This window comes from Acinetobacter sp. YH12070, assembly GCF_013419625.1.
Lineage (GTDB): Bacteria > Pseudomonadota > Gammaproteobacteria > Pseudomonadales > Moraxellaceae > Acinetobacter > Acinetobacter amyesii.
Window position 1 is genome coordinate 1 of the sequence record NZ_VOZT01000029.1, and the last position, 44,038, is coordinate 44,038.

General features: G+C 39.8%; 41 protein-coding genes and 2 pseudogenes. 20 read left to right on the plus strand and 23 right to left on the minus strand.

Features of this window, described 5'->3' with window-relative positions; all coding sequences use genetic code 11:
• Positions 1-97 precede the first annotated feature (97 nt).
• The 3 genes from FTU17_RS09835 to FTU17_RS09845 all read left to right on the plus strand — a co-directional run bounded on the left by FTU17_RS09835 (position 98) and on the right by FTU17_RS09845 (position 2,202).
• Positions 98-601 (plus strand): TetR/AcrR family transcriptional regulator C-terminal domain-containing protein, encoded by a 504-nt coding sequence (locus tag FTU17_RS09835; protein WP_180135311.1) that lies wholly within the window; start codon positions 98-100, stop codon positions 599-601.
• A 112-nt stretch (positions 602-713) separates the two neighbouring features.
• Positions 714-1,634: an ornithine carbamoyltransferase gene (gene argF, locus FTU17_RS09840; protein ID WP_078193464.1), complete on the plus strand. Its 921-nt coding sequence runs from the start codon at positions 714-716 to the stop codon at positions 1,632-1,634.
• A gap of 91 nt (positions 1,635-1,725) precedes the next feature.
• Positions 1,726-2,202, plus strand: a complete 477-nt coding sequence (locus FTU17_RS09845) for a hypothetical protein (RefSeq protein ID WP_168379811.1) — start codon at positions 1,726-1,728, stop codon at positions 2,200-2,202.
• Positions 2,203-2,251: 49 nt separating this feature from the next.
• Here the strand turns inward: FTU17_RS09845 and FTU17_RS09850 are convergent, their stop codons facing one another.
• The 7 genes from FTU17_RS09850 to rpiA all read right to left on the minus strand — a co-directional run bounded on the left by FTU17_RS09850 (position 2,252) and on the right by rpiA (position 9,385).
• Complete coding sequence (locus tag FTU17_RS09850) at positions 2,252-2,605, minus strand: YnfA family protein (protein ID WP_168379812.1); 354 nt, start codon at positions 2,603-2,605, stop codon at positions 2,252-2,254.
• A gap of 76 nt (positions 2,606-2,681) precedes the next feature.
• Complete coding sequence (gene clpA / locus FTU17_RS09855) at positions 2,682-4,958, minus strand: ATP-dependent Clp protease ATP-binding subunit ClpA (RefSeq protein ID WP_078188640.1); 2,277 nt, start codon at positions 4,956-4,958, stop codon at positions 2,682-2,684.
• A 12-nt stretch (positions 4,959-4,970) separates the two neighbouring features.
• A complete protein-coding gene (clpS, locus tag FTU17_RS09860; protein WP_078188641.1) occupies positions 4,971-5,384 on the minus strand; it encodes an ATP-dependent Clp protease adapter ClpS in 414 nt (137 codons plus the stop codon).
• Between the two features lie 18 nt (positions 5,385-5,402).
• The gene (locus tag FTU17_RS09865; RefSeq protein ID WP_180026241.1) at positions 5,403-6,152 is read right to left on the minus strand and encodes a hypothetical protein; all 750 of its coding nucleotides are present in this window, start codon (positions 6,150-6,152) and stop codon (positions 5,403-5,405) included.
• A gap of 79 nt (positions 6,153-6,231) precedes the next feature.
• A complete protein-coding gene (gene argC, locus FTU17_RS09870; RefSeq protein ID WP_180135313.1) occupies positions 6,232-7,278 on the minus strand; it encodes an N-acetyl-gamma-glutamyl-phosphate reductase in 1,047 nt (348 codons plus the stop codon).
• Between the two features lie 629 nt (positions 7,279-7,907).
• Positions 7,908-8,585 carry a SprT family zinc-dependent metalloprotease gene (locus tag FTU17_RS09875; protein WP_180135315.1) on the minus strand — a complete coding sequence of 226 codons (678 nt, stop codon included), beginning with the start codon at positions 8,583-8,585 and terminating at the stop codon, positions 7,908-7,910.
• A 128-nt stretch (positions 8,586-8,713) separates the two neighbouring features.
• Positions 8,714-9,385 (minus strand): ribose-5-phosphate isomerase RpiA, encoded by a 672-nt coding sequence (rpiA, locus tag FTU17_RS09880; protein WP_078188646.1) that lies wholly within the window; start codon positions 9,383-9,385, stop codon positions 8,714-8,716.
• A gap of 107 nt (positions 9,386-9,492) precedes the next feature.
• On the opposite strand from rpiA, the gene ilvA reads away from it, so the two are divergent.
• The 4 genes from ilvA (at position 9,493) to FTU17_RS09900 (ending at position 13,847) form a co-directional block, all read left to right on the plus strand.
• Complete coding sequence (gene ilvA / locus FTU17_RS09885; RefSeq protein ID WP_180004662.1) at positions 9,493-11,031, plus strand: threonine ammonia-lyase, biosynthetic; 1,539 nt, start codon at positions 9,493-9,495, stop codon at positions 11,029-11,031.
• A gap of 173 nt (positions 11,032-11,204) precedes the next feature.
• On the plus strand, positions 11,205-11,693 hold the full coding sequence (locus tag FTU17_RS09890) for a hypothetical protein (protein ID WP_180135317.1): 489 nt from the start codon (positions 11,205-11,207) through the stop codon (positions 11,691-11,693).
• Between the two features lie 104 nt (positions 11,694-11,797).
• On the plus strand, positions 11,798-12,457 hold the full coding sequence (locus FTU17_RS09895; protein ID WP_168378595.1) for a TrkA family potassium uptake protein: 660 nt from the start codon (positions 11,798-11,800) through the stop codon (positions 12,455-12,457).
• A 52-nt stretch (positions 12,458-12,509) separates the two neighbouring features.
• Positions 12,510-13,847, plus strand: a complete 1,338-nt coding sequence (locus FTU17_RS09900; RefSeq protein ID WP_168378596.1) for a TrkH family potassium uptake protein — start codon at positions 12,510-12,512, stop codon at positions 13,845-13,847.
• Between the two features lie 64 nt (positions 13,848-13,911).
• Here the strand turns inward: FTU17_RS09900 and FTU17_RS09905 are convergent, their stop codons facing one another.
• From FTU17_RS09905 to FTU17_RS09920, 4 genes are all read right to left on the minus strand, one after another.
• Positions 13,912-15,069 carry a phospholipase A gene (locus FTU17_RS09905; RefSeq protein WP_180007814.1) on the minus strand — a complete coding sequence of 386 codons (1,158 nt, stop codon included), beginning with the start codon at positions 15,067-15,069 and terminating at the stop codon, positions 13,912-13,914.
• Positions 15,070-15,087: 18 nt separating this feature from the next.
• Positions 15,088-18,027, minus strand: coding sequence for an insulinase family protein (locus tag FTU17_RS09910; RefSeq protein ID WP_180135320.1), 2,940 nt, complete (start codon positions 18,025-18,027; stop codon positions 15,088-15,090).
• A 141-nt stretch (positions 18,028-18,168) separates the two neighbouring features.
• Complete coding sequence (locus FTU17_RS09915; RefSeq protein WP_180135331.1) at positions 18,169-18,942, minus strand: hypothetical protein; 774 nt, start codon at positions 18,940-18,942, stop codon at positions 18,169-18,171.
• Between the two features lie 163 nt (positions 18,943-19,105).
• Complete coding sequence (locus FTU17_RS09920; protein ID WP_078188654.1) at positions 19,106-19,555, minus strand: GNAT family N-acetyltransferase; 450 nt, start codon at positions 19,553-19,555, stop codon at positions 19,106-19,108.
• 277 nt (positions 19,556-19,832) lie between these two features.
• Between FTU17_RS09920 and FTU17_RS09925 the strand changes: the two genes are divergently transcribed.
• Genes FTU17_RS09925 through FTU17_RS09935 form a run of 3 tightly spaced genes read left to right on the plus strand, consistent with a single transcriptional unit; the run spans position 19,833 to position 21,788 of the window.
• Positions 19,833-20,837, plus strand: coding sequence for an adenosine kinase (locus FTU17_RS09925; RefSeq protein ID WP_180004657.1), 1,005 nt, complete (start codon positions 19,833-19,835; stop codon positions 20,835-20,837).
• A complete protein-coding gene (locus tag FTU17_RS09930; protein ID WP_180004656.1) occupies positions 20,837-21,163 on the plus strand; it encodes a Rieske (2Fe-2S) protein in 327 nt (108 codons plus the stop codon). The genes FTU17_RS09925 and FTU17_RS09930 overlap by 1 nt, the downstream gene beginning before the upstream one ends.
• A gap of 16 nt (positions 21,164-21,179) precedes the next feature.
• Complete coding sequence (locus FTU17_RS09935; RefSeq protein WP_168378601.1) at positions 21,180-21,788, plus strand: OB-fold-containig protein; 609 nt, start codon at positions 21,180-21,182, stop codon at positions 21,786-21,788.
• An 87-nt stretch (positions 21,789-21,875) separates the two neighbouring features.
• Here FTU17_RS09935 and FTU17_RS09940 read toward each other — a convergent pair whose 3' ends face one another.
• Together FTU17_RS09940 and FTU17_RS09945 are read right to left on the minus strand one after the other, a co-directional pair.
• The gene (locus tag FTU17_RS09940; protein WP_180022149.1) at positions 21,876-22,502 is read right to left on the minus strand and encodes a YidB family protein; all 627 of its coding nucleotides are present in this window, start codon (positions 22,500-22,502) and stop codon (positions 21,876-21,878) included.
• Positions 22,503-22,615: 113 nt separating this feature from the next.
• Positions 22,616-23,086, minus strand: coding sequence for a DUF6231 family protein (locus tag FTU17_RS09945; protein ID WP_078188659.1), 471 nt, complete (start codon positions 23,084-23,086; stop codon positions 22,616-22,618).
• Between the two features lie 34 nt (positions 23,087-23,120).
• On the opposite strand from FTU17_RS09945, the gene FTU17_RS09950 reads away from it, so the two are divergent.
• Complete coding sequence (locus FTU17_RS09950) at positions 23,121-23,990, plus strand: DUF2797 domain-containing protein (RefSeq protein ID WP_180135333.1); 870 nt, start codon at positions 23,121-23,123, stop codon at positions 23,988-23,990.
• Between the two features lie 76 nt (positions 23,991-24,066).
• Here the strand turns inward: FTU17_RS09950 and FTU17_RS09955 are convergent, their stop codons facing one another.
• The 5 genes from FTU17_RS09955 to FTU17_RS09975 form a co-directional block, all read right to left on the minus strand.
• Complete coding sequence (locus FTU17_RS09955) at positions 24,067-24,984, minus strand: alpha/beta fold hydrolase (protein WP_373684066.1); 918 nt, start codon at positions 24,982-24,984, stop codon at positions 24,067-24,069.
• A gap of 252 nt (positions 24,985-25,236) precedes the next feature.
• Positions 25,237-26,586, minus strand: a complete 1,350-nt coding sequence (locus FTU17_RS09960) for an Ig-like domain-containing protein (protein ID WP_180135322.1) — start codon at positions 26,584-26,586, stop codon at positions 25,237-25,239.
• 186 nt (positions 26,587-26,772) lie between these two features.
• Entirely contained in the window at positions 26,773-28,638 is a 1,866-nt protein-coding gene (locus FTU17_RS09965) for a SurA N-terminal domain-containing protein (protein ID WP_180022146.1), read from the minus strand.
• A gap of 132 nt (positions 28,639-28,770) precedes the next feature.
• A complete protein-coding gene (locus FTU17_RS09970) occupies positions 28,771-29,043 on the minus strand; it encodes an HU family DNA-binding protein (protein WP_078188662.1) in 273 nt (90 codons plus the stop codon).
• Between the two features lie 166 nt (positions 29,044-29,209).
• Positions 29,210-29,680, minus strand: coding sequence for a phasin family protein (locus FTU17_RS09975; protein WP_180135323.1), 471 nt, complete (start codon positions 29,678-29,680; stop codon positions 29,210-29,212).
• Between the two features lie 207 nt (positions 29,681-29,887).
• Between FTU17_RS09975 and FTU17_RS09980 the strand changes: the two genes are divergently transcribed.
• The 8 genes from FTU17_RS09980 (at position 29,888) to fdx (ending at position 36,063) form a co-directional block, all read left to right on the plus strand.
• A complete protein-coding gene (locus FTU17_RS09980) occupies positions 29,888-30,535 on the plus strand; it encodes a hypothetical protein (RefSeq protein ID WP_180135325.1) in 648 nt (215 codons plus the stop codon).
• A gap of 112 nt (positions 30,536-30,647) precedes the next feature.
• Positions 30,648-31,121, plus strand: a complete 474-nt coding sequence (locus tag FTU17_RS09985; RefSeq protein ID WP_078188665.1) for an Rrf2 family transcriptional regulator — start codon at positions 30,648-30,650, stop codon at positions 31,119-31,121.
• Position 31,122: 1 nt separating this feature from the next.
• Positions 31,123-32,340 (plus strand): IscS subfamily cysteine desulfurase, encoded by a 1,218-nt coding sequence (locus FTU17_RS09990; RefSeq protein ID WP_078188666.1) that lies wholly within the window; start codon positions 31,123-31,125, stop codon positions 32,338-32,340.
• Positions 32,341-32,444: 104 nt separating this feature from the next.
• Positions 32,445-32,831, plus strand: a complete 387-nt coding sequence (iscU, locus tag FTU17_RS09995) for a Fe-S cluster assembly scaffold IscU (RefSeq protein WP_078188667.1) — start codon at positions 32,445-32,447, stop codon at positions 32,829-32,831.
• 37 nt (positions 32,832-32,868) lie between these two features.
• Positions 32,869-33,189: an iron-sulfur cluster assembly protein IscA gene (gene iscA, locus FTU17_RS10000; protein ID WP_078188668.1), complete on the plus strand. Its 321-nt coding sequence runs from the start codon at positions 32,869-32,871 to the stop codon at positions 33,187-33,189.
• A gap of 104 nt (positions 33,190-33,293) precedes the next feature.
• A complete protein-coding gene (hscB, locus tag FTU17_RS10005) occupies positions 33,294-33,809 on the plus strand; it encodes a Fe-S protein assembly co-chaperone HscB (protein WP_078188669.1) in 516 nt (171 codons plus the stop codon).
• Between the two features lie 39 nt (positions 33,810-33,848).
• Positions 33,849-35,708 carry a Fe-S protein assembly chaperone HscA gene (hscA, locus tag FTU17_RS10010; RefSeq protein WP_180135327.1) on the plus strand — a complete coding sequence of 620 codons (1,860 nt, stop codon included), beginning with the start codon at positions 33,849-33,851 and terminating at the stop codon, positions 35,706-35,708.
• A gap of 16 nt (positions 35,709-35,724) precedes the next feature.
• Complete coding sequence (fdx, locus tag FTU17_RS10015; RefSeq protein WP_078188671.1) at positions 35,725-36,063, plus strand: ISC system 2Fe-2S type ferredoxin; 339 nt, start codon at positions 35,725-35,727, stop codon at positions 36,061-36,063.
• Between the two features lie 174 nt (positions 36,064-36,237).
• On the opposite strand, the gene FTU17_RS10020 is transcribed toward fdx, so the two are convergent.
• The 5 genes and pseudogenes from FTU17_RS10020 to FTU17_RS10040 all read right to left on the minus strand — a co-directional run.
• Complete coding sequence (locus tag FTU17_RS10020; RefSeq protein ID WP_218948013.1) at positions 36,238-37,644, minus strand: adenylate/guanylate cyclase domain-containing protein; 1,407 nt, start codon at positions 37,642-37,644, stop codon at positions 36,238-36,240.
• Positions 37,645-37,765: 121 nt separating this feature from the next.
• Positions 37,766-38,200 carry an HIT domain-containing protein gene (locus FTU17_RS10025; protein ID WP_067762788.1) on the minus strand — a complete coding sequence of 145 codons (435 nt, stop codon included), beginning with the start codon at positions 38,198-38,200 and terminating at the stop codon, positions 37,766-37,768.
• 223 nt (positions 38,201-38,423) lie between these two features.
• Positions 38,424-41,891 carry a transcription-repair coupling factor gene (gene mfd, locus FTU17_RS10030; protein ID WP_180135334.1) on the minus strand — a complete coding sequence of 1,156 codons (3,468 nt, stop codon included), beginning with the start codon at positions 41,889-41,891 and terminating at the stop codon, positions 38,424-38,426.
• Positions 41,892-42,070: 179 nt separating this feature from the next.
• Positions 42,071-42,427 carry a hypothetical protein gene (locus FTU17_RS10035; RefSeq protein ID WP_180135329.1) on the minus strand — a complete coding sequence of 119 codons (357 nt, stop codon included), beginning with the start codon at positions 42,425-42,427 and terminating at the stop codon, positions 42,071-42,073.
• Between the two features lie 335 nt (positions 42,428-42,762).
• Positions 42,763-43,914, minus strand: a pseudogene (locus FTU17_RS10040) (aspartate ammonia-lyase); the annotation flags it as partial.
• Between the two features lie 38 nt (positions 43,915-43,952).
• Between FTU17_RS10040 and FTU17_RS10045 the strand changes: the two are divergent.
• A pseudogene (locus FTU17_RS10045) lies at positions 43,953-44,038 on the plus strand (IS1595 family transposase); the annotation flags it as partial.

The following is a 44,038-nucleotide window of genomic DNA, read 5'->3' on the forward strand; positions in this document are numbered from 1 at the left end:
TTGTTCCATTTTAGAGATTTGTTTAAGATAAGATATAACTCATTGAGATGTGTCATAGTATTCGTCGTTAGAAAACAATTATTGTGACATTATTTCAATGAGTTATCTATTTTTGTCGTGTACAGAGAAATATTTTGGTAATAAAGACGGATTATTTAAGGCCATTTGTGACTATCGTCGCTGCTTATTTTTCAAAGATATTTGCCTACCATTTACGGTCAGCCCTGACACTGATATTCGTGCATATCTCATCAATACTTTAAGCGACTTTCATCAGCATATTGTGATGCCTGAAAATGCGGCATTTATGCGTTTAGTCTTAGAACAAACTGGACGTAATCCGGAAATAGCACGTTATATTCATGAGCAAGGCCCAAAACAAATTCAGAACACCGTTGCAGAAATTTTAAATCAAGCGCATCAACACGGTTTGCTGTATTGTGAAAACCCGCTATTTTCGGCTCAGTTTTATTTTGGAATTTTGCGTAATTTAGAATGGCGCGTTCTCATGGGCATCACCATTGATGAAAATGATCAAGAAACCATCAATTACATCAGTTATTGCGTTGATCGTTTCCTAGACGGTCACCAAAAGCGCTAGATTTTTTGCAATTTACCTCTCTTATAGTATATTAATCGATTACTTTTTCTCTAACCAACCAACAACTAATTGTTGTTTTGTTCTTTGATTCAGCAATTATTGTGGAGTAACAATGGCTCTACGTCACTTTCTAACTTTACGCGATTTATCGACTTTAGAACTTAACCAAATTGTACAGCGCGGTATCGAACTCAAGCGCAAACAGCATAACAATGAAGTTTTCCAACCTTTCGTTGGTAAAGTCATGGGCATGATTTTTGAGAAATCGAGCACCCGTACACGTGTATCGTTTGAAGCAGGAATGAGCCAATTTGGTGGTAGCGCAATTTTCCTTTCATCTCGCGACTCTCAATTAGGTCGTGGCGAGCCAGTTGAAGATTCTGCACGTGTGATTTCAAGCATGCTTGATATTGTGATGATTCGTACTTTTGGTCATGACATTGTTGAACGTTTTGCTTCTTATTCAAAAGTTCCTGTCATCAATGCATTAACAGATGATCACCACCCTTGCCAATTACTTGCCGATGTTCAAACATTCGTTGAACACCGTGGCTCTATTGAAGGTAAAACGGTTGCTTGGATTGGTGATGGCAACAATATGTGTAACTCATATATTGAAGCAGCTCATATGTGGGGCTTTAAATTAAAAATCGCCGCACCTAAGGGCTATGAACCTAAAGCAGAATTTTTATCTGAATTTGCACACTGTGTTGAACTTGTTGATTCTGCAGAAGATGCTGCAGTTAATGCAGATTTAATCGTGACAGATGTTTGGGCAAGTATGGGCCAAGAAGAAGAACAAAAAATTCGTGAAAAAGCGTTTGCAGATTATCAAGTGAATGAACGCCTGATGGATCTTGCTCACGCTGACTGCTTATTTATGCACTGCTTGCCTGCGCATCGTGGCGAAGAAATTTCTGAAAATATGCTTGACCACAAAAATGCAGTGGTTTGGGATGAAGCTGAAAATCGCTTACATGCACAAAAAGCACTTGTTGAATTTTTAATTAACGAAAATCTTAAAAAAGACTAAGGTTTTACTTAGATAAATGAAGCACCTTCGGGTGCTTTTTTTGTTTTTGCATGCTTTAATAAAACCATAACTTTTATAAGTGATTTAAAATATGCACATTCAAAACAGCTTTTTAATTTTAGTCTCTTTGGGCCTAAGCACCGTTACATTTGCAGCATCTCCAACTGAGTTAGATCAATACCTCGTAAAAAAAGGAATTTTGGATGCTGCATACCAAATCAAAAATAAACCTGCATTAGATGAAATACTTTCTGCCATAAGTGACGAGGACTCTCGTACTCTTCCTTTTCAAGTTGACCAAAATATGTTGATGGAAAAAATGGAAGTTTCAGCAGATAAAATAGAAATCGAAGGAATTATCACCACACCTGACTTTACACAATTTGCAGAATCGGTGGGTCAACAGCAAGTCAAACAACTGATCAAAAAAAATTCTTTACAAAATTGTGAATTACTATTTGAGCATCAATTTCAACGTGTAAATCCATATGTATTAGAGATGGATTTATCTTCACCTCAACAGAAATACGAAATAAAAATCCACAACGCTGAATGTAAATTTAAATAAACATCTGATTTCTTATAGCTCTTGGTTTAACTTCTGCAATGTTTATTACTTAACGAATTAAACCTTGAGGCTGTAATGCAATCACAGCTGCACCCACCAATACAATGATGCCACCTAGCATATCCCATCGCGTTAGAGTTACGTGATCGACAAAACGCAACCACAGCAATGCAGAGAAAATGTAGATTCCACCATAGGCTGCATAGATACGACCCGAAGCTGCTGGATGCAACGTCAATAACCAAACAAATGCAGCCAATGCAAGGGCTGTAGGAATCCATAACCACTGCGATTTTTGCTGATTTATAATCAAATATGGGAAGTGACAGCCTAAAATTTCCATCAATGCTGTTAGTGCAAATAAACCAAATGTGGTCAGCACTTTTGTTAATGGTAAATCCATCATAGAAAAATCCAAATCTAGCGTCGAATAAATATAAAAAACCCGTGCAAGCACGGGTTTTTTATAAATAAATTATTTAAGCAGGTTCAGCGGTTTGGTCTTCAAACACTTCGAGTTTTAAGCCCACAGCTTTACCATTTTCTTTCTTCACTGAAACAGCAACATTGCCGCCATGTTCCGCAAGCTCACCAAACAGAATCATTTCAGCAAGCGGTTTTTTCAAATGCTCTTGGATTAAACGCTGCATTGGACGAGCGCCCATCAAGCGATCGTATCCTTGCTCAGCCATCCATTCGCGTGCATCTTGATCAACCTCAAGAACCACTTTCTTATCATCTAACTGTGCCTGAAGCTCTGTTAAGAACTTATCAACCACACTTTCAATGACCGTTGTTGGCAATGCTTTAAATTGAATAACACCATCTAAACGGTTACGGAACTCTGGTGAGAAGGCTTTTTTCATCGCGTCTTGGTTATCATTACTGTTGTCTTGGTCCATGAAACCAATGCTCACACGTGAAATTGATTCTGCACCAATATTGGTAGTCAGTACTAACACAACGTTACGGAAGTCAGACTTACGACCGTTATTATCTGTTAATGAACCATGATCCATAATTTGCAGTAACAAATTAAAAACATCCGGATGTGCTTTCTCAATTTCGTCTAGTAAAAGTACGCAATGCGGATTTTTATGAATCGCGTCAGTCAGCAAACCACCTTGATCAAAACCGACATAACCCGGAGGCGCACCAATCAAACGAGATACTGCATGACGCTCCATGTATTCCGACATATCAAAACGTACAAGCTCGACGCCTAATAATTTCGCCAATTGCTTAGTGACTTCAGTTTTACCCACACCTGTAGGACCCGCAAAGACAAAATTACCCACTGGCTTATCTGGTGCTTTAAGACCTGCACGAGATAATTTAATCGCAGATGCAAGCGCTTCAATCGCTTCATCCTGACCGAACACCACACGTTTCAGATCACGCTCAAGATTTTCAAGAACGCTCTTGTCATCTTTAGAGACTGTTTTCGGCGGAATACGGGCAATTTTCGATACGATATCTTCAATGTTTTCAACTGAAATGACCGTATCATCTTGCTCAGCTTTTAAACGACGCTGCGCACCAGCTTCATCAATCACATCAATGGCTTTATCAGGCAAGAAACGATCATTGATAAATTTCGCTGAAAGCTCAACCGCAGAAACCAACGCTTGATCTTCGTATTTCACATGATGGAATTCTTCAAATTTGCCTTTTAAACCGCGAAGAATATCAATCGTTTCTGAAATAGATGGCTCATTGACATCAATTTTTTGGAAGCGACGTGATAATGCATGATCTTTTTCAAAGACTTGGCGGTATTCTTGGAAAGTCGTTGAACCGATACAACGCAAAGTACCATTCGCCAAAGCTGGCTTGATGAGGTTCGATGCATCCATCGTGCTGCCCATACTTGAGCCTGCACCGATGATCATGTGAATTTCATCAATAAATAAAATAGCTTCGGGCTTTTTCTTCAAGGCATTTAGCAGTTGTTTTAAACGCTTTTCAAAATCACCACGGTATTTAGTTCCTGCAACTAAAGCACCAATGTCTAAACTAAATACTTCTGCATTTTCAAGCGGTTTAGGTGCTTTGCCATTTACAATGAGCCAAGCCAAACCTTCAGCAATCGAAGTTTTACCTACACCCGGATCACCCACCAAAAGTGGGTTGTTTTTACGGCGACGGCATAGAATTTGAGCTGTACGTTCAATCTCTTTTTCACGACCAATCAGTGGATCTGTTTTGCCTTTTTGAGCTTCAACATTGAGATTGGTCGTATATAGCTCTAATGGGCCAGAATTTGAAGACGTGGTGCTTTCACCATCGAGCTCTTCGATTTCTTCTTCGGCTTGGACTTCATCTTTACGTGTGCCATGTGACAAATACTGCGTTAATGTCAAACGGTTGATTTGATGGCGTTTAAGTAAATACACCGCAAATGAATCACGCTCTGAATACATCGCAACTAAAATGTCTGCACCTTCTACAGTGCGGTCATTTCCACTCGATTGCACATGGAAAATTGCACGCTGCAAAATACGATCAAAACTTTCTGTAGGATGTGGTGCTTGATCGCTATTTTCGCCAAGCTTAGGGGTATGTTGTTCTACGTATTCTTCAAGTTCTTTGCGAAGCACAATAATGTCTGCGCCACATGCTTTCAATGCATTAACAGCGGAATCATTATCCAGTAAAGCCAATAATAAATGTTCTACCGTCAAAAATTCATGTCTCTTTTGACGAGCCATGCTGACAGCCAAACGTAGTGATACTTCTAATTGACGACTGAGCATGTAATCCCCTTATTAATCTTTTGGCTCAATCTGACAAAGTAATGGATGACTTTGCGACCGAGCGTAATTATTGACCTGATTTGCTTTAGTCTCTGCGATGTCTCGCGGATAAACCCCTGCAACACCCTTTCCTTCATAATGTACAGTTAGCATTACTTGAGTGGCTTGGTCAAGATTCAAAGCAAAGTATTGTTGTAAAATTTCAATTACAAAGTCCATTGGGGTGTAATCATCGTTCATTAAAACGACAGCATACATAGGAGGACGCTTTAACTCAGGTGGCGCAGTCAATACTTGAATGTCTGAATCACCATCATCCTGCGTACCTTGGCTGAGAGTCGGGTTTAGATGCCAGTCCACTAAACCAGATTGGTAAAATGAATTTTTAATGTCAGATAAACACGTTTGACGCTTATTGGTTCGCATAGGATTTAGGTTTCACACTTAGTTTGCACTTGCTTCAGTTTGAGGAATTTCTGAAAGGAAGGCAGATTGATTTTCAACAGGCTGACCTTTCGACCAGCTAAAACGGCGAATAACGGGTTTAGAACCGGTTAAACGCACTTCAATAAAGTCTGGACTAAAGCCTTTTGGCATGGTCCAACGTCCAGTGAGTCGCTCACTTTCGCTAAAGTTAAAGTTTTTGTCTTCTAAAGGCACTGCAAGTACTTCTGTACCCTTAATTAGACGCAGCTCAACACTTCCAGATACATTACTTTTTGACGGACTTACTTGAACGAGATCAAGTTGGTATTCATACGCATTTTCAGGTAACGATTTAATCGCTAAATGTTGTACTGCAAGCGGCATACCCCCACGTTGGCGCAATACTTCACGATACAAAACACCCAAATTACCGGTTAACTCTTGATCATCACGTGCTTTTTTAACGGCCAAATATAAATCATTTGAATTACTTACAGCGACATCACGCTCTTGAATTGCCGCATTCAAACTTTTATTCAGGCCTGCTAATTCAGTTTTTTGCTTTTGCACCACATCAACCAGTTGCTCTGCATCTGCATCATATCCGACCACTGTTAAGCCCTGACGATGACCGATACTATATCCGAGCAAACCGCTGCTCAATGCAAGTACAACTGCACCAATCGCCAGTGGCATATTCGTCTTCATAAAAGGCGTTTTTTCACTGTTTTCAGGTTCTGACTTGAAATTAGATTCTGTATTCGACATCGTCATCTCTTATTTTTAGTTCACTCAAGGCACACATTTAAATCCAGTTTTAAATGTGTGTGAAGTTTTAAATCGTTTCTTATGGTAATAAACCAATGCCTTGAAGTCCTGCATTTTCAGCAAAACTAAACATCAAGTTCATATTTTGTACGGCTTGACCTGCTGCACCTTTCACCAAGTTGTCTTGAGCCACCAAAATCACCAATTTTTTCGGTTGAGGTTTGCAAATCGCAATACGTAATTGGTTCGCACCACGCACAGTACGTGTTTCAGGTGAGCTACCTGCAGGCATAACATCTACAAACTGCTCATTGGCATAGAACTGTTCATATATGCTTTGTAAATCCGCAGAAGCACCTGCGTCTGTCAAATCAATATAGATAGTGCTGAGCATGCCACGAATCATCGGTACTAAATGCGGTACGAATAAAATTTCGTTAAACACACCTTTTTGACCTGAAATATTTTCTAAGGCTTCTACAATTTCAGGATGATGACGGTGACCCGCTACACCATAAGCTTTAAAGTTATCTGCATTTTCAGAATAGATCATACCCAGGCTGGCTTTACGACCTGCACCAGACACACCTGATTTTGCATCAATAATAATGCTTTCAGGTTTCACTAATCCTTCAGCTTTTAATACTGGCGCTAAACCGAGCTGAACAGTTGTTGGGTAACAACCTGGGTTACCAATCACTGAAGCCTTTTGAATTTTTTCACGGTTTAATTCAGACAAACCATAAACTGACTCTTTTAATAGCTTTGGACATGCATGGTCTAGGCCATACCATTTCTCAAATTGAGCTAAGTCTTGCAAGCGGAAGTCAGCAGCAAGGTCAATCACTTTAGTATTTGCAGCAACTAACTCTTCTGCGTGTTTCATTGCAACACCGTGCGGCGTCGCAAAGAATACAACGTCACATTGTTTTAGTTCTTCAATATTTAGATCTGAATAGCAAAGGTCTGTATGTGCACGCAAGCTTGGGAACATATCATCCACACGGCGGCCATTTTCAGTACGCGAAGTTAAAACTTTCACTTCTGCATTTGGGTGTCGCAGTAAAATACGCAGTAATTCAACACCTGTGTAACCTGTACCGCCGACAATACCTACTGAAATCACGCTCTTTACCTCTATTCAAAGTATCCATTTGATGACTGCGTAGTATGACAGGAAGTTACGGTTTTCTGAACTGTTTTGACATATAAAGCTTCACTTTATAATGTTAGCTTATCTTCTGAATCCTATTAAGTCAGATCATGCATATAAATCCTGATCATTACCTATCCACAGCTCAAGGTCGTGTCTTCACTAAAGAAAGAAATATTCCAGCATGACAATGCTGTTTTGACGCTTTTAAGCATGAATTAAAAACTAACCCAAAGGTTAAAATCATTTATATATTGATCGGATGCCAAGGGGCTGGGAAATCAACTTGGGCCAAAAACCAAATATCCCGCGAACCTGAAAATATTATTTTTGATGCTATTTTAGTAAAGCAATCTGAACGTCTACCGATAATTGAGCAAGCTAAATAATTGGGTAAAAAATGCGTTGCTGTATGGTTTCAAATCCCGCTCGAAGTATGCATAAAAAGAAACGCTCAACGCCCTTCAGATGAAATAGTCGATCTGATGGCATTAACCAATGTTTATTACGCATTAGAACCGCCTACATACCAAGAAGGATTTGATTTAATTGAAATAATATATTAAGAAATGCTTTAGTGTTTACAACTTAGTGCCTTTAATTCAGAGCACCCACCACCAAGGCATTGCCGTCATTTTTAGTATTTTTCGATGCTGCTGAAAATTTATATCATGCTTTTGCACTTCAGCCCAAAAGTTTGGGCTATGGTCAAAGTGCTTGGTATGCGCTAACTCATGTACAGCCACATATCGTACAACTTGCTCTGGAAACAGCACCAATGCGCTATTCAGCATAATATCATGGCGCGCTGAACAGCTTCCCCAGCGCGTTTTGGGCTGACGAATCGAGCACTCACCATATTTCAAGCCTGTTTCACTGCTCACTTGCTTTAAATAAATTGGTAAATACTCTTTGGCATAAGCAATCACAAAGCTTTTTAAATATTGCTCAGGCTGTCGATCACTGATGAATAGTTGATGGCTTTCGTCATCCAAGATAAATGAATGTTTTTGCGTTTGATAAACAACCATTAACGGTTGTTCTAAATTAAATAACTTTAATTTTATTGGCAGACTTCGATCCTGCAGCCCTGCTTTTTCCTGCTGCTTCTGCCATGTCTCAATCATCCATTGTTCTGATTGTTTCAGAAAATCTTGAACTTGGCGCTGTGTACAAAACTGGGGAACCGTTAATTTAATTTGAGTTGGTTCTACACGCAGCCTTAAGCGTGTGGCACGTAATTTTCGGGTGATTTGAATTTCAGGAAGGTTGGGAGTCATATTTTTTATTAATTTTAAATCCTCCCTAACCCTCCTTTTACAAAGGAGGGAAAATCACCTAAATAAATTCAGGTGAAAAGTCCCCCTTTATCAAAGGGGGACTTTAGGGGGGATTCTAATAGAACAGATTAAACCGCAGTACGCTCTTCAATACCATTATCAGTTGCAACAACAGCAATATCCGCTTTGTTTAATGCAAAGATGCCGTTACACACTACACCCGGAATGTCATTCAATGTCTTTTCAAGCTCTAATGCATTTAAGATATTTAAGTTGTGTACGTCTAAAATTACATTACCGTTATCTGTTACTACGCCTTCACGGTACACAGGATCGCCGCCTAAAGAAACGATTTTACGTGCCACAGCAGAACGTGCCATTGGAATCACTTCTACAGGAAGCGGAAATTCACGTGCTAACTGATCAACCCATTTAGAATCATCTACGATACAAACGAATTTTTTCGCAATAGACGCCACGATTTTTTCACGAGTCAACGCAGCGCCGCCGCCTTTAATCATGTGCATATGACGGTCGATTTCATCAGCGCCATCCACATAGGCATCTAAACCGCCAACGTGGTTCATATCAACCACTTCAATGCCTAATTTTTTCAAACGTTGTGCAGTTGCTTCAGAACTGGCAACCGCAGCTTCAAGTTGAAGCTCTGGCAATAATTCGATGAGGAAGTTCACAGTACTTCCTGTACCAACACCCAAAATACCGCCCTTTGGCAAATGCTTTAACGCAGCTTTTGCGGCAGCTTGTTTCTTTTCATCTTGGGTAGCATACAGACTCATAACTTGGCTCAACTATTTTTTGACATTTGTTGCTGATTTTACAGCCCAAATGTACGGGTGTTTGTTACAATGAACGCCTATTTTAAACTGTTAGATGGAAAATTAACATGCTGTCTCGTTTGGTTCGACAAATATTACAGGCAACGGTCTATGACGTTGCAATCGAAACCCCACTCGAAGCAGCGCCACGAATTAGTGAAAAACTAAACAATAACATTCGCTTTAAACGCGAAGATTTACAACCTGTCTTTTCTTTCAAGCTACGCGGTGCCTACAACCGTATTAGTCAATTACCGAAATCTCAGTTGGAACGTGGCGTTATTACTGCTTCTGCAGGTAACCATGCTCAAGGCGTGGCTTTATCTGGTAAAAAGTTAGGTATCCGCGCCATTATTGTTATGCCTAAAACCACACCAGACATTAAAGTACAAGCGGTTAAACGCTTAGGCGGTGAAGTAGTTCTGCATGGTGATTCTTTTGACGTAGCCAATAAATACGCAATCCAATGTGCAAAAGATGAAGGTATGACCTTTATTCCACCTTATGACGACGAACTCGTTATGGCCGGTCAAGGAACCATTGCCAACGAAATTTTGCGTCAATGGCGTGATGTAGACTATGTATTTGTTGCTGTGGGCGGTGGTGGTCTCATTGCCGGTGTAGCTGCTTACTTAGGTGATGTGGCACCGCATGTTAAAGTCATTCCTGTTGAATATGACGAATCAGCATGTTTAAAAGCAGCCTTTGAAGCTAATGAACGTGTCATTCTTCCATCTGTAGGTTTATTTGCCGACGGTACAGCAGTTGCACAAATTGGTGAAAAACCATTTGAAGTGATTCAGCTACAAAAATCAGATAACTCAGGCCCAATTGTTGAGCGTGAAGTTGTACTGGTAAATACCGATGAAATCTGTGCAGCGATTAAAGATACCTTTGATGAATGCCGCAGCATTGTAGAACCGTCAGGTGCAATGGCGCTTGCAGGTATTAAGAAGTATGTTGCTGAGCATGGTCTAGAAGGCAAAAATATGGTGTCAATTGTATGCGGCGCCAATATGAACTTTGACCGTCTGCGCTACATTGCAGAACGTACCGAACTGGGTGAACGTAAAGAAGCGATCTTTGCTGTGACCATTCCAGAAGAAAAAGGTTCTTTCCTTAAATTCTGCCGTGCACTACAAGGCCGTAACATCACTGAGTTTAACTACCGCGCAAGCTACTCAAGTGCCGCTCAAGTGTTTGTGGGTATTAGTCTCAAAAATGGCGAAAAAGAACGTCAGGAAATTTTTGAAACTTTGAAATTCCAATACGATGTAGACGATCTTTCAGACGATGAAGTGGCTAAACTCCATATCCGTTATTTAATTGGCGGTCATGCCGATATCGAAAATGAACGCCTATTCCGCGTGGAATTCCCCGAACGTCCGGGCGCATTACTGACTTTCTTAGAACGTCTAGGCCCAACGCATAACATCACCCTATTCCACTACCGTAACCACGGTGCTGCTGAAGGTCGTGTATTGGTGGGTATGGAAGCAACGGATGCGAAACAAAACCCAGATGGTTTAATTGAAACATTGGAAAATATTACCTATCCATATGTTGAGATTACCAATAACCTCGGTTATCAACGTTTCTTGAAATAAGTAAAATTTCTATATGAAAGCTGGGATCTAGGTTCCAGCTTTTTTATTTGCATCAACTATTTCCTGAATCAAAATAAATAAATTCATCAAATTAATTCATCAACGCTGTCATTGTTGGTAAATTCACCATACCCTATAATCCATTGAAAATAAAACAAAATGGATATTTAAAATTGAATTTTTATGCCTTATTTATGATCGTCATTGTGGGTTTAGGTGGATATTTTTATGTATATCCGGCTTATCAACTTAAGCAAGAGGAAGATAAGATTCGTCAAAGTATGAAACAAATTCCAAATCAGTCACGTACGCAAAATCTAGAAAATATTTACGGCTATACCGCGCAGGCTGAAATGCTGAATCAATATCCAAATTACATTGTATATATTCGCTTTGATGAGCTAAGTGATCAAACCGCTCCCGAATCTGTTCAAACCATTATCCGTGAATTTTCATGCGATGGCTTAAACCGTTTAAAGAACAATTCCGAGCTTGTTCGTAAAGCCACTCTTAATGTCATTAAAGAAGATCAGCATCAATTTCAATACATTCTAAAAAACAAATTAGGTTATGAAATTTTTAAATACCAACAAGTTATGGATAATTGCCCCAATATTACTGAACTTTATGCCTATCAAAATGCTGAAGAAATTAAAAATTAGAGCTTTTCGGTTTAGATGGATTATGTAAATTTCCATAGCCGCTCTAGGCTGAACAAGCTAACATCAACATATTCAATAACTTTAGAATAATTTAGGAATACGGCATGGCTCAATTCGCTGTGATTGGCTTAGGAAGTTTTGGCGCAACTGTAGCCACTGAACTCATGGGTTTAAAACACGATGTCATTGGAATCGATAGCAACAAAAAGTTTGTTGAAAGTATTTCGGACCAACTGACCCATGCAGTGATTGCTGACGCAACAGATGAGCACGTTTTACATGAACTCAATATTCAAAATTGTGAAGCCGTCGTTGTCGCAATTGGTGAAGATATTGAAGCCAGCATCTTATGTGTGCTCCATCTTAAAAACATGGGGATCAACAAAATTTGGGCCAAAGCCAAGTCCAAAGCGCATCACATGATTTTAACCCATTTAGGCATCAGCAAAATCATCCATCCTGAAGAAGATATGGGTGTCCGTGTTGCTCAGTCACTGAGTTATCCGATGGTGAGCCGCTACATGGTGCTCGAAGATGACCATTATTTGGTGAAAGTTGAAATTAAAGAGTCACAACAAGGCACGCGTTTAAATCAAATAATGGATCATGTCCCTGAAGTGAAGACGATTCTGCATAAACGTGGCACCGAGCTTCAATATAGTTTAGATCCGAACCTGATTTTACAAACAGGCGATATTTTAGTGGTTGAAGGTTTACTCGAACATTTACGTCGACTGGCTAAACACTTTAAAGCAACTTTGTAATCAGCGTCGAGCTCCTTTTGCACATAATCACGCAAGATGACAGTAAAAAAACATGAAACTTCACAATAAACAGCGTAATACCATTAATCTCAGCCCACCCAGTATTTTGGCATTGGGTTTTCTTGGGCTCATTATCATTGGCACCTTGCTGTTAAAACTCCCTTATTCACATCATGGCGATTTAAGTTGGATCAATGCCCTCTTTACAGCGACCTCAGCCGTAACCATTACAGGACTTTCGGTTGTAAATGTCGGCGAAGCCTATACTGTGTTTGGTAAAGTCGTGATTATGGGTTTACTACAATGCGGCGGTCTCGGCTTTATGACCTTTGCGATATTGGCCGCTATGAGTTTGTCCCCTAAAATTGGGCTAAAACAACAAATTATGGCTCAAGAAACCATTGGACAAACCAGCCTTGCCAAAGTGACCATGACTATTAAAGGCGTACTGCTTTATTCGCTATTTTTTGAAATGGTGGGAACGGTTATTTTGACCATCGCTTGGATGCAAGAATACAATTTTAACCAGGCCCTGTTTTATGCTGCCTTTTATAGTGTTTCAGCATTTAATAATGGTGGATTTTCATTATTTCCTAATAGTTTAATGAGCTTCGCTGACCGTTATTTCATTACGTTTACCATCAGTATGCTTTACATTATTGGGGGTATTGGCTTTTTGGTACTGATGGACATTAAGCGCAATAAAAGTTGGAAAAAACTCAGTACCAATAGCAAGCTGATTTTATCGACTATTGCGGGTTTAAATGTCTTTGCCTTCATCACCATTTGGTTATTAGAAGCCAATAATGCTGCTACCTTAGCTACGATGTCACTTGGTGACCAAGCCCTCAACGCGTGGTTCCATGCAACGGTTCCGCGCTCTTCGGGTTTTAACAGCTTACCTATGGAAAGCATGAGCGATGCATCATCACTCGTCACGATGTTACTGATGTTTATTGGAGGTGGTTCTCTCAGTACAGCTGGTGGCATCAAAGTCGGGACGTTTATTATTGTTGTACTCAGTGTGGTCAGTTTTTTAAGACGTGAAGATGAACTGCGTGTGTTTAACCACTCTGTTTCAGAAAAAACCACCTTTAAAGCATTAGCGGTAATTTTCATTACAGTAACGTTGATTTTCATTGGCTTTTTCAGTCTATTGCTTCTCGAACCTGATAAACGCTTTTTAGATTTGTTGTTCGAAGCGGTATCCGCTGCTTGCACCGTTGGTCTATCTCGTGGCATCACCAGCGACTTACAACCTGCTAGTTTAGTTGCCCTGATGTTGTTGATGTTCGCAGGCCGTCTTGGCCCCTTAACACTGGCCTATCTGATTGCCACACCGAAGAAGAGTCGGTTAAAACACCCGCCTTCTGAGATCCAAATCGGTTGATTTATACATTTTCTCTCAGTCATAAAAAACCACGCCGTAGCGTGGTTTTTTTATTTGCGAATCTTTAGAACCAATTCATTAATGACACACCGACACCGACATAGGTTGCCCGATGGTTATAGTCAATCAGGCTTTCACCATAGCCATCAAACAATTGAACTGTGCCGCGCAATTTACCATTGATTGGGAAAGTCCAATCGAACTGCACAGCACCATGTGAATCATCACCACCTTTCAATGAATGACGTAACATCAAACTAAAGTCATGATCTTTATGACGATAAAATGCTGTTAAATCCCCACGTCCCACATAATCGGTAATATCTGGGTTGTTATCATCTTTGGTATCTTCTTCGAAACGATACCAAGGACGTAACATCAGTGCAAAATTGTCACGTTCAAATCCTAGATTTAACATAACACGGTTCCAACTCCGCGATAAGGGATCAGAACGCCCATTAGACTGATGGTTAAAAGTTAAGCCCAGCATACGCCAGTTCAAACCCAAGAGTTCATAGTTGGTACGAAAAACCAGACTGGCTTCAGGCTCATAGTTGGTTTCACGGAATGGTCGAGATTCATCTTCGTTGTAGACTTGCCAACGAGAAGACTGGGTATAGCCCAACCAGATATCACCATTATCACCAAATAAGTTTTCAACAGCTTTGGTTTTTAATGACAATTGGAACTTGGCTTCCATCGATTTCAGGTTTTGTTCCTGATCGGCTTGTACCGTGTTGTTTTCATTCGGGCTTGATGGACGTTCATTTTTATCTGAAGTCCAGTATCCCGGCATTAAATACACAGGTTGATAGCCACGAATATTCCACGTCCCTAATTTACTTTCTGGAGAAAGCTCCCAACGACTATCCAATAATGAAAGGTTTGGATTAAGGTTCGGTGCTTCTACAGCGAATAAACGGTCCGTAAACGCATGACTGACTTTTTCTTTGAATGTCAACTTTTCAGTCGGTTCAGGTTTAATTTCTTGTGCGGCTTGACGCTCAGAAACCAACATTTCTTTTTCAGCAGGTTGCACTTTAAACAAAGCGTCATAACACGATAATCGCTCTGCATTTGACTCAAGTGCCACACATGCTTCAGCGGTAGCTGGTTTAACAGCCACTTCCGCATTTTGTGCATTTACAGTACTGACATACATTGAACTGAGCGCAATGAGGCTCAGTTGCAATGTCGTACGCTCAAGAGATTTGAACGCCATAAAAACCCCTTTTTTGTTTTAATTCACTTGTTTTATTTCGAAACCAAGCTCAACCAAAGCCTCTCGCTTCGCCACCGGTGCAACCACAGCTTTTGTCGGTTGTTGTTCAACCAAGTACGCCACAGCAACACGTTTTAGATCATCCAAAGTCACATTCAACAGACGTTCACGTAACATTTGACGGAAAGCTGGCGTGCGTTTATGCAATAAAGCATAACAAGCTGTAATGGCTTCACCCGCTGGTGAACCCGGTTTATCCATGCTGGCAATTAGACCCAAAATCGCTTCTTCTAGCTGATGAGGTTGTTGTTCAGCATTCAGTAGCCACTGCACACTTGCGTCAAAATCTTTAAACGTTTCAGCTAAACGTGGGTCACGGTAGCTATAGAAACGGAATGAACATGCATTGCCGTCATAGCTTGCTCCGCCACCATAAGCACCACCTTTTTCACGAATCGCGCTATGCAAGAAGCCATTACGTAGATAAGCCGCCAAAATCATTAAAGGTGCTGCATCTGGATGTGACACTTCCACCGCAGGATATGCTGAAGCGCAGAACTGAACATTGGCTTGAATGAGCCAAGCTTCGTCATTGTTGCTATCTGCAAAATTCACTTGAGTTAAAGCATGTGGGTTATCATCAATCGCCACTTTATCCCAAATGGTTTGAACTTCTTCAACCAATCGGTCTGAATGATGCTCCTCACACACCACCAAGAATTGTTTTGGTGCTTTAAGCAAACGGTTGTGAATTAACTTAAGCTCATCAATCAAGGCATTATAAGCCGTGTCGTCTTGCTCAATTTTGCTGACAAGTTCTGACAGCCAGTTCAGCGCGCCTAGGCCTGTATTATGATAATCACGTAGCGCCAATGCACTATGTTGACGACCTGCAATTTGCATTGCATAACTATGACCAGAACCAGATACACGTGACTGCCAACGTGCTTTACGTTGTTGCAATAACTCTACGATACGATTTTTTTCATCAAAACGTAGCTGTTCAAAAGCCAATTTCAATAAGCGAATGGCTTCAAGATTATTCACCAATGATTTAGTGGTCAACGTTAGCCAAGCACTAATTTGACCTTTATCATCCACTTTTGAACGCAGCGATGCCCCCATACCTAAACCGCCACTCACAGCTGTTTGCAACTGTTGTAGCTCTAAGTAATCGTATTCACCTGCACCAACTTCACCCATCAAAATCGATAAGAGATTGAAATACGGCGATTGCACCACTTCATCAGGAATCTGAATCAAAACTTGTTGGTAGTAAAGACCATTGGTGCCTGCGTGGTAAAGATTTAACGGCGTATCCAAGCCATTACTGATAATTTCGCGTAATTGACCTTGTACAATCTGTAATTGTGCAGGAACGTCTTCTAAACCTACTTTAGGCAATAGGTTCAAATCATCTGGGGTATCTTGACGAATGTTCAGTGCTTCAGTCTGCGCAATAATCTCTGCTTTTTGCGCTTCAGTTAAGTTCGCATCAATTTCTTTTAAACGTGCTTTTTCTGCTGCCGCTTCCAACGCATTTTTTTCAGCATCTGGAACCAAAGTTAATTGCACACGATGTTGATTATCAAGCAAGTAGGTTTTGATTAAGTTAGATAACCACATTGGGTCTTTCAACTCTTCCTTCACTTGTTCAATGGCCGTATCCACATCCCAAACATCTACAGGGTCTGAATGGTGAATCGCACTGCTTAAACCATTCAGAATTAAGCTTAGGCCATATGGTGTACCATCACCATTGATTTCACGCTGATGCAATTCAATCTGATGTAAAATCGCCTCAACTAAAGCCGGATCAACAGGCTTAGCCGCAACGTCTTCTAATACTTTAAACACGCCATTTTTAAATTGTTCTGCATGCTCAGGGTTGGAACCTTGAATTGCACAGTAGAACGTCATTTCATAGTTTGAGTCATCTACGCCCATAAATGGACCAGTAGACTGCGCATAACCACAGGTTTCTAAGTAATGACGTAAAGGTGAAGCAGAATCTTCAAGCAATACACCCTCAACCAAACGCATACCTAAACGTAATTTGATATTACTTGCTTCTGGCAATAACCAAGAAAGTACATGATAGGTTTTGTCTTTAAGGTCTTCAGCATCAACTGCATATGTTTCGGTTACCGTTACAGGCGCAGTTAAACGACGCTCAGGTTTTGAATACAACGTTTGACCTTTTTCAAATTTTGACAAAGCAAGCGTTTCAAACTGTTCTTGTAAATTATATGCAGGCTCATTACCAAAGGTCATAAACACCGCATTACTTGGGTGATAATGTGATTTGTAGAAACTGACCAACTCTTCATAGCTTAAGTCAGGAATGTCTTTAGGATCACCACCTGAGTTGTAATGATATGTCGTTTCTGGGAATAAATGATGGGCAAGTTGGTGATACAACTGATCTGAAGGTGAACTCATGGCACCTTTCATTTCATTAAATACCACGCCTTTATATACAGCTTCTCCATTTTCTAGCTCAATACGAATCCCTTCTTGCGCAAAATCAAGCGGGTTCAAATTCGCAGCAAAAGCAGCATCCATATAAACTTCTAACAAGTTTTGGAAATCTTTTTTGTTTTGCGTTGCAAATGGATATGCCGTCCAATCCGCTGCGGTAAACGCATTCATAAACGTATTGAGTGAACGGCGAATCATTAAAAAGAATGGGTCACGTACAGGGAACTTTTCTGAGCCACACAGTGCTGTATGCTCAAGAATATGCGCCTCACCTTTTGAATCCATCGGCTGCGTACGGAAGGCAACTAAAAATACATTTTCATCATGGTTTGTGGCTAAGTGATAATGCACCGCGCCAGTCACTTTGTGTTTATATTCAGACACTAAAATGTCTAAAGCTTCAACATGATGTTGACGAATCAACTGAAACGCGGGATGTACAGTTTGAGAAATGGTTTCAGTGACATCTACAGTCATGTGTGCTCCTAATCTATTCATTTAAATTAGGCAAAGTATACCTTAAAAAATCACAACTAGATTCACCGAAACGACATTTCCAACTGTTTTAATCAACTTGAACTTTAATTTTAAAAATCACTTGTTTTCGCACTAAAACATTTAGACAGATTTTATGGATTGCCTATCATTTCGTGTTGACCAATAGACGCAAATCACAATCGCCAATAACAATACAAAAGAAGCCATAAAGCGACTTAAATCCAATCCACCTGAACTGATGGGCTTATCTAAAAAATCGCCGACAACTGCGCCCAATGGACGTGTCAAAACAAAAGTAGCCCAAAATAAAATCGTCTTTGAGACCCGACTAAAAAAATACAACAACGCCATCAATACGATTAGACCACCAAATAGCCATATACCACCGCTATAGCCTAATCCTGCACTATCGGAAGTCCAGTCCCCCAAAGCTGTACCTAGCGTTTGAGAAAATGTAATCGTCAACCAATAAAAGATCTGTGTTCGCGGCAAATTCACCACGCTTGGATTGATCGAGCCTTCGACTCGATACCAACTAAAAAGCGATACGAGCACCAAACTGAGTAACAGAAAACTACCACCCAAGTAGCCAATCCCTAAAGAACGATCTACAAAATCCGCTAAAGTCGTACCGACCGTAGTACTGGCAATAATCGTGGCCCAATATAAATAAGGTTTATAGGCTTTGGACTGTATTTGAAAATACAGCAGACTGATAAATATGCCTGCGAAAATAAAGGTACTGAGTAAATAGCCCAAATTTAAGGACATGGACAGTGCATCACCACTGGTTTCACCAAAGGTGGTCGCAAAAATTTTGGTCAACCAAAACAGCGCGGTAATCTGGGGGACTTTTTTAACGTAGTCTTGTAGTTCATGCACTTGCATATGCATATTCATCACTCAATGCAGTTATTTTGATGCTTATATCTTCGATAACTGAAATGAATTTTTGCTTAAAATAAGGCACTCTTTTTTTAGAATTGTCACAAGAAAAAAAGCACCCGATATCGGATGCTTCATTTACAGTATTTACTGTCTATTTGTGGATTTAAAACTAAACTAGATATTTAAAATAATTATAATTTGGATGACTTTCGACATAGACATAATTCTGTTTTTGATAGAATTTTGCAGCATTTTTAAGCTCAGTATTTAAGCACAGTGCAGAAAAGTGTTTTTTTGCACCCTTTTCCAATTCCACCAATAGCTGCTTACCCACGCCATGCTGACGATACTGCGGATGCACATAGAAACGGCGAACTCGTCCAATCCGTTCTTCTACACCAGTATCACCCCATTGCTGATTTAAACCGCCACAAGCAATTAATTTATCGCCATCATAAGCAAGCAATAATTGCTCACCCGTTTGGTCAAAACGATTTTTACCACTTTGATATTCTTCAATTAAACGGTGTATAAATGTATAGCCTTCATGCTGCGCCAAAGCAGCAATATTTTCGATTTGAGCAGGAAGTTGCTCTGCTGGACGAATCGTAATTTCCATATATTCACACTTTTAATCTGTTATCTATTTATGATGACCAAATCATCTTGATTCAGTCTGAACACCCTATAGCTCTATAAAAGTAAAATTTTTCGATTTGCACAATAGCAAAGCTGATTAAAACGGCAACTAATTCAAAAAAAATGTAAAAATATAATGGATTTGCCCGATTTTTATACACACTTGTCCTTTAATTGAATTTTTTTCAACAAACTACAGCAATCCTGAGCATTCGTGTAAACTTAGCACTTTCATTTTTTTGATGTGAACATACAACATGGCAACTGTTGACCTTTTTGCAATTGGTAATGCACTTATTGACCAAGAATTTAAAGTCTCTGACGAATTCCTAATTCAACACAATCTGCAAAAAGGTACGATGCAACTGACAGATGGCGATACTCAAGCAGCCCTTTATAACAATCTAAAAGCCACTCAAGAATATAAAGGTCAAGCTTCTGGTGGTTCTGCAGCAAATACAACGGTTGCTTTTAGTGCTTTAGGCGGAACTGCATTTTATGGTTGTCGTGTCGGCAATGATGACTTAGGTCAAATTTACCTAAATGGTTTAAACGACGCTGGCATCCAAACTGCAACTCAATCAATCAGTGAAGGTGTAACTGGCACATGTATGGTATTGGTCAGCCCTGATTCTGAACGTACGATGCATACTTACCTCGGTATTACTGCGGAATTGACTGATAGCCAAATTGATTTTGGCAGCTTAAATACTGCGAAATGGTTATATATCGAAGGTTATCTTTCAACATCAGACAGCGCACGCCTTGCGGTAAAACAAGCACGCCAAATCGCCAAAGCCAATGGTGTACAAATTGCATTGACCTTATCTGATCCAGCAATGGTGCAATATGCACGTCAAGGTCTAGATGAATTACTCGATGATGGCGTGGACTTATTGTTCTGTAATGAACAAGAAGCACTGATGTATACAGAAACAGATCATTTAGATGCTGCACTTACGAAATTGCAATCACTAAGCAAACACATTGTCATTACATTAAGTGCCAAAGGTGCCTTAATTCATAATGAAGCCGCAACATTTACCGTGCCAGGTCGTAAAGTTACCGCAGTAGATACCAATGGTGCTGGTGATGCTTTTGCTGGTGCTTTCCTATATGCACTCAATGCAGGTCATGACTATCAAACGGCTGCTGAACTTGCCATCTTGATCTCAAGTGAAGTTGTGGCTCAGTTTGGTCCACGCCTAGCAGTTGAAGACTATGCTCAGCTTTTACAATCATTTCAGAAGGAATGTGCTTAATGTTTAAAATTTGCATGACGGATGATGTGCCTGAACGTGAAGCACGATCATTCGAAACGCCTGAAGGTGAAACGATTTTTATCACCCAACGTGATGGCATGTTTTACGCTTATCAAAATAACTGCCCACACTTGCACGTGGAACTTGAGTTTCTTGAAAATCAGTTTCTAGATCGTGACCAAGAGTTTATTGAGTGCTCAACACACGGCGCACTGTTTATGGTCGACTCTGGGGAATGTATTTCTGGCCCATGCCAAGGTCAAGCCCTTGAAAAAGTGAACATTAACGTGCATTCTGACGGTGGAATCTACCTCACAGAAGAATAAACACTGGAATACAACCATGTCCGCATTTTTAACAGACTATAACTTAATACCCTTTCATTTAAGTTTATTGGCCGTACTGTTATTGGGCATGGTTGAAACCATTGGCTATTACATCAATATTAGTCCTAGCCAAGTTTTGAAAAGAATTGCCCCACAGCGCATACAAGAATTGGCATTATTGAATGTCAAATTTTCCAAGACTCTGATTTTGTTCTTTCTACTGATGAATTTTAGCTTTGCAGGCTATGTACTTCAGTTCTGTATTCACGCTAAAGAAGGTCAATTCGTTCCCGCTTATTATCTTATTTTACCTGCGTTGATTATTGCCATATTCTTTACGGTATTTATGATTCATTGTTTGGATCAGGTTGTACCGCCCAAATATAAAAAACAAACCGTTAACCTACTGGGTCGTCTAGCAACCATTTCAAGTGGAAATGCCCGTCCCGGCTTTTCGGCTCAAGCGCGTGTGCGTGATGAGTTTGGTCAACTACATTATGTGCAAGTTGAACCAGAGTTTGGTGAGTTAGAATTTCAGTCAAAAATCATTTTGATTCGTCAAAAAAAATCACACTATATTGGCAAAAAAATCAGTGTGTCGAACCGTTTATTTAATCCATCTTAGCGTCACATTGTTATCATTTTTCAAATCATAAAAAAGCCAGAATTCTCTGGCTTTTATTCAATCTAATACCATCAAATAATATTGTGATTAACGCTTAAGAAAACCTGAGACCAAATTCATCACTTGTTGAATATCAGCATTCGCTTCTTGCTGATTGGTTTGTCCAGCTTGTGGCGTCAATGAGTCAATAATTTGTGGCAATACCGTTGAAATTGCACTATACACATCTTGTTTCTGAGTTTGTGTTTCTTGTGCAACTTGCTCCACTTCGGCATCATCAAATAAATTTTGTACTTGTTGATTATTCACAGCAGCATTATCGCCAGGGCCTGTAGATACCCAATCATCAACCTGACTGCTCAAGCCCTGTCCACGTAATTTATCCAAAGCACCTTGTAGGCCACCTTGTTTTTGAATCCAAGCCAGCACCAGAGGTAACACTGCTACTAAAATGGTTGAAGCATTGCCACCACTACTACGTTGCTGCGGCTGCGCTGCACCACCTAGTTGGCCCAACACAGAGCCAAGAATTCCACCCAAACCACCCGCTTGGTTTTGAGCATTGTCTTGGGTATTTTGAGTGCCTGCATTTGCACCCAATTGACCCAGCACCGAACCTAAAATACCGCCCAAGCCACCTTGTTGATTTTGATTGTTTGCACCACCAAGGGCCTGCTTTGCTAAAATCTCAACAATATTATTTAAATTTGTCATTTTATTTTTCCCAGTGAAACCTAGATAAACTTAATTACAGCATACGTGGGAAAAGACAAATTTTTCATAAATGTTTGTTAATTTTTTGCAATTTTTCACAGGCTAAGTATTTGTTACCAACGGAATTTATCCCAGTTTTCAGGATTTGCCCAAAATTTAGAGTTAAACCAATCTGGAATGTGTTTATAAGTCAAAATATTAAACTGCCATAAAGCAAAATCACTTTCATGCGTGGTTTTATCAATGAGCTGAGTAAAGCCTAAAGCACGTAATAATTGTTCATCGTGTAATTTACTCACCACTACGATGCGTTTAGCGAATAGGTCTCGTAATTTTACCAACATCTGCGTTTTCTGCTGCTGATCCAAACTCAACATGGTTTCAGTATCAAGAATCACAAATCCAAGGTCAAAACGCTGGGTAAAAGGCAGATTTAAAAACTCAGTTACGTTAAAATGTTGCCATTGAATTGGATGAAATTGATTGTATTGCTCAAGATCCTGACCAATACAGATTGCGGTTGAAATTGGCTGCTCTTTTGACAAATCGTCTAGCATAGAAGTGATGACATTTTGTTCAGCCATTGACCGCATCCTTAATAATGAAGTGAGTATTCGTATGGAACTACAAGGCATTTGCCATAAAATGCATGCAGGTCTTAAAGACCTTAGTGTAACTGATCAACATACACACAAGGCAAATGTTGAGTATAAATTTATTCTAGATCGCTCAGAAGTTGATCTACCATTTAGCCTTGGCCAAGAAATAGAAATCGAAGCCACGGGAAATATCTACTGCATTTCTTGCGGCGCAAAAACACCTAAATCGTATTCACAAGGTCATTGCTTCAAATGCATGAAAACTAAGGCTTCTTGTGATATGTGCATTATGAAGCCTGAAACCTGTCATTACCATCTCGGGACTTGCCGTGAAGATGATTTTGCCCATGAAGTTTGCTTTCAACCGCATATTGTCTATTTAGCCAATTCAAGTGCCTTAAAAGTCGGGATTACTCGCTTGGGTCAAATGCCTACACGTTGGCTGGACCAAGGTGCGACGCAAGCTTTGCCTATTATGAAAGTTGGTTCACGTCGTTTATCTGGTCAGCTTGAAGTTATGTTTGGTACGCAAGTGGCCGATAAAACTGATTGGCGTAAATTGCTCAAAGGTGAAGCAGAACTCATCAACCTGATCGAAATTCGCGACCAATTGGTTGAAGAATTTGCACCTAAAATTCAGACCATTCGCGAAGAATTTAGCCAAAATTTAGAGTTTAATGAAACCGTTGAACTGCTAGAAGATGAGTTGCCACGCCAATTTATCTACCCGGTAGAAGAATATCCTGAAAAAATCAAATCACATAATTTGGACAAAACACCGATTATTCGAGGAAAATTACAAGGGATTAAAGGTCAGTATCTGATTTTGGATACCGGTGTGATCAATATTCGTAAATACACGGGCTATGAAATTAAAGTACGTACTTAAATCGACTCAAAGTATCTAATTAAGTTTAAAAAGCGAGATATTTCTCGCTTTTTTTCACCCAATTTGCTGATCTGATTCATTGAACAGTTGAAAGAAATTTTAAATATGGCAACGCCATTAACTGCTCCGCTTCTAAGATAGGCATATGACCAACATGGTCTAAAATCAGAGGCTTTTCGGCTTTTTTAAATAAGCGTCTCAGTTCTTCTGCTACTTCAACATTGATAATCTGATCTTGCTTCCCCCAGATAATAAACACAGGTGCATCAATGCCTCGTGCAGCCAAAGCAAAGGACTCTGGCGTATACAAGGTGGCCATTTTTTGCAGTTGCTCCACCATTTTATTGGTTTGTTTAGACTGAACGATCATCAACTTTTCTTGCCCAATTTTTAATTCTTGTGGAATAAAAGGCGGAGATTGCATCACGATCTTCATCACGCGATCAAAATCACCAGTTTTTCTGACCACTAGCTCTGCAAGCTTTGCCGTATCTTTTAGATACGCTGTATTGCTCGACTTAAAGACACCTGCTGAATCCACCAACAATAAAGATTTCACTTCTAAGGGATACTGAGCGCTATAGAGCATGGCAATTGCACCACCCATCGAATGCCCTGCGATATGTAAATTTGGATCTAACTTTGCAGCATCTATAAATCGTCGTAATTTTTCAGTTAAATTAGGAATTGATAGATCAAATTGATCTGCGACAATAGTTTCTCCATGTGCTGGCAGATCTGGAATAATGACATGATAATTGGGCGTTAAATAACGGGCAACTCGGTTCCAATTATCACGCGTGCCTGACAAACCATGCAGCAACAGTAGCGTCGGTTTTCGTGGATCTCCTCCTTCACTGTATGTCCATTCGATTTCATTATTTTTGACTTTTTTACTACTCAAGCCCGCCCAAGCTCTTTCCTGCTCTAAAACTTTTTGAAAGTTTAGTTCTGCAGCTTGAATACTACTGGCAACGCAAATCGTTAGTAGCATCTGTATCATGTGTTTAAAATAATGATCCATCCATCGCAATAACGGGTTCTTTAAACGTTTACATTGAGGCATATACAGAGATATCATCCACTTAATCCTTTGTCGTGATGAGTTATTTCTTCTTCATATTATTTTTTTGAGAACACCAATCTACGATGCTAGAGTCGATATTTCATTTGCTAAATCTTTTAAATAAAAATTATATCTGTCAATTTAAGCCAAAAAAACCAGCTCGAAAGCTGGTTCATATTTCTAAGCAAGCCAATCAGACGGTGTCAGTGGAGCTTCAATGAGTAAGCTTGAATATTCAAACGCAGGCAGCATAGAGGGCGGATTTGAAACGTCTCTGCTCAATGCGATCAAATCCTGTTCATCTGTATGCAATACAATTGGGACTTCATTCGCATCCTGTAAAAGCGTATCTAGATTGATCACAGCCTGAATAGGCTCATTTGGACTATCAATTTGGTTTTCACTTTGTTCATCACTCAGTTCATCACTGACCAATAAAATCTCTGTAAGCTCAGCAGATGATTCAGGTTGTGCAAGTATCAGTTTAGCTATTGAGATTTCAGGCGATTGAACACCTCGGCTATCTTCAGCTACGATTGTTGCAAAGCCGCCATTTTGAATCGGGTTATCCATCGACCAGAAACCACTTTCATTGGCATAGGTCACGTAATCTTGACCATTGGCTGTCACAATGATTTTAGCCTGTTGAAATGCATTGCCTTCGAGTTTTTCACTATTTAGCGTCACTTCTGGTGCTGGTAGTACATAGCTTGGATTTTCAGGCGGGGTCTGAATAAATGGAAATGCCAAGCCAATCGCAGGAGATTGCTGACCAAATTGATCTTCCACAACAATCATCAACGTGCCACCATTTGCCACTGGGTTTTCTATTGACCAAGCGCCATTTTCATCGACCTGAATACGATACACAGCTTGATCCGACTCAATCACAACAGTTGTATTTGGTGCGGCAGTACCCGATATCACCGCGCCAGACTCTAAAATCGTAACAGCTTGCGGTAAAATGATTTGCGCTGTATGCAACGCCTCAGAACGATTACCGTCCTGATCAATTGCCACAACACTTATTGCACCTGTGGTCGTTAAAGGATTGAGCATCGACCAATCGCCATTTTCATCAGCAACTGTTATAAACTCTTGCTCACCATAGGTCACAACCACCGTATTTCCTGCATCAGCTTTACCAACCAAATATTCACCTTTTTCCAGAATTTCTGGCATCTTCGGCAGTACAATTGGCTCTGCAATTGGAGCAATCATTATTGCCTCTGAGTGTAAGCCATGATGATTTACTGCATAAATTGTAGCAACTCCGCCCTCTTTAAGTGGATTTTCAATCTGCCAATGTCCTTGTTTATCCACTTTGACACGTGTAACAGTTTCACCGACCGAAATGATCACCCATGTTTTTGGCTCTGCCGTGCCAGTTAAAAGGTCATTTAGTCCTGTCACTTCTGGTGTTGAGGGAATATGCTGATGCTGTGATTTCCCCTGAATCAGCAACTGCTTTATTTCAACTTGCCCCAAAATATTTTTTAAAATACCGTTTAAATGATTCATCTTTTGCATAACACCCTCAAATCACATCATTATATTTTTTAGGAAACTGCCTTCCCAAACTCAATTTAAGAGAATTATTCAAATAGTCAATTTTATTTAATCTTTGTTTTTAAAAGTTTTTCTTAAAGTGTGATGCATTAAACTTAAACATAAAAAAACCAGCTCAAAAGCTGGTTTTTTTTAAAGCTGCCTAAATTATTTAATTTTGGCATGATCTTTTAGATAACGTGTGTAGTCATCAAATTCTTGTTGACCACGAAGCTGTTGATAAAGTTTTGTTAACTCATCTAACTGCTCACCCGTTAATGCCGCATCAGATTGTTTGTTCACTGCAGTCACAGCAACCACAACCAATTCATTTGGTAGATTAGTCGTAGTAACAGACCAATGACCTGCTTTCGGCGCTTTTACACTAAATGCAGCACGTTGAATTTCGCGTTTCAACAAGCCATCCGCACGAGTGAAGGTACCCGCATTTTCAAAGTTTAAACTGCCTTTCGCAACTGAAGCAGCAGGTTTTGCAGCAAACTCTTTTAATGTCGCTTGAATTTGGGCTTTTGCAGCATCAGACGCTTTCTTTTCAATCAGCTGAGTTTTCACATGCGCTTTCGCTTCAGCTAAAGTTTGAACACCCGCAGCATGATAGTTACGCACTTTCACCCAAACCACATCACCGTTTTTCAACTGAATGCTCGATGAAACATTACGTTCACCATTTTTAACATCATCGTTAAACAATTTAACTTTGACGTTTGCATCACTTAAAACTGGATGTTGCGATGCTAATGTTAAGCCATTCAATGATTGTACTTTTACGCCTTTCACTTCTTGACCCACGACATCAAGGGCATCACTGCTCACGACCATGTCATTGAGGCTGTTTACAGTGTCAGAAAAAACATTGGCTTTTTTCGAAGCAGCGACTTCTGCTTGTAGACGTGCCTTTTCCTGTTCAAATGAAGCCACTTTTACAGCTGGCGCCACTTTTTCGATCAAGTGATAACCACTGTCTGTTTTCACTGGAGCAGTCACTTGACCAGCTAGAGCACCTTCAACTGCAGCATCAAACGCATCACCAAACACACCTTTTTCATAAGCAACCAGTTCACCACCTTTTGCTTTAGATTCCGGATCTTCAGAGAATTGCGCTGCAGCTTGGTCAAAGCTTAAACCCGCTTTAATTTTAGCTTGAACACTTTCAGCCAGTTTTTTAGCTTCGGCATCTGAACGATTGTCCGCAGTGATCATGATGTGCTTAACGAGTGGTTTAACTGACTTCTGTGCATTCTCAACAAAGCTGTTATACGCTTCTTTCAATTCAGCATCAGTTGCAGCTTCTACTGGTGCAGTAATATTGGCAGGTGTTAATACGACAAAATCTGCATCAACACTGGTTGCTTGCTTAAATTTGTTTTTATGCTGCTCATAATAAGCCGCAATTTCAGCATCAGATACTTTTACATTTTTCTTGTAATTTTCAAGATTAATGCTCGCCAACTGAATACTACGTTGTTCCGTTTGTAAGTTCGCAATTTGCAAGATATCAAGCTTACTCACCAATGCATATTCCATAAATGTTGTAGACAACATTTTTAAAGCATGGTCTTTACGTAAATTATCAATGAATGTGCGGTTCGTCATACCAATCGATTCGAGGTATCGCGCAAACGCTTCATCAGAAAATTGACCATTGACTTGAAAGCTTGGCTGTTGATGAATCATTTGCACAATTTGTGCATCACTCAAGCTAATGCCTAATTTATCAGCTTGTTGCAATAGCAATTGGCGTGAAACCAAAGTATCCATCGCTTTATTGCTAATGAAATTTTGATTCAATAATGTTTCATCACCCTGAGCATATGCCAGATATTGTTCTTTTAATGAGTTCGTCAGTGCTTCGAGTTCTTTTTGAGAAATTTCAGTACCGTTTACAGTCTTTGCTGCATCTTTAGATCCACCACTAAAATATCCTTCAATACCTACAAGTGCTAAAGGGGTCAAAAACAAAACGAGCAAGACCTTGCCCAGCCAACCCTTAATGACTTTACGAAACGATTCCATAAGTATTCCAATATTTTATTTGCGGTGAATTTTAACCGAAAACCCGAGATGAATGAATGCGATATATCAATTAATCACATTTACCAATAAAAAACGCGCCAAATAATGGCGCGTCTCATGTGCTTAATAAGATTAAGCTACAGAATCTTTCAAGCCTTTACCAGCTTTGAAGCTAGGAACTTTGCTTGCTTTGATTTCTAAAGTCGCACCAGTTTGTGGGTTACGACCAGTACGTGCAGCGCGCTCTTTAACGCTGAAAGTACCGAAACCAACTAAAGTAACTGTATCACCAGCTTTTAAAGCATTGGTAACTGCAGCAATTGTAGCATCTAAAGCTTTACCGGCATCGGCCTTAGATAATCCCCCATTTTCGGCAATTGCATCAATTAATTCTGATTTATTCATGAAAATTACGTCCTCTTAATATCGTTTATTTAAGGTTCAAGAATTTGTATAAAACGCCATAACGCCTTTATAGCAATGCTTTAGGGTTAAACGCAATACTCCTCAACCTCTTTTTATAGAATTTTTTGACGAAAAAAACCTTGAAAATTCGATAATAGTAAAAAAGTTAGTGTTTTTTTAGTATTTCGGCCCTCAGTTGGGCATTTTCTTCGGCCAATAGGTCAACTTTAGTATGTAATTGAAGTATAAGCCTTTCTACGTGCTGTAAATCCTTTACAGTCACCAATCCTAAACGGTTTAAGGAATGATTAACACCATTATCTAAAATTTTTTCTACTTTATCTTTCGTATCAGTTACAGATTCTTTGGCTTTTTCTGAAACTTTTTCGACAGTTTGATCTGCAATATCAATCGTTTTGGACTCAAGCTCCTCTCCAACTTTGACTAAAGAGTCAAAAAGCTTATTTCCTTCACCCTCAGCACGTGAAAAAGCACCTAATCCAGCCAACCAAATCTGTTTGGTATATTTGCGAAAATCCATTTTAGAGCGACGGTCAGAATGACTACGTACGCGAGTTTTAGCCGGCTTTTCTGATGTTTCTTGCACATCGTCAATTATGCTTTCTGTATTTTCCATAATCCGCACTTCTCCTGATTATTTTATGTGCACAGCAACATGTGATTCTTCATTTTAACAACATAATAGCAAACATATGACTTGATAGATTGATTAAACTGTTCTACAAAGCTGGTGAATTACCAACTTTTTGGTATATTCTAAGTTCCTCTAGAGCAGGATGCTCAGTTTCCAGTGCTTTCAGATTTTAACAAGGACATTTTTTTTATGAGTGATACGCAACAAACACAAGCTCAACCACATTTGTTGCTTACTATGACCCTGATTGTTTTAGAAACGATTTTTACTTTCATTTTAAAACATGACCGTGTTGTAGCATTACAAGCTAAAAAATTTGTTGATCAAAAAGTCGCACTGAAAATAAATAGCTACATCCCTTATTTTGACTTTTATGTTCAGTTTACTGAGCACGGTATTCTGTTCGACACGAAATCTCCAGATAAAGCCATCGACCTTGATGTCCGCACGACATTAATGGATTTGGTGAAAATTTTTGTATTTGGTAATCGTAAAAGCATCAAAACCATGCGGATCGATGGTGATGTGGTTCTGAAAGATGAATTTCGCGATCTGGTTTCATCATTTAGTGTGCCGAAAATTTTATCTGACTGGAAACACTGGCTGTCTGAACCTGTCGAAGAAAACGATATCGTTGCGTCTAAAAAACGTATTGCCCCACTTTTAGAAAAAATCGAACAGCAACGCTCAAAAATCAACACGCTGCAAGTTGAAGTTAAACAATACAAAAACCGTATTAAGCGTATCGAACGTCGTCAAAAACGGATTAATATCGCTTTTAGTCTAATATCTGTTCTTTTAATAACGTTATTAGTGTATAATGTGTGGTTCAAATAAATATATAATTTTTCAGACAAAATAAAACAAATAAACAATCTCAAAAAAACTTGACTATTTTAGTCAGGATTCATAAAATCTGCACATCTAGACTTAACATGTGTATCGAATCATGCGCTTAACAACTCGCGGTCGCTACGCAGTGACTGCTCTACTTGATCTAGCTTTGCAGCCAACTGAACAAACGATCACTCTTGCAGAAATTGCAGCTCGTCAAACCATTTCAGTGGCCTATCTTGAGCAGTTATTTGCAAAATTAAAGCGTCACGGCTTAGTTTCCAGCATCCGTGGAGCAAACGGTGGTTATCACCTTGCTCGTAGTGCTGAAGACATCACTGTTTTGGAAATTATTGAAGCTGTAAATGAAACAGTTGATGCAACCCGTTGTGACCACAAAGGCAACTGCCAAAATGGTGCAATGTGCTTGACTCACGATTTATGGCAGGAACTCTCCCACCACATTGCCGATTATCTTGCAAAAATCACCCTTGCTGACCTTGTAGCACGCGATAACGTTCAAACCGTATCTATTCGTCAAAATTCAGCAAACTTTGATTCAGCCCTTTTATCGGTTACAGGTATTTGACATGAAGCGTCCTATTTATCTTGACTATGCAGCAACTACACCTGTAGACCCTCAAGTCGCAGAACGTATGATGGAATGTCTAACGTTTGACGGTACTTTTGGTAATGCAGCTTCTCGTTCTCATGCTTACGGCTGGCAGGCAGAAGAAAAAGTAGAATATGCACGTGAACAAGTTGCTAATCTAGTAAAAGCTGATCCACGCGAAATCGTTTGGACTTCTGGTGCAACTGAATCTGACAACCTTGCGCTTAAAGGTATTGCTCAGTTCTATGCATCTAAAGGCAAGCACATTATTACAAGTAAAATTGAACATAAAGCAATTCTTGATACTTGCCGCGAGCTTGAAGAAGAAGGCTTCGAAATTACTTATCTTGAGCCAGAAGCAAAAACAGGTTTAATTACACCTGAAATGGTTCAAGCTGCCCTTCGTCCAGATACGATTCTTGTATCTTTGATGATGGTGAACAATGAAATCGGTACAACTACAGATGTAGCTGCAATCGGTGAATTGACTCGTGCAAACAAAACTTATTTCCACGTAGATGCTGCGCAAGCTGCAGGTAAAGTAGAAATTGATCTTTCAACAATGAAAGTTGATTTGATGAGCTTCTCTGGCCACAAAATCTATGGTCCTAAAGGTATTGGTGCTCTTTATGTACGTCGTCAACCACGTGTACGTATTAAAGCGCAAATGCACGGTGGCGGTCATGAACGTGGTATGCGTTCAGGTACGCTAGCGACTCACCAAATCGTGGGTATGGGCGAAGCGTTCGAACTTGCAGGCAAAAACCTACATGCCGAACAAACTCGTATTCGTGTACTTCGTGACAAACTTTGGAATGGCTTGCAAGGTCTTGAACAAGTATTCCTGAACGGTCACCCAGAATACAACGTTGCAAACTATCTAAACGTCAGCTTTAACTTTGTTGAAGGTGAATCGTTAATGATGGCACTTAAAGATTGCGCAGTATCTTCTGGTTCTGCATGTACATCAGCAACTTTAGAACCATCTTATGTACTTCGTGCATTGGGTCTTTCAGACGAACTGGCTCACAGCTCGATTCGTTTCAGCTTTGGTAAATACACCACTGAAGCCGATATTGACCATGTACTTGAAATTACCAAAGCAGCAGTTGAAAAACTACGTGATCTTTCACCGCTTTGGGATATGTACAAAGAAGGTATCGACCTTAATTCTGTAGAATGGGCTGAACACTAATTCATCCCGGTGAGATAGCTTTTATTTTAAGACTATCTCATTGATTAACGTAATTTCACCCCCATATTAATCTTAAGGCTGACCCCGAGGTTTGGAGAAGCGTCATGGCTTATAGCGAAAAAGTAATTGATCATTACGAAAACCCTCGTAATGTTGGTGTTTTAGACAAAAATGCAGAAAACGTTGGTACAGGTATGGTCGGTGCACCAGCTTGTGGCGATGTTATGCGTCTACAGATCCAAGTTGATGACAACGGCGTAATTGAAGAAGCTCGCTTCAAAACTTACGGTTGTGGTTCAGCAATTGCATCTAGCTCATTAGTAACAGAGTGGCTAAAAGGCAAAACTCTTGATGAAGCTCAAGCAATTAAGAACATTGATATTGCAACTGAACTTGCACTTCCACCAGTAAAAGTACACTGCTCTGTACTTGCTGAAGATGCAATCAAAGCTGCTGTAGAAGACTACCGTAGCAAGAAAGTAAAAGCTTAATTGTTTACGTGTTTTAAAAAAGATTAACGGAGTTTTCATGATTCATTTAACTGAAAATGCTGCAACTCATATCAGCAATTACATCAAGAATCGCGGTAAGGGTGAAGGCATTCGCGTTGGCGTGAAAACTTCTGGCTGTTCTGGTCTAGCTTATGTACTTGAGTTTGTCGATGATATTGACACGCATGACCAAGTATTCGATCAGTTTGGCGTAAAAGTATTCGTTGACCCAAAAAGCTTAGTTTATCTCGAAGGTATGGAGATGGACTATGTGAAAAATGGATTAAACGAAGGTTTTGAATTTAATAACCCAAATAAAAAAGGCGAATGTGGCTGCGGCGAATCGTTTACGGTTTAAGCCTTTTCCACACTCCTTTTTCGCATTAAAACAGTGTAAAATTCACTGTTTTAATTGCATTTAAAGCAACACTTTTTGCACCTCTATTGCGGACACCATCTCCCATGAATCATTTTGAGTTGTTTAACTTACCTGTAGCACTCGATATTGATTTAGCAGTTTTAAAATCTGAATTTTTAAAGTTGCAGCAACAATATCATCCAGATAAAGCCGAAGACAAAGATCTAGCCCTGATTAAATCCAGTGAGATTAATCAAGCATTTAAAGCTTTATCCAATGTTGATAGCCGCGCTGCATATCTATTAAGTCTCAAAAAACAAGATTATCACCTTGATCAATCAATTAGTGATTTTGAGTTCCTACAAGATGCCTTAGAAATTCGTGAACAGTTAGATGAGGCAGGCTCTGCTGATGACCTCACTTCACTTAAAACTGAAGTTCAGCAATGGATTGACGGTTTGGTTCGTGAATTCAAGATTGATTATGACGACGAAGACTGGGCTGAAGCACGTGATACCGTACGTAAATTACGCTTCTTCCAAAAAGTAATGGCTGACATCGATAAAGCTGAAGATCGCTTCTTAGACGACGATAGCTTTGATTTAGACGATGATTTTTAATTTATTTTTTATATTTGACGTTCAAAGGATGTAACACACATGGCTCTCTTGCAAATTGCAGAACCTGGTCAATCAAGTGCACCGCATGAACACCGCATTGCAATTGGTATCGATCTTGGAACTACACACTCTTTAGTAGCCACGGTACTTTCTGGTAAAGCGAAAGTGCTTAACGATGAACATGGTCGTGTGTTACTCCCTTCTATTGCACACTATGGCGAATCCACTACGCAATATGGTGACGACGCAAAGGCATTCTTAACGACTGATCCTAAAAACACCATCGTTTCTGTAAAACGCTTTATGGGTCGCTCTAAAGCAGATATCAAATTCCAACACCCGTACAACTTAGTCGGTGAAGCGAATGAAATGCCTGCTTTTGAAACTGCACAAGGTCGTAAAACACCAGTTGAAATTTCTGCTGAAATTTTAAAACAGCTTAAAGACCTTGCAGAAAGCAGCTTAAATAATCCTGTTAATGGTGCTGTGATTACTGTACCTGCCTATTTTGATGAAGCACAGCGTCAAGCAACGCGTGATGCGGCTCAGCTTGCAGGTTTAAATGTACTACGTCTATTAAATGAACCGACTGCTGCTGCAGTGGCTTATGGCTTAGACCAAGACACCAATCTTGCACATGATCAAAACTATGTGATCTATGATCTGGGTGGTGGTACTTTTGACGTTTCAATTTTACGTTTCTCTCAAGGCGTTTTTGAAGTTCTAGCAACGGGTGGCCACACGGCGCTTGGTGGTGATGACCTAGACCGTCTGATTGTAAAATGGGCAAAAAAACAACTGAATATTGAAACTTTAGATGATGCTGAATATGCCCATTTCATCGTTTCTGCTCGTAAAGCAAAAGAAGCTCTAACCGAGGCTGAATCTGTAGAGCTTAAAGTTCTTGATCAATCATTGACTTTAGACCGCCCTACTTTTGAATCCATCATCAAAGTTGCTTTGGATAAAACCATCAGCGTTTGTAAACGTGTCATGCGTGATGCCAAGCTTGAGCTCAGCGATATTCAAAATGTGGTATTGGTCGGTGGTTCTACCCGCTCGTATGCTGTACAAAAAGCCGTTCAAGATGTCTTCAATCAAGAACCTCTTTGCACCATCAACCCTGATGAAGTTGTTGCCATTGGCGCGTCGATTACAGCGAACCAACTTATTGGTAACTCTAAAGATGGTTCACTGCTTTTAGACGTCACGCCGCTTTCTTTAGGTTTAGAAACCATGGGCGGTTTGGTTGAGCGCCTTATTTCGCGTAACACAGCCATTCCTGTGGCGCGTCGCCAAGAATTCACAACCTATCAAGATGGTCAAACAGCGATGTTGATTCATGTTGTACAAGGTGAGCGTGATTTGGTTGAACATTGCCGTAGTCTAGGTCGTTTTGTACTTCGTGGTATTCCACCGATGACTGCAGGTCAAGCGCGCATTGAAGTGACTTTCCAAGTTGACGCAGATGGTTTATTGACGGTGTCAGCCAAAGAAACCACTTCTGGTGTGCATGCTCAAATTGACATCAAACCTTCTTATGGTTTATCTGATGCCGACACTGAACGCTTACTGATTGATGGTTATAAGTTTGCTGAAGAAGACAAAAACTTACGTCATCTTCAAGAAACCAAAGTGGAAGCAAAACGTGAACTTGAAGCACTTGATCAAGCACTTAAAGTAGATGCTCAACTTCTCAGCCAAGAGCAACATAGTTCCCTCACTGCTGCACGCACAGTTTTAGATGCTGCACTTGAAACGACAGATATCAAAGCTATTGAACATGCTGTAGAACAGCTTAAAATACATAGCGATGCATTTGCTGCAGCTCGTATGAATCAGCACATTGATGCCGCATTGAAAGGCACAAAACTCGATGATTGGTCAAACTCAAATTAATTTATAGGTCAAGATTATGCCACGTATTAAAGTACTGCCTCACGCAACAATCTGCCCAAACGGCGCTGAGTTTGAAGTCGAAGCAAATGCTAACCTTTGCGAAAGCATGTTAAAAAACGGCATCAAAATTGAGCATGCATGTGATATGTCTAAAGCGTGCACCACTTGCCATGTGGTTGTACGTAAAGGTTTTGATGGTCTAGATGAAATGGATGATGTCGAAGCAGATCTTCTCGATCGTGCTTGGGGGTTAGAACCAGACTCTCGTCTGTCATGCCAAGTAAAAATTGAAGATGAAGATTTGGAAATTGAAATTCCCAAATACACCATCAACCATGCTTCAGAAAATCATTAATTTATAGATAATTTTCTATAATCAAAAAGCCAGTTCATCGTAACTGGCTTTTTATGCATAAAACTATTCAACAATTCAAAAAAAAGAAGACGTTTTGATAAAAGAATGAATTGAGTTATTTTTACAATTTAAGGCAATACGATTAGATCTAATTTTTATAATGTATATGTGAAATTAAGAGTGAGATTCAGTTTTTTTGACTTCTTCGATCACTTCGTCTTCTAAATTCAGTTTAACAATACCAGCAGAGTTGGTCATTTTTTGCTGAGTTTGTAAGCGTTGAATCATACGTTCTAAAACATGTATTAGTTCAGGATATTCAAAGTTTTGTACTTCATCTAAGTTCAATAATAGATTAAAACCTTTATATTCGTAGTCAAACCAACGTTGATAATCTGTTTTCTGCGAGGTGTATTTTTCCATCACTTGCCAAGTACGTACTGGGCCTTTGATACCTTTTAAGAAGATTGGTGCTTTTGGAGCACATAAATAGTCATTTTTCACTAAATGATGCGTATCGTCTGAAATCAAAATTTCGTCGACTTCAGCAGCACTTTGCAATCGTGCAGCCAAATTCGCATCACGACCCACGATGGTATATGCCATACGGTGAGCTGCACCATAGTTCCCAACGTGGCAATACCCTGTAGAAATACCCATACGAATGTGTAGCGGCGGATAACCCATTTTAATCCAGCGTTCACGCAGCAACTTCATTTGCTGACGCATGACCATTGCCATCTCTAAACAGGTTTTTGCATCTTGCTCTACGCCTTGGCTATGTGGATCACCAAAGAAGATTAGAATTGCATCCCCCATAAATTTATCGACAGTCGCTTCATACTGTTTGGCAATCTCTGTCATATGGCTCAAATAGTCATTGAGTAGAAATGCTAAATCGTCTGGGATTAATGTTTCAGAAAGTTCTGTGAACCCTTGGATATCTGAAAAGAAAATCGTGAGTTTTTTACGTTTATATTCGATTTTAGCCTCAGACTCACCTTTCATAATCGATTGCCAAAGCTGCATTGGCGCATAACGACTCAGCTGATTGGCGAATTCCATATAACGATTCATCTGATCATAATAATGGTTCTTTTTATTGCTTAAAGACTGAACTTGGGTATGTTGATAAAAAGTCCCCACACTGAAATAGGTAATGAGGCATAAAAAGCCAAGAACGGTTAATTCACTGCTGGTTGACTCAAAATACTCTTGAAAACCAAAGACATAAATATTACACAAATAAAATACAGTGACGCCTACAATTCCTGCCAAGGACATCATTAAGAAATTAATTTTGTTATAAATGGTTGTATACAGCAGTGCAAAGACCGCAAGAAAGGTTAAAACGAGGCTTAAATGTACTGCAGACATCAGCACAGCAATAACGATGATATCGATCAGAAAAAGTACATTACGCTTAACTTGATTGCTATATCGATAAATTAGCCAATGGGAAAACTTGGGAACAACTAAAATCAGAAAAAATAAAAATGCAGGAATGTAGATTTGATATTGCGTATCTGGCTGAGTGTAATGATAGACAACAATCACCAAAGACAGCATGATATATCCCATCAAACGATGAAAATATTCAAACTATTTAGGCTCTTTGCTGATTAAATTGTCTAACGGCACTCGATCGCCCCCATACGGACACTCATTCTTCTACTATCCTGATATTGTCCGTAAATCGGGATTAGTCCATACGCCAATCAAAAGGCATATCGCCTTGACCACGTAGTGCAAGCATTAGTGTTTGGCGCATGTGTGCCAAGACATCATTGTTATAAGGAACTGCTGGCGTACCCCAAACTGGTTTCGGCCAAGCCACATCATTTTGATAACGAACAACATGATGAAAATGTAATTGTGGAACCATATTACCCAATGCAGCTACATTCATTTTGTCTGCACGGAATACACGTGACAATTGGCTTGATAACCAGCTTGATTCACGTAAAAACTGCTCTTGGTCTGCCTGACTTAATTCATAAAGCTCTGTAATTCCCGGAACACGTGGAATCAAAATAAGCCACGGGAATTGCATATCATTCATCAAACGACATGTTGACAGAGGAAAGTCGCCTACATAAAACGTATCTTGAGCAAGTTGTGGATGTAAACTAAACATATCTTTATAAATGATGCAAAATTAGAATGATGGCTAATACTATCACATCCTTATGGGTGTGAATATTCTGTACAGAACGTTTCATTACAAATAAACTGCATTTGAATAAAACGTTGCGTGCTTATGACTCTAATAAATTTTTCAAAAAAATCAAGCGTTTCTTCTATATAAAAAACACTCATGAAAATCTACTCATTATAAACAAGCAATTTATACGCCAAATCTATTGATTTGGCGCCAATTCCTTCAGCAAACTGTCTAATAAGTCATTTATAAATTGAATGCGTTTGTCATATTCTTCGAGCATGACCATCACTTTTAGACGCTGTCCACCTTCCATTCGGAAGAAAGTCGGATGCTTTTGCATCATTTGAATGATCGATATGGCTTGAACTGGTGTATCTGGTGAGAACTCAATACTGCCGCCATGTGAACTGATATCAATTTTTGTGATACCCAATTGTTCCGCTTTTAAACGCAACTGATGGACAGAGAATAATTGCTTGACTGCTTGCGGCGGCAAGCCAAAACGATCGATCAACTCCATACGAATGTTATCGAGTTTCTCTTGAGTATCCGTATTACTAATGCGTTTATAGAACAATAACCGTTGATGTACATCACCTAAATAATCATCTGGAATTAAGGCTGGCATGTGCATGCTAATTTCAGCCGTTAATGACAATGGAGAGTCAAAGTTAGGCGTTTTACCTTTTTGAATGGCTTTGGTGGCTTTTTCAAGCATTTCCATATACAGGCTATAACCGATGGTTTGCATTGAGCCACTTTGCTGTTCACCCAGCAACTCACCTGCGCCACGAATTTCTAAGTCTTCTGTAGCCAACATGAAGCCCGCACCCAAAGTCGATGCACGAGAAATGGCATCTAGGCGTTTTTCAGCATCACCTTTTAAACCTTTAAGCGAAGGCACAAGTAAATATGCATAGGCTTGATGGTGCGATCGACCGACACGACCACGTAGTTGGTGCAACTGTGCTAGTCCCAGTTTATCTGCACGCTCAATCAAAATGGTATTGGCGTTTGGCACGTCAATCCCAGTTTCAATAATGGTTGAACACACCAGTACGTTATATTCTTTGTGATAGAACTGTTGCATGATTTGCTCTAGTTCACGCTCACGCATTTGACCATGTGCTACCGCAACTCGGGCTTCAGGAACCAATTCACGTAGAGTTTCTGCCGTACGTTCAATGGTCTCCACTTCATTATGCAAGAAATACACTTGCCCACCACGTAACAGTTCACGCAAGATGGCTTCTTTAATCGAATCCCCAGTGTGTTCTTGCACAAAGGTTTTCACAGCAAGACGACGTGCAGGCGGCGTTGCAATAATAGATAGATCACGCATACCACTAAAAGCCATATTCAGCGTACGTGGAATAGGCGTTGCAGTTAGCGTCAGCATATCGACATCGGCACGTAAGGCTTTAATTCGCTCTTTATCACGTACACCAAAACGGTGCTCTTCATCCACGATCATGAGACCGAGATTTTTAAATTGCACACTTTCCTGCAAAATTTTATGTGTGCCAATCACAATATCCACTTTACCTTCTGCGAGGTCTTCAATGGTTTTAGTATGTGATTTTGATGATCCAAAACGTGAAAGAACTTCGATACGTACAGGCCAATCCGCGAAGCGGTCTTTGAATGACTCATAATGTTGCTGCGCCAACAACGTGGTTGGAACAAGTACTGCCACTTGTTTGTTATTTTGTACTGCCACAAATGCAGCACGCATGGCCACTTCTGTTTTACCAAAACCGACATCACCACAAACCAAGCGATCCATCGGCTTCGCTTGTTGCATGTCATACAGTGTCGCTTCAATAGCATTGGCTTGGTCTAAAGTTTCTTCATAGGCGAAGCCACTGGCAAACTGCATATAGAGACTTTGATCCAGTTCAAATCCATAACCCGGCTTCGAGTGACGACGGGCTTGAATATGTAAAAGTTCTGCCGCCACATCATGGATCTGCTCTAAAGCCTTGCGTTTGGCTTTAGACCATGCATCTGTGCCCAATTTATGTAATGGTGCTAGATCTGGGTCACCACCACTGTATCGGCTAATTAAATGCAGGTTTGTTACAGGGACATACACTTTGGCTGCATCGGCATAGTCTAACTGCAAAAATTCATGGTCTTGGTCATCGATACTCAAGGTAATTAAACCTGCATATCGCCCCACACCATAATCAATATGAACCACAGGTGCGCCAATACTTAGCTCGGTTAAACTGCGAACAAGGAACTCTTCTGATACTTCCTGTTGGCGTTTACGACGACGTTGAACCACACGGTGTTCATAAAGCTGATTTTCAGAAATTACACTGAGCTTGTCAGTTAGTAATAAACCACGATCTAAGGGCGCATTGGTGATCGCAATCGCATGCATAGAATGCATAAAATCATCAAAACTTTCGACCGTCGGGATATCACCCAAACTCGGACGCAACGCATCTTTTAAGGTTTCACGTCGACCTGCGCTTTCAGCCACCAAAAGCACCGGATAATTTGCCGCATCGATATATTGCTTAACCGCAGAAAATGGCTTTTCACGTTTTGGATCGACCGGTAAACGGGGTGGAATCTCAGCAGTAAGATTGATCACGCCATTACGTTCATCAAAAGCCTCAGGTGAAGCCACGATACGACGGCAGAGATTTAATTGTTCTAACACTTGATTTGGTTGTAGGAAAATCTGCTCTGGCGGCAAAATCGGTTGGTCGACATTATGACGGCGGTCTTCATAACGACGCACAATATCCGACCAAAACTGAATCAATGTGTCATCAATAGCTTTATCTGTAATGACAATGCCATTCTCTGGTAAGTACGAAAATAGCGTACTTTGCTCTCTCATGGCTTGTTCAGAGAAGAACAACGGAAAATAAAACTCAATACCCGGTGAAGCTATGCCATCTTGTACATCCTGATAAATTGGATTTTTCTTTGGATTTGCCGTCGGAAAATTTTCCGCATATCGATCACGAAATAGTGAACGTGCTTCTTTTAATGGAAATTCTTTTGCAGGTAAAACCGTAAAATGATCTAAGTTTTGGGTGGTTCGCTGAGTTTCAGGATCAAAGAATTTGAGGGTATCGATTTCATCATCAAATAAGTCAATACGAATCGGTGAACTTTGCCCCGAAGCGTAAATATCCATTATGCTGCCGCGCACTGCAAATTCACCATGATCATAAACGGTATCCACCAAGTGATAGCCCGCTTGTACTAATCTTAATTTTTGTTGTTCTATATCAAATTTTTGACCTACTTTAATATCAAAGTGTTCACCTAATACCCAAGATGCAGGCGCAACTCGCTGCGCTAAAGTTGTTGCTGAAACCAACAACACACCTTGCTGTGGCATATTGGACAAAATCGCCAAGCGCTCAGAAACGATGTCTTGATGTGGCGACAGCCGGTCATAAGGTAAAATTTCCCAATCTGGGAAAATAGTCGGCTTAATTCCGTAAAATTCCAGCTCACTTTCTAACTGCCCGAGATGCTGATTATTACGAGCAACAATCAGAAACAACTGTTTCGATTGTTTGCTAATTTCTTTAAATAATAATGCAGCAGATGAGCCTTGTAAGTTTCCGACCCACCGCTTTTCGCCAGCTTTGAGCTGTTTAAGATTGAGTTGTGAAATTTCTTGCTGGAACATGATGTAAATAGCTTTTAATGTTTTAATCACTTAGTGATCATATTAACACGATGCTTTTTACATTCCGAGATTTAAGCAACTATATACAGTGTTTTAACCAATATGGATTTGCGATTGTATTTTCTATTGATGAGTACCATTAACGCACCCATCAAACTCAAACACTGCAGTCCATTTACTTACTTACGATCACGGATGAATTGACGATAATAATCATTCAATAGTTTGACATAGAGTTTAAACTGCAACAGATTTTCTTCAGTATTGCCTAATCGTGCAACAAAGCGTTGACTTGCAATTTCCAAGTCTATTTTTTCATTGATAATCATTGCAGTTGCATAGAGCTGTTTTAAATCATCGAAATTTGTCATTTTTCTATTCGACAGATATTCCATACGTTCAGACAATGTATTTAAAACTACGCCTTCAATGATATAGCCCTGTGTTTCATCATAATGAATGTGGTGTTGTTCTAAGTAAAGTTGCTCAGGCGACTCTTTAGCGCCTTTGAATAAATCGACTAACTTATTAAACATCTGACTATCTACAACATGATAAAAAACCTATTGTACTTCGATTACATCCTTTTTTGGGCAAGTTAAAGTATTTCTGACTTTATCTATGCGCTAAATTTTTCATCCAAACCTTCATGACTATATATAGAACTATAATTACGATCTTAAGCAAATATAGCGTTTTATTTTCAACCCAATACTTTCTTTTAGAAATCTAAAACATCACTGCCATCAGATTAGTTTTCTAGATTTACCACTGATTTCTTCAAATAAAAAACGAAGGATTAACCTTCGTCATTTACTCATCATGGGGCTATTACTCATCATGGGGCTATTTAAAAGTCTTAAATAAGCATTTAACTCACTTGAGCGAGTGGCATACTAAATGGTGTCACTTCAGAAACTAAATTTTCAATCGAGAAAATTTCATCCAATTGACTTACAGTTAACAGCTCTTGCTCTAAAACCACTTGGCGAATGGTTTTATTTTCGGCAATACATTGCTTACCGATTTCATCACATTTTGCATGACCTAAATATGGATCGAGTAAGGTCACGATTCCTACACTACGCATCACAGCATCAAAACATGCTTGCTCATTTGCCTGAATTCCTTGGATACATTTGCTATCTAATGTTTTTACGGCATTCACCAAAAGCTCAATTGATTCATTCATGGACAATGCAATCACCGGCTCCATGACATTTAATTGTAATTGCCCCGCTTCTGCGGCCAAAGTAATGGTTAAATCATTCCCCATTACTCGAAATGCAATTTGGTTGACCACTTCAGGGATCACAGGATTGACCTTTGCAGGCATGATCGACGAACCTGCTTGTAACTCAGGTAAACGAATTTCCGCTAAACCTGTTCGTGGCCCTGAACTTAAAAGACGTAAGTCATTACAAATTTTAGAAAGTTTGACAGCTAAACGTTTTAAGCAACTCGATAATAAAATAAATACGCCACAATCGCTGGTTGCTTCGACATAGTCTTCTGCACCTTGCAATTTTAAACCAGTCAAATGAGCCAAATTCTCAACTGCCTTAGCTGCATAACCCGCAGGAGAATTCACGCCAGTACCAATTGCCGTAGCACCTAAATTAATTTCCAATAAAAGCTGTCGATTTTGCTCAATCAACTTCAAATCTTCTTTTAATAATGTTGCAAATGCACGGAACTCTTGCCCCAAAGTCATCGGAACAGCATCTTGTAACTGTGTACGCCCCATTTTGATGACATGTTTAAACTCATCGGCTTTGAGATGTAAGCTTCCGATTAGTTGATTTAACACCACAAATAAAGCATCAAAAGCGCTAAATGTTGCTAGACGCAGCGCTGTTGGATAGACATCATTGGTGGATTGTGACTTATTAACATGATCGTTTGGATGAATCCGTTGATAACTGCCTTTAGCATCTCCGAGCGACTCAAGGGCAATATTGGCAATGACTTCATTAGCATTCATGTTAATAGAAGTGCCTGCTCCACCTTGATAAATATCAAGGCTCTAGACTAGCAGAATAGATATGTTAGTCTAGAATCATGATAGAAAACAGTAAATTAAGTCACTATAAGATTAAAAAAATTATTCAGTGCTTTTGCATTGATATTCCTGCTTCTAAAACAGC

Excerpts from the sequence above, each read along its gene's own strand:
- FTU17_RS09930 (WP_180004656.1), top strand. The coding sequence starts at position 20,837 with ATGTTTAAAATTTGCATGACGGATGATGTGCCTGAACGTGAAGCACGA.
- iscA (WP_078188668.1), top strand. The coding sequence starts at position 32,869 with ATGATTCATTTAACTGAAAATGCTGCAACTCATATCAGCAATTACATC.
- FTU17_RS10035 (WP_180135329.1), bottom strand. The coding sequence starts at position 42,427 with ATGTTTAATAAGTTAGTCGATTTATTCAAAGGCGCTAAAGAGTCGCCT.
- FTU17_RS09875 (WP_180135315.1), bottom strand. The coding sequence starts at position 8,585 with ATGACTCCCAACCTTCCTGAAATTCAAATCACCCGAAAATTACGTGCC.
- FTU17_RS09895 (WP_168378595.1), top strand. The coding sequence starts at position 11,798 with ATGGCTCAATTCGCTGTGATTGGCTTAGGAAGTTTTGGCGCAACTGTA.
- FTU17_RS09960 (WP_180135322.1), bottom strand. The coding sequence starts at position 26,586 with ATGCAAAAGATGAATCATTTAAACGGTATTTTAAAAAATATTTTGGGG.
- rpiA (WP_078188646.1), bottom strand. The coding sequence starts at position 9,385 with ATGAGTCTGTATGCTACCCAAGATGAAAAGAAACAAGCTGCCGCAAAA.
- hscA (WP_180135327.1), top strand. The coding sequence starts at position 33,849 with ATGGCTCTCTTGCAAATTGCAGAACCTGGTCAATCAAGTGCACCGCAT.
- FTU17_RS09900 (WP_168378596.1), top strand. The coding sequence starts at position 12,510 with ATGAAACTTCACAATAAACAGCGTAATACCATTAATCTCAGCCCACCC.
- FTU17_RS09935 (WP_168378601.1), top strand. The coding sequence starts at position 21,180 with ATGTCCGCATTTTTAACAGACTATAACTTAATACCCTTTCATTTAAGT.
- iscU (WP_078188667.1), top strand. The coding sequence starts at position 32,445 with ATGGCTTATAGCGAAAAAGTAATTGATCATTACGAAAACCCTCGTAAT.
- FTU17_RS09980 (WP_180135325.1), top strand. The coding sequence starts at position 29,888 with ATGAGTGATACGCAACAAACACAAGCTCAACCACATTTGTTGCTTACT.
- FTU17_RS10020 (WP_218948013.1), bottom strand. The coding sequence starts at position 37,644 with ATGGGATATATCATGCTGTCTTTGGTGATTGTTGTCTATCATTACACT.
- FTU17_RS09970 (WP_078188662.1), bottom strand. The coding sequence starts at position 29,043 with ATGAATAAATCAGAATTAATTGATGCAATTGCCGAAAATGGGGGATTA.
- FTU17_RS10025 (WP_067762788.1), bottom strand. The coding sequence starts at position 38,200 with ATGTTTAGTTTACATCCACAACTTGCTCAAGATACGTTTTATGTAGGC.
- fdx (WP_078188671.1), top strand. The coding sequence starts at position 35,725 with ATGCCACGTATTAAAGTACTGCCTCACGCAACAATCTGCCCAAACGGC.
- FTU17_RS09945 (WP_078188659.1), bottom strand. The coding sequence starts at position 23,086 with ATGGCTGAACAAAATGTCATCACTTCTATGCTAGACGATTTGTCAAAA.
- FTU17_RS09950 (WP_180135333.1), top strand. The coding sequence starts at position 23,121 with ATGGAACTACAAGGCATTTGCCATAAAATGCATGCAGGTCTTAAAGAC.
- clpS (WP_078188641.1), bottom strand. The coding sequence starts at position 5,384 with ATGCGAACCAATAAGCGTCAAACGTGTTTATCTGACATTAAAAATTCA.
- ilvA (WP_180004662.1), top strand. The coding sequence starts at position 9,493 with ATGCTGTCTCGTTTGGTTCGACAAATATTACAGGCAACGGTCTATGAC.
- FTU17_RS09925 (WP_180004657.1), top strand. The coding sequence starts at position 19,833 with ATGGCAACTGTTGACCTTTTTGCAATTGGTAATGCACTTATTGACCAA.
- FTU17_RS09955 (WP_373684066.1), bottom strand. The coding sequence starts at position 24,984 with ATGCTACTAACGATTTGCGTTGCCAGTAGTATTCAAGCTGCAGAACTA.
- FTU17_RS09985 (WP_078188665.1), top strand. The coding sequence starts at position 30,648 with ATGCGCTTAACAACTCGCGGTCGCTACGCAGTGACTGCTCTACTTGAT.
- FTU17_RS09965 (WP_180022146.1), bottom strand. The coding sequence starts at position 28,638 with ATGGAATCGTTTCGTAAAGTCATTAAGGGTTGGCTGGGCAAGGTCTTG.
- FTU17_RS09915 (WP_180135331.1), bottom strand. The coding sequence starts at position 18,942 with ATGCATATGCAAGTGCATGAACTACAAGACTACGTTAAAAAAGTCCCC.
- FTU17_RS09865 (WP_180026241.1), bottom strand. The coding sequence starts at position 6,152 with ATGTCGAATACAGAATCTAATTTCAAGTCAGAACCTGAAAACAGTGAA.
- FTU17_RS09835 (WP_180135311.1), top strand. The coding sequence starts at position 98 with ATGAGTTATCTATTTTTGTCGTGTACAGAGAAATATTTTGGTAATAAA.
- mfd (WP_180135334.1), bottom strand. The coding sequence starts at position 41,891 with ATGTTCCAGCAAGAAATTTCACAACTCAATCTTAAACAGCTCAAAGCT.
- FTU17_RS09920 (WP_078188654.1), bottom strand. The coding sequence starts at position 19,555 with ATGGAAATTACGATTCGTCCAGCAGAGCAACTTCCTGCTCAAATCGAA.
- clpA (WP_078188640.1), bottom strand. The coding sequence starts at position 4,958 with ATGCTCAGTCGTCAATTAGAAGTATCACTACGTTTGGCTGTCAGCATG.
- FTU17_RS09905 (WP_180007814.1), bottom strand. The coding sequence starts at position 15,069 with ATGGCGTTCAAATCTCTTGAGCGTACGACATTGCAACTGAGCCTCATT.
- FTU17_RS09845 (WP_168379811.1), top strand. The coding sequence starts at position 1,726 with ATGCACATTCAAAACAGCTTTTTAATTTTAGTCTCTTTGGGCCTAAGC.
- FTU17_RS09940 (WP_180022149.1), bottom strand. The coding sequence starts at position 22,502 with ATGACAAATTTAAATAATATTGTTGAGATTTTAGCAAAGCAGGCCCTT.
- FTU17_RS09910 (WP_180135320.1), bottom strand. The coding sequence starts at position 18,027 with ATGACTGTAGATGTCACTGAAACCATTTCTCAAACTGTACATCCCGCG.
- FTU17_RS09850 (WP_168379812.1), bottom strand. The coding sequence starts at position 2,605 with ATGGATTTACCATTAACAAAAGTGCTGACCACATTTGGTTTATTTGCA.
- argF (WP_078193464.1), top strand. The coding sequence starts at position 714 with ATGGCTCTACGTCACTTTCTAACTTTACGCGATTTATCGACTTTAGAA.
- FTU17_RS09990 (WP_078188666.1), top strand. The coding sequence starts at position 31,123 with ATGAAGCGTCCTATTTATCTTGACTATGCAGCAACTACACCTGTAGAC.
- FTU17_RS09975 (WP_180135323.1), bottom strand. The coding sequence starts at position 29,680 with ATGGAAAATACAGAAAGCATAATTGACGATGTGCAAGAAACATCAGAA.
- hscB (WP_078188669.1), top strand. The coding sequence starts at position 33,294 with ATGAATCATTTTGAGTTGTTTAACTTACCTGTAGCACTCGATATTGAT.